Origin of the sequence: Pseudomonas sp. Irchel 3E19, assembly GCF_900187585.1 — a bacterium.
Classification (GTDB): Bacteria; Pseudomonadota; Gammaproteobacteria; order Pseudomonadales; family Pseudomonadaceae; genus Aquipseudomonas; species Aquipseudomonas baetica.
This window is the reverse complement of the sequence record NZ_FYDT01000032.1, coordinates 1-56,115: the sequence shown is the minus strand read 5'-3', so window position 1 is coordinate 56,115 and position 56,115 is coordinate 1. Positions and strand designations below refer to the sequence as shown.

53 protein-coding genes and 2 pseudogenes (1 of these 55 only partly in view) are annotated in these 56,115 nt (G+C 60.1%); 32 read left to right on the top strand and 23 right to left on the bottom strand.

What is annotated here, in order from left to right:
• Together cydB and CKW18_RS19745 are read right to left on the bottom strand one after the other, a co-directional pair.
• A protein-coding gene (gene cydB / locus CKW18_RS19750) for a cytochrome d ubiquinol oxidase subunit II (RefSeq protein WP_095190343.1) crosses the window boundary here: on the bottom strand, positions 1 to 836 show its 5' portion. 172 nt of this gene lie to the left of the window's left edge; only the first 836 of its 1,008 coding nucleotides appear in the window; the start codon lies at positions 834 to 836; its stop codon lies off the left edge, out of view.
• 3 nt (positions 837 to 839) lie between these two features.
• Positions 840 to 2,282 (bottom strand): cytochrome ubiquinol oxidase subunit I, encoded by a 1,443-nt coding sequence (locus CKW18_RS19745; RefSeq protein WP_095190342.1) that lies wholly within the window; start codon positions 2,280 to 2,282, stop codon positions 840 to 842.
• Positions 2,283 to 2,712: 430 nt separating this feature from the next.
• On the opposite strand from CKW18_RS19745, the gene CKW18_RS19740 reads away from it, so the two are divergent.
• From CKW18_RS19740 to CKW18_RS19730, 3 genes are all read left to right on the top strand, one after another.
• Positions 2,713 to 3,951 (top strand): MFS transporter, encoded by a 1,239-nt coding sequence (locus tag CKW18_RS19740; RefSeq protein WP_095190341.1) that lies wholly within the window; start codon positions 2,713 to 2,715, stop codon positions 3,949 to 3,951.
• A gap of 100 nt (positions 3,952 to 4,051) precedes the next feature.
• Complete coding sequence (locus tag CKW18_RS19735; RefSeq protein ID WP_095190340.1) at positions 4,052 to 4,330, top strand: type II toxin-antitoxin system RelE/ParE family toxin; 279 nt, start codon at positions 4,052 to 4,054, stop codon at positions 4,328 to 4,330.
• Positions 4,331 to 4,344: 14 nt separating this feature from the next.
• Positions 4,345 to 4,632, top strand: coding sequence for a HigA family addiction module antitoxin (locus CKW18_RS19730; RefSeq protein ID WP_095190339.1), 288 nt, complete (start codon positions 4,345 to 4,347; stop codon positions 4,630 to 4,632).
• Positions 4,633 to 4,637: 5 nt separating this feature from the next.
• Here the strand turns inward: CKW18_RS19730 and CKW18_RS19725 are convergent, their stop codons facing one another.
• Both CKW18_RS19725 and CKW18_RS19720 read right to left on the bottom strand, forming a co-directional pair.
• On the bottom strand, positions 4,638 to 5,189 hold the full coding sequence (locus CKW18_RS19725) for a DJ-1 family glyoxalase III (protein WP_095190338.1): 552 nt from the start codon (positions 5,187 to 5,189) through the stop codon (positions 4,638 to 4,640).
• A gap of 67 nt (positions 5,190 to 5,256) precedes the next feature.
• The gene (locus CKW18_RS19720; RefSeq protein ID WP_095190337.1) at positions 5,257 to 5,706 is read right to left on the bottom strand and encodes a DUF4879 domain-containing protein; all 450 of its coding nucleotides are present in this window, start codon (positions 5,704 to 5,706) and stop codon (positions 5,257 to 5,259) included.
• A gap of 222 nt (positions 5,707 to 5,928) precedes the next feature.
• On the opposite strand from CKW18_RS19720, the gene CKW18_RS19715 reads away from it, so the two are divergent.
• The 4 genes from CKW18_RS19715 (at position 5,929) to CKW18_RS19700 (ending at position 9,795) form a co-directional block, all read left to right on the top strand.
• Positions 5,929 to 7,224 carry an NCS2 family permease gene (locus CKW18_RS19715; protein WP_095190336.1) on the top strand — a complete coding sequence of 432 codons (1,296 nt, stop codon included), beginning with the start codon at positions 5,929 to 5,931 and terminating at the stop codon, positions 7,222 to 7,224.
• Positions 7,221 to 8,300, top strand: coding sequence for a tRNA (uridine(54)-C5)-methyltransferase TrmA (trmA, locus tag CKW18_RS19710; protein ID WP_095190335.1), 1,080 nt, complete (start codon positions 7,221 to 7,223; stop codon positions 8,298 to 8,300). The genes CKW18_RS19715 and trmA overlap by 4 nt, the downstream gene beginning before the upstream one ends.
• A 194-nt stretch (positions 8,301 to 8,494) precedes the next feature.
• Positions 8,495 to 8,944, top strand: a complete 450-nt coding sequence (gene aroQ / locus CKW18_RS19705; RefSeq protein ID WP_095190334.1) for a type II 3-dehydroquinate dehydratase — start codon at positions 8,495 to 8,497, stop codon at positions 8,942 to 8,944.
• Complete coding sequence (locus CKW18_RS19700; protein WP_095190333.1) at positions 8,941 to 9,795, top strand: shikimate dehydrogenase; 855 nt, start codon at positions 8,941 to 8,943, stop codon at positions 9,793 to 9,795. The genes aroQ and CKW18_RS19700 overlap by 4 nt, the downstream gene beginning before the upstream one ends.
• A gap of 112 nt (positions 9,796 to 9,907) precedes the next feature.
• Here CKW18_RS19700 and CKW18_RS19695 read toward each other — a convergent pair whose 3' ends face one another.
• Positions 9,908 to 10,585 carry a TetR family transcriptional regulator gene (locus CKW18_RS19695; RefSeq protein ID WP_095190332.1) on the bottom strand — a complete coding sequence of 226 codons (678 nt, stop codon included), beginning with the start codon at positions 10,583 to 10,585 and terminating at the stop codon, positions 9,908 to 9,910.
• Between the two features lie 102 nt (positions 10,586 to 10,687).
• Entirely contained in the window at positions 10,688 to 12,589 is a 1,902-nt protein-coding gene (quiC, locus tag CKW18_RS19690; protein WP_095190331.1) for a 3-dehydroshikimate dehydratase QuiC, read from the bottom strand.
• Positions 12,590 to 12,891: 302 nt separating this feature from the next.
• Here quiC and CKW18_RS19685 point away from each other — a divergent pair, with 302 nt between their 5' ends.
• The gene (locus tag CKW18_RS19685; protein WP_095190330.1) at positions 12,892 to 14,229 is read left to right on the top strand and encodes an MFS transporter; all 1,338 of its coding nucleotides are present in this window, start codon (positions 12,892 to 12,894) and stop codon (positions 14,227 to 14,229) included.
• A gap of 129 nt (positions 14,230 to 14,358) precedes the next feature.
• Here the strand turns inward: CKW18_RS19685 and CKW18_RS19680 are convergent, their stop codons facing one another.
• On the bottom strand, positions 14,359 to 15,237 hold the full coding sequence (locus CKW18_RS19680) for a DMT family transporter (protein WP_095190329.1): 879 nt from the start codon (positions 15,235 to 15,237) through the stop codon (positions 14,359 to 14,361).
• Between the two features lie 343 nt (positions 15,238 to 15,580).
• Between CKW18_RS19680 and CKW18_RS19675 the strand changes: the two genes are divergently transcribed.
• The 3 genes from CKW18_RS19675 to CKW18_RS19665 all read left to right on the top strand — a co-directional run bounded on the left by CKW18_RS19675 (position 15,581) and on the right by CKW18_RS19665 (position 18,427).
• Complete coding sequence (locus CKW18_RS19675; protein ID WP_095190328.1) at positions 15,581 to 16,450, top strand: neutral zinc metallopeptidase; 870 nt, start codon at positions 15,581 to 15,583, stop codon at positions 16,448 to 16,450.
• Between the two features lie 135 nt (positions 16,451 to 16,585).
• The gene (locus CKW18_RS19670; RefSeq protein WP_095190327.1) at positions 16,586 to 17,473 is read left to right on the top strand and encodes a neutral zinc metallopeptidase; all 888 of its coding nucleotides are present in this window, start codon (positions 16,586 to 16,588) and stop codon (positions 17,471 to 17,473) included.
• Positions 17,474 to 18,427, top strand: coding sequence for a hypothetical protein (locus CKW18_RS19665; RefSeq protein WP_095190326.1), 954 nt, complete (start codon positions 17,474 to 17,476; stop codon positions 18,425 to 18,427). It abuts the gene before it with no gap.
• 115 nt (positions 18,428 to 18,542) lie between these two features.
• On the opposite strand, the gene CKW18_RS19660 is transcribed toward CKW18_RS19665, so the two are convergent.
• The 3 genes from CKW18_RS19660 to CKW18_RS19650 form a co-directional block, all read right to left on the bottom strand.
• Positions 18,543 to 19,136: an HAD family hydrolase gene (locus tag CKW18_RS19660; protein WP_095190325.1), complete on the bottom strand. Its 594-nt coding sequence runs from the start codon at positions 19,134 to 19,136 to the stop codon at positions 18,543 to 18,545.
• Entirely contained in the window at positions 19,133 to 20,002 is an 870-nt protein-coding gene (gene tesB, locus CKW18_RS19655) for an acyl-CoA thioesterase II (protein WP_095190324.1), read from the bottom strand. The genes CKW18_RS19660 and tesB overlap by 4 nt, the downstream gene beginning before the upstream one ends.
• A gap of 109 nt (positions 20,003 to 20,111) precedes the next feature.
• Entirely contained in the window at positions 20,112 to 20,681 is a 570-nt protein-coding gene (locus CKW18_RS19650) for a GNAT family N-acetyltransferase (protein WP_095190323.1), read from the bottom strand.
• 83 nt (positions 20,682 to 20,764) lie between these two features.
• Between CKW18_RS19650 and CKW18_RS19645 the strand changes: the two genes are divergently transcribed.
• Both CKW18_RS19645 and CKW18_RS19640 read left to right on the top strand, forming a co-directional pair.
• The gene (locus CKW18_RS19645; protein WP_095190322.1) at positions 20,765 to 21,685 is read left to right on the top strand and encodes a histone deacetylase; all 921 of its coding nucleotides are present in this window, start codon (positions 20,765 to 20,767) and stop codon (positions 21,683 to 21,685) included.
• A 282-nt stretch (positions 21,686 to 21,967) separates the two neighbouring features.
• The gene (locus CKW18_RS19640; RefSeq protein ID WP_095190321.1) at positions 21,968 to 23,212 is read left to right on the top strand and encodes a TIGR03862 family flavoprotein; all 1,245 of its coding nucleotides are present in this window, start codon (positions 21,968 to 21,970) and stop codon (positions 23,210 to 23,212) included.
• Positions 23,213 to 23,319: 107 nt separating this feature from the next.
• On the opposite strand, the gene CKW18_RS19635 is transcribed toward CKW18_RS19640, so the two are convergent.
• The gene (locus CKW18_RS19635) at positions 23,320 to 24,657 is read right to left on the bottom strand and encodes a DEAD/DEAH box helicase (RefSeq protein WP_095190320.1); all 1,338 of its coding nucleotides are present in this window, start codon (positions 24,655 to 24,657) and stop codon (positions 23,320 to 23,322) included.
• A 65-nt stretch (positions 24,658 to 24,722) separates the two neighbouring features.
• The gene (gene yedA, locus CKW18_RS19630; protein WP_095190319.1) at positions 24,723 to 25,667 is read right to left on the bottom strand and encodes a drug/metabolite exporter YedA; all 945 of its coding nucleotides are present in this window, start codon (positions 25,665 to 25,667) and stop codon (positions 24,723 to 24,725) included.
• A gap of 163 nt (positions 25,668 to 25,830) precedes the next feature.
• On the opposite strand from yedA, the gene CKW18_RS19625 reads away from it, so the two are divergent.
• Entirely contained in the window at positions 25,831 to 26,286 is a 456-nt protein-coding gene (locus CKW18_RS19625) for an Lrp/AsnC family transcriptional regulator (RefSeq protein ID WP_095190318.1), read from the top strand.
• Positions 26,287 to 26,402: 116 nt separating this feature from the next.
• Here the strand turns inward: CKW18_RS19625 and CKW18_RS19620 are convergent, their stop codons facing one another.
• Positions 26,403 to 26,909: a Bro-N domain-containing protein gene (locus CKW18_RS19620; protein ID WP_095190317.1), complete on the bottom strand. Its 507-nt coding sequence runs from the start codon at positions 26,907 to 26,909 to the stop codon at positions 26,403 to 26,405.
• A 457-nt stretch (positions 26,910 to 27,366) separates the two neighbouring features.
• Between CKW18_RS19620 and CKW18_RS19615 the strand changes: the two genes are divergently transcribed.
• Positions 27,367 to 28,371, top strand: a complete 1,005-nt coding sequence (locus CKW18_RS19615) for a hypothetical protein (protein ID WP_095190316.1) — start codon at positions 27,367 to 27,369, stop codon at positions 28,369 to 28,371.
• 25 nt (positions 28,372 to 28,396) lie between these two features.
• Positions 28,397 to 28,474: pseudogene (locus CKW18_RS31520) on the top strand (Lrp/AsnC family transcriptional regulator); the annotation flags it as partial.
• A gap of 115 nt (positions 28,475 to 28,589) precedes the next feature.
• Here CKW18_RS31520 and CKW18_RS19610 read toward each other — a convergent pair.
• From CKW18_RS19610 to CKW18_RS19600, 3 genes are all read right to left on the bottom strand, one after another.
• On the bottom strand, positions 28,590 to 29,195 hold the full coding sequence (locus CKW18_RS19610) for a PolC-type DNA polymerase III (protein ID WP_095190315.1): 606 nt from the start codon (positions 29,193 to 29,195) through the stop codon (positions 28,590 to 28,592).
• Between the two features lie 41 nt (positions 29,196 to 29,236).
• Positions 29,237 to 29,716: an NYN domain-containing protein gene (locus CKW18_RS19605; protein WP_003228475.1), complete on the bottom strand. Its 480-nt coding sequence runs from the start codon at positions 29,714 to 29,716 to the stop codon at positions 29,237 to 29,239.
• A gap of 138 nt (positions 29,717 to 29,854) precedes the next feature.
• Positions 29,855 to 30,598: a DUF2076 domain-containing protein gene (locus CKW18_RS19600; protein ID WP_095190314.1), complete on the bottom strand. Its 744-nt coding sequence runs from the start codon at positions 30,596 to 30,598 to the stop codon at positions 29,855 to 29,857.
• Between the two features lie 178 nt (positions 30,599 to 30,776).
• Between CKW18_RS19600 and CKW18_RS19595 the strand changes: the two genes are divergently transcribed.
• The 3 genes and pseudogenes from CKW18_RS19595 to CKW18_RS19585 all read left to right on the top strand — a co-directional run.
• Positions 30,777 to 31,451: a YciC family protein gene (locus CKW18_RS19595; RefSeq protein ID WP_095190313.1), complete on the top strand. Its 675-nt coding sequence runs from the start codon at positions 30,777 to 30,779 to the stop codon at positions 31,449 to 31,451.
• A gap of 75 nt (positions 31,452 to 31,526) precedes the next feature.
• A complete protein-coding gene (locus CKW18_RS19590; RefSeq protein ID WP_095190312.1) occupies positions 31,527 to 32,606 on the top strand; it encodes an endonuclease/exonuclease/phosphatase family protein in 1,080 nt (359 codons plus the stop codon).
• 19 nt (positions 32,607 to 32,625) lie between these two features.
• A pseudogene (locus tag CKW18_RS19585) lies at positions 32,626 to 32,895 on the top strand (EamA family transporter); the annotation flags it as partial.
• Positions 32,896 to 32,971: 76 nt separating this feature from the next.
• On the opposite strand, the gene hrpB reads toward CKW18_RS19585, so the two are convergent.
• Positions 32,972 to 35,491, bottom strand: a complete 2,520-nt coding sequence (hrpB, locus tag CKW18_RS19580; RefSeq protein WP_095190311.1) for an ATP-dependent helicase HrpB — start codon at positions 35,489 to 35,491, stop codon at positions 32,972 to 32,974.
• Between the two features lie 111 nt (positions 35,492 to 35,602).
• On the opposite strand from hrpB, the gene CKW18_RS19575 reads away from it, so the two are divergent.
• Complete coding sequence (locus CKW18_RS19575) at positions 35,603 to 36,022, top strand: hypothetical protein (RefSeq protein WP_007909665.1); 420 nt, start codon at positions 35,603 to 35,605, stop codon at positions 36,020 to 36,022.
• Positions 36,023 to 36,037: 15 nt separating this feature from the next.
• Complete coding sequence (locus tag CKW18_RS19570; RefSeq protein WP_095190310.1) at positions 36,038 to 36,946, top strand: cation diffusion facilitator family transporter; 909 nt, start codon at positions 36,038 to 36,040, stop codon at positions 36,944 to 36,946.
• Here CKW18_RS19570 and CKW18_RS19565 read toward each other — a convergent pair.
• On the bottom strand, positions 36,865 to 37,995 hold the full coding sequence (locus tag CKW18_RS19565) for a DUF6515 family protein (RefSeq protein WP_256587018.1): 1,131 nt from the start codon (positions 37,993 to 37,995) through the stop codon (positions 36,865 to 36,867). The genes CKW18_RS19570 and CKW18_RS19565 overlap by 82 nt on opposite strands.
• A 455-nt stretch (positions 37,996 to 38,450) precedes the next feature.
• Here CKW18_RS19565 and CKW18_RS19560 point away from each other — a divergent pair, with 455 nt between their 5' ends.
• Both CKW18_RS19560 and CKW18_RS19555 read left to right on the top strand, forming a co-directional pair.
• Positions 38,451 to 38,930, top strand: a complete 480-nt coding sequence (locus CKW18_RS19560; RefSeq protein WP_042561225.1) for an Lrp/AsnC family transcriptional regulator — start codon at positions 38,451 to 38,453, stop codon at positions 38,928 to 38,930.
• A 217-nt stretch (positions 38,931 to 39,147) separates the two neighbouring features.
• Positions 39,148 to 39,357 carry a DUF2788 domain-containing protein gene (locus tag CKW18_RS19555; protein WP_007909655.1) on the top strand — a complete coding sequence of 70 codons (210 nt, stop codon included), beginning with the start codon at positions 39,148 to 39,150 and terminating at the stop codon, positions 39,355 to 39,357.
• Here the strand turns inward: CKW18_RS19555 and CKW18_RS19550 are convergent.
• From CKW18_RS19550 to CKW18_RS19535, 4 genes are all read right to left on the bottom strand, one after another.
• Entirely contained in the window at positions 39,352 to 39,987 is a 636-nt protein-coding gene (locus tag CKW18_RS19550) for a pseudouridine synthase (protein ID WP_095190309.1), read from the bottom strand. The genes CKW18_RS19555 and CKW18_RS19550 overlap by 6 nt on opposite strands.
• Positions 39,988 to 40,057: 70 nt before the next feature.
• Positions 40,058 to 41,557 (bottom strand): AMP nucleosidase, encoded by a 1,500-nt coding sequence (amn, locus tag CKW18_RS19545; protein WP_167394883.1) that lies wholly within the window; start codon positions 41,555 to 41,557, stop codon positions 40,058 to 40,060.
• 184 nt (positions 41,558 to 41,741) lie between these two features.
• Positions 41,742 to 43,391 (bottom strand): acyl-CoA dehydrogenase family protein, encoded by a 1,650-nt coding sequence (locus CKW18_RS19540; protein WP_095190307.1) that lies wholly within the window; start codon positions 43,389 to 43,391, stop codon positions 41,742 to 41,744.
• 94 nt (positions 43,392 to 43,485) lie between these two features.
• A complete protein-coding gene (locus CKW18_RS19535; protein WP_095190306.1) occupies positions 43,486 to 45,840 on the bottom strand; it encodes a hybrid sensor histidine kinase/response regulator in 2,355 nt (784 codons plus the stop codon).
• Between the two features lie 304 nt (positions 45,841 to 46,144).
• Between CKW18_RS19535 and CKW18_RS19530 the strand changes: the two genes are divergently transcribed.
• From CKW18_RS19530 to CKW18_RS19515, 4 genes are all read left to right on the top strand, one after another.
• Positions 46,145 to 46,942, top strand: coding sequence for a hydroxymethylpyrimidine/phosphomethylpyrimidine kinase (locus tag CKW18_RS19530; RefSeq protein ID WP_095190305.1), 798 nt, complete (start codon positions 46,145 to 46,147; stop codon positions 46,940 to 46,942).
• Positions 46,943 to 46,960: 18 nt separating this feature from the next.
• Positions 46,961 to 47,584, top strand: a complete 624-nt coding sequence (gene thiE / locus CKW18_RS19525; protein ID WP_095190304.1) for a thiamine phosphate synthase — start codon at positions 46,961 to 46,963, stop codon at positions 47,582 to 47,584.
• A 15-nt stretch (positions 47,585 to 47,599) separates the two neighbouring features.
• Positions 47,600 to 48,883, top strand: coding sequence for a glutamate-1-semialdehyde 2,1-aminomutase (gene hemL, locus CKW18_RS19520; protein ID WP_095190303.1), 1,284 nt, complete (start codon positions 47,600 to 47,602; stop codon positions 48,881 to 48,883).
• Between the two features lie 225 nt (positions 48,884 to 49,108).
• A complete protein-coding gene (locus CKW18_RS19515) occupies positions 49,109 to 49,663 on the top strand; it encodes a tetratricopeptide repeat protein (RefSeq protein ID WP_003228518.1) in 555 nt (184 codons plus the stop codon).
• Between the two features lie 126 nt (positions 49,664 to 49,789).
• Here the strand turns inward: CKW18_RS19515 and CKW18_RS19510 are convergent, their stop codons facing one another.
• Positions 49,790 to 50,119: a DUF1820 family protein gene (locus CKW18_RS19510; RefSeq protein WP_003185742.1), complete on the bottom strand. Its 330-nt coding sequence runs from the start codon at positions 50,117 to 50,119 to the stop codon at positions 49,790 to 49,792.
• A 133-nt stretch (positions 50,120 to 50,252) separates the two neighbouring features.
• Between CKW18_RS19510 and miaB the strand changes: the two genes are divergently transcribed.
• The 5 genes from miaB (at position 50,253) to lnt (ending at position 55,920) form a co-directional block, all read left to right on the top strand.
• Complete coding sequence (gene miaB / locus CKW18_RS19505; protein ID WP_095190302.1) at positions 50,253 to 51,581, top strand: tRNA (N6-isopentenyl adenosine(37)-C2)-methylthiotransferase MiaB; 1,329 nt, start codon at positions 50,253 to 50,255, stop codon at positions 51,579 to 51,581.
• A gap of 205 nt (positions 51,582 to 51,786) precedes the next feature.
• Positions 51,787 to 52,785: a PhoH family protein gene (locus CKW18_RS19500; protein WP_095190301.1), complete on the top strand. Its 999-nt coding sequence runs from the start codon at positions 51,787 to 51,789 to the stop codon at positions 52,783 to 52,785.
• Entirely contained in the window at positions 52,778 to 53,272 is a 495-nt protein-coding gene (gene ybeY, locus CKW18_RS19495; RefSeq protein WP_095190300.1) for an rRNA maturation RNase YbeY, read from the top strand. Before CKW18_RS19500 ends, ybeY begins: the two co-directional genes overlap by 8 nt.
• Before the next feature lie 5 nt (positions 53,273 to 53,277).
• The gene (locus CKW18_RS19490) at positions 53,278 to 54,117 is read left to right on the top strand and encodes an HlyC/CorC family transporter (RefSeq protein WP_007909641.1); all 840 of its coding nucleotides are present in this window, start codon (positions 53,278 to 53,280) and stop codon (positions 54,115 to 54,117) included.
• A gap of 279 nt (positions 54,118 to 54,396) precedes the next feature.
• On the top strand, positions 54,397 to 55,920 hold the full coding sequence (gene lnt, locus CKW18_RS19485) for an apolipoprotein N-acyltransferase (RefSeq protein ID WP_095190359.1): 1,524 nt from the start codon (positions 54,397 to 54,399) through the stop codon (positions 55,918 to 55,920).
• Positions 55,921 to 56,115: the final 195 nt, after the last annotated feature.

Here is a 56,115-nt window from a genome sequence, read left to right as displayed (position 1 = left end):
CACAGGCTGATGCCCAGACCGCTATAGCCGAGGAAGATCAGCACCAGGGTCAGCAGGAACGGCATGTAGTTGGCATTGCGCGCCACGGCGCGAATCAAACCGTACATCGTCACCAGCACCAGAATGGGTACCGGCATGAACCAGAACAGGTTCGGCATGCTGAACCAGCGTGTCGCGATGTCCGGATGCGCCAGCGGCGTCCAGATACTGACGATACCGATCACCGCCAGCAGTACGAAGGCCAGCGGCCGGGCCAGGTTATGCATCTGTTCCTGAAGCTTGCCTTCGGTTTTCATGATCAGCCAGGTGCAACCTAGCAGGGCGTAGGCCACCACCAGCGCAGCACCGCAGAACATCGTGAACGGCGTCAGCCAATCCAGCGAGCCGCCGGCAAACTGCCGGTTGACCACGGGCAAGCCATCGATGAACGCACCGAGCGCCACACCCTGGAAGAACGTCGCGGCCACCGAACCGCCGATGAACGCCTTGTCCCACAGGTGACGCTTGTCGTCCTTGGCCTTGAAGCGGAACTCGAACGCCACGCCACGGAAAATCAGGCCGATCAGCATGAAGATCAGCGGCAGGTACAACGCCGACAACACCACCGAGTACGCCAGCGGAAACGCGCCGAACAACGCCGCGCCACCCAGCACCAGCCAGGTTTCGTTACCGTCCCAGACCGGGGCGACGGTGTTCATCATTACGTCACGGTCAGTCTTTCCCGGGATGAACGGGAAGAGAATCCCGATCCCCAGGTCGAAGCCGTCCATGACCACGTACATCATGATGCCGAAGATGATGATCACGGCCCAGATCAGCGGAAGATCAATACCCATGATTCAAATCTCCTTGGTCAGGGTTGGGCTGTGGTCAGCCTCGGCGCCATCGTCTTCAGCAGCGGACAATGGCCGGGCCGGTGTGCGTTTCTGGCCAGGACCACCGTCGTTGGTTTCCTTGCCCTCGTCGGTTTTCGGTCCTTTGCGCACAAGCCGCATCATGTAGCCGAGGCCCGCACCGAACAGCGCGAAATACACCACCACAAACATGATCAGGGTGATGCTCATCTGCATGAAGCTGTGGTTGGAGGACGCATCCGCGGTGCGCATCAGCCCGTAGACCACCCATGGCTGGCGACCGATTTCAGTGGTAAACCAACCGGCGAGGATTGCGATGAGCCCGGAAGGCCCCATCCACAACGCCAGATACAGGAACGGACGCGAGGTGTAGAGCGTGTCGCGCTTACGTAGCCACAGACTCCACAGACCGGTGAAGATCATCAGGAAACCGAGGCCGACCATGATTCGGAACGACCAGAACACGATGGTCGAATTCGGCCGGTCTTCAGGCGGAAAATCCTTGAGCGCCGGTACCTGCTTGTCCAGCGAGTGAGTCAGGATCAAGCTGCCGAGGTACGGGATTTCCACGGCGAATTTGGTCTTCTCTTCTTTCATGTCCGGCCAGCCGAACAGAATCAGCGGCGTCGCTTCATCGCCCTTGTTTTCCCAGTGGCCTTCGATCGCGGCGATTTTTGCCGGTTGATGCTCAAGGGTATTGAGGCCATGGAAGTCACCGATGACGGCTTGAATCGGCGCGACAATCAGCGCCATCCACATCGCCATCGACAGCATGGTGCGGATGGCCGGGTTGTCCTTGCCGCGCAGCAAGTGCCAGGCAGCCGACGAGCCGACGAAGAACGCCGTGGCCACGAACGCGGCGGTCGCCATGTGCATCAGGCGGTACGGGAATGACGGGTTGAAGATGATCGCCAGCCAGTCGGTGGGAATGACTTGGCCGTTGACGATTTCGAAGCCCTGCGGGGTTTGCATCCAGCTGTTGGACGCAAGAATCCAGAAGGTCGAAATCAACGTACCGATCGCCACCATTACCGTGGAGAAGAAGTGCAGGCCGCGGCCGACTTTGTTCCAGCCAAACAGCATCACCCCGAGAAAACCAGCCTCAAGGAAGAACGCCGTGAGCACTTCATAGGTCAGCAAAGGCCCGGTAACGGCACCGGCGAAGTCCGAGAAGCGGCTCCAGTTGGTACCGAACTGATAGGCCATCACCAGACCGGAGACCACACCCATGCCGAAGTTGACGGCAAAGATCTTTGACCAGAAATGATAAAGGTCACGGTAGGTGTCGTTGCGGGTCTTGAGCCACAAGCCTTCGAGCACAGCCAGGTAACTCGCCAGACCAATGGTGATGGCCGGGAACAGGATGTGGAACGAGATGGTGAACGCGAACTGAATTCGGGCGAGATCGAGTGCCTCTAAACCGAACATAAGTCTTCCTCTGTCAGGTAATACCGGCTTGGGGGCTTGTGACCCCTGCGCCTACTGCCCCCACGGATATGGAGTGTGGCGAATTCTGATTCGTTCTTTTTTAACAACCATCGCAACGCAGGGAGTCTGGCCGACGGGCCACCGGATCAATTCCGTTAGAGGCCTTGATCTGGATCAAGCAACGTTAAAAGAGTAGTCCTATTTCCGACGGAGAACGGCGTGGTCGTTTGCCGCGTGACAAGTTGCCTCACGGTTGCGGGGCAATGCTCTGAAGTACATCCCATGCGGTGAACCGGCGAGCTCCCTTGCCCCAAGGAGTTGGGGTGCAGGGATAATCGATGTCTGGCTAACTAATTTTTTGTCATAGCAACTTCCTGTTACAGACTGGTGATAACCTCGCAGTTCCCCCTCGAACCAGACCTGCCTCCAGATGCCCAGCCAAGAGCCCCTGCTGTTACGTCACCATCGTCCCTTTCTAGCGTTTTGGCTGGCGCGTATTTTCACCGCCAGCGGTTTTCAGATGCTCACCGTGGCGATTGGCTGGAATCTGTATCAGTTGACCGGCAACGTGCTCGATTTGGGTCTGGTGGGGCTTGTTGAATTCGCCCCGCGCGTGCTGTTCATGCTGCACACCGGGCATGTCGCCGACCGTTACGACCGGCGTAAGGTCGCGGCCATCTGTCAGTCGTTACAGGCGCTGATCGCGTTGGCACTGGCCATCGGCAGTGCTACCGATCACATCACCCGGGAAATGATCTTCATCCTCGCCTTCCTGCTGGGTGCGGCGCGCTCGTTTGAAATGCCGACCACTCAAGCGCTACTGCCGAGCATCGTGCCTGCATCGTTGTTCCCGCGGGCCGTCGCGGCGGCGCAATCTGCGCAGCAGTCAGCAACCATCGTCGCACCGGCACTCGGTGGCTTGCTCTATGCGTTCGGCAGCGTCTGGGTCTACGGCCCGACGGTGCTTCTGTATGTGATTGCCTGTTCGTTGATGCTCAACCTGCCTGCCCGGCAGACCCCGTTGAATAAAGGCAAAGCCACGCTGGACTCACTGCTGGCGGGGATCCGCTTCATTCGCAGCCGTCCGGACATTCTCGGGGCGATCTCTCTGGATCTGTTCGCGGTACTGCTCGGCGGCGCCACTGCGTTGCTGCCGGTGTTTGCCAAAGACATTCTGCTGACCGGGCCGTGGGGCCTCGGCCTGCTACGTTCGGCTCCGGCGGTCGGCGCGTTGGCGATGTCACTGTTCCTGGCGCGATTTGCCGTGGAGCGCAACGTCGGCCGGGTGATGTTCACCGCGGTCGGCATCTTCGGCGTCGCGACCATCGCCTTCGGCCTGTCGACCTCCTTCTGGTTCTCGCTGGCGGTGCTGGTCGTGCTCGGCGCAGCGGACATGATCAGCATGGTGATCCGCGCTTCCTTCGTGCAACTGGAAACCCCAGACGAAATGCGCGGCCGGGTCAGCGCGGTGAACGGCCTGTTCATCGGCGCCTCGAACCAGTTGGGCGAATTCGAATCCGGCCTCACCGCCCACTGGTTCGGCACGGTGCCGGCGGTGGTCATGGGCGGGATCGGCACGCTGGTAGTGACGGGGACGTGGATAAAGCTGTTCCCGACCTTGGCCAAACGCGACCGGATGACAGAGCTGGTGGAAGAGGCGAAGGTTTAGCGTTCGTCCATGAAGTTGCTATGCCAAACACAAATTAATTGAAAAGGTGCGGTACATAGATACCGCACCGAGTGTAATGTATCGCCTTACACTCGCCCCCATGATCAAATCCTTTCAGCACAAAGGCCTTCGCGGCTTCTATGAGACCGGTTCTACTCGCGGAATTCGCGCCGATCACGCGAAACGCTTGGCGCGCATGCTGCAATTCATGGATCGCGCAACGCTTCCCGGGGATCTGGATCTTCCGGGTTGGCGCCTGCATCCACTGAAGGGTGAGTGGTCCGAGTACTGGTCGCTCAGCGTTTCAGGCAACTGGCGGGTTATCTTTCGTTTTGTCGGTTCGGATATCGAACTGGTCGATTATCTGGACTACCACTGACAGGAGGCAGGCCCATGCCCATGCACAACCCGCCACACCCCGGTGAAACACTGCTGTCAGATGTCTTGCCCGAACTTGGCATCAGCGTTACCGAACTGGCACGGCACCTAGGGTTTGCCCGCCCTCATCTATCTCGTGTACTGCACGGGCATGCACCCATAAGCCCTGATCTGGCCGTGCGACTGGAACGGGCGGGCATTGGAAAAGCTCGCGTTTGGCTAGGTGTTCAAACCGATTACGATCTGTGGCAAGCGGAGCATCGAGAGCAACCGGCGATTGAGCCTATCTTTGCCCACGCCTGATCACCTCAAACCAACAACTCCCCGGCCACTTTCGCCCTTAGCGCCTTGCCGCCGAGTTGCTCGACCAGCGTCAAGGCAAACGCCAGCGCTGCTCCAGAGCCTTGGGCGGTGACGCAGTTGCCGTCTACCACAACCGGTTGATCAACAAACGTACAGCCCGAGAGTTGATGGCTGGCGCTGGGCAGGCAGGTCATGCGCCGCTGGCGCAGCACGCCGAAGCTTTGCAGGGCGATGGCCGGGGATTCGCCGATCGCGGCGAACAGACGTCCGGCGCTGGCCTGATCCTTGAGCAGTTGTTGCAGAGGTTGATGTGCTGCGAGGTGCTGCGACCCGACAGCGCCGCCGGGCAGCACGACCAGGTCGAAGATCTGCGCCAGCACATCGACCAGCATGCCATCGGCGGTCAAGCGGGTGCCGCGCGCGCAGGTCAGCATGCGTCGGCCTTCGATGCTGGCGGCCACCACTTCGATGCCGGCTCGGCGCAGCACGTCGATCAGGGTCACGCTTTGCAGATCATCGATGCCCTCGGCGAGGGTAATCAGGGCTCTAAAGGTCATGGGCGCTATCCGCTGGATGATCTTTAAAGCGTAGTCAGCTTTGCCTCCGACCGTTCGGATACAGCCCTTACTTGATGTAAAGCTGCGTCGACATCGTGTTGCGCGGGGCGTTGATCGAGGTGTTACTGAAGCTGAAGGTGCCTTCCTGCTTGCCCGCCATATCGAAGGTGTAAAGAGAACCCACGGTTTTGCTGCCGGGCGTGCATTCAGTCAAGTTGCCGTTATCGAAAGCGCACACCGGGGATCGTGTGCCATTCACTTCGAAGCCGTCCAGCGTGGCGTGCGGCTGGCTCTGGCCATAACCGACCTCCAGCACGTAGACCGTGATATTCGGTCCACTGTGATTGCACTGGGTTTGCGGCTGATTATCGGCAATGTCTTCCAGGCCACAGGCCGGCGATTGCACCTTGATGACTTTCACTTCACTCAAGGGCGGTGCCGATGCCGCCCATGCAGCCGATGTCCCGGTCATCAGCCCTGCAATCAATCCGAAAGCCTTTACCCAGCGCGTGCTCATGCGTTCAATGTCCCCAAAAAATCAGCGCGCAGTATGGCGCAGTTGGTGCCGGTACAAAACTTCGCCGACGATCGACACCAACAACCGCCATATTCCTCACGCTGCTGGTATGATGCGCGGCTTTTTCCGGCCTACCACAATTTTCCAGGCGCTTGCGACGGTCTGTGCTTTGCTGTTGAGGTCGATACATTTACGGCGCCATGCGCGCCACGGGGAGCAGACATGCTGGAAAGGCTGTTTCAACTCAAGGCACACAACACCAACGTGCGCACCGAGATTCTTGCGGGCATCACGACGTTCCTGGCCATGGCCTACATTCTGTTCGTCAACCCGAGCATTCTCGGCGAGACTGGCATGGATAAAGGTGCGGTGTTCGTCGCCACCTGTCTGGCAGCCGCCATCGGCTCCACGGTCATGGGCCTGATCGCCAACTACCCGATCGCCCTCGCTCCGGGCATGGGCCTGAACGCCTTCTTCACTTATACCGTCGTGCTGCACATGGGCCACACCTGGCAAGTGGCGCTGGGCGCGGTGTTCATCTCGGCCGTGTGCTTCTTCCTGCTGTCGATCTTCCGCATCCGCGAATGGATCATCAACAGCATCCCGCTGCCGCTGCGCTCGGCGATTGCGGCCGGTATCGGCCTGTTCCTGGCGCTGATCGCCCTGCACAACGCCGGCATCGTGGTCAGCAACCCGGCGACCATGGTCGGCCTCGGTGACCTGAAGCAGCCTGCACCGATCCTCGCCACTCTCGGTTTTGCCTTGATCGTTGCCCTTGAGGCACTGAAAGTGCGCGGCGCGGTGTTGATCGGCATTCTCGCGGTGACCATCGTTTCCATCGCCTTCGGCTTCACCGCGTTCAATGGCGTGACGTCGATGCCACCTTCGCTGGCCCCGACCTTCCTGCAGCTGGACATCATGGGGGCACTGGACATCGGTCTGGTCAGCGTGATTTTCGCCTTCCTGTTTGTCGACCTGTTCGACAACTCCGGCACCCTGATCGGCGTCGCCAAGCGCGCCGGCCTGATGGGCAAGGATGGCCACATGCCGAAAATGGGGCGCGCACTGATTGCCGACAGCACCGCCGCCATGGCCGGTTCGCTGCTGGGCACCTCGACCACCACCAGCTACATCGAATCCGCTGCCGGCGTGAGTGCGGGCGGCCGTACCGGTCTGACAGCTGTTGTCGTGGCGATTCTGTTCCTGCTGGCGTTGTTCTTCTCGCCACTGGCGGCCAGCGTTCCGGCTTTCGCCACCGCACCGGCGCTGCTGTTCGTCGCCGTCTTGATGATGTCGGGCCTGGCAGAAATAGAATGGGACGATATCACCGTCGCCGCACCGGTCGTGGTCACCGCGCTGGCCATGCCGTTCACGTATTCGATCGCCAACGGCATCGCCTTCGGCTTCATCGCCTGGACCGCAATCAAACTGCTGTCCGGTCGTGCCCGTGAGCTGAACCCGGCGCTGGTGATTCTGTCGATTCTGTTCGTGATCAAGTTGGGTTGGTTCAACGCATGACTTTCGATTCCCAGGCTTACGCCGCACAGCTAGAAGACAAGGTCACGCGTTTGCGTGACCTGTTGGCCCCGTTCGATGCGCCAGAGCCAACCGTGTTCGACTCGCCGCTGCAGAACTTCCGTCTGCGCGCCGAGTTCCGCCTGTGGCGTGAGGCCGGCGAGCGGCATTACGCGATGTTCTCCCAGGACGACAAACGCACGCCGATCCTGATTGAAGCGTTCCCGATCGCCAGCCTGCGCATCAATGAAATGATGCCGCAGCTCAAGGCGGCGTGGCAGGCCAGCGCGGCGCTGAGCCACAAGTTGTTCCAGGTCGAGTTCCTGACCACCCTGGCCGGCGACGCGATGATCACGCTGTGCTACCACCGTCCGCTGGACGAGCACTGGCATGCGGCAGCGACGAAGCTGTCGGCCGATCTCGGCGTCAGCATCATCGGCCGTTCCAAAGGCAAACGCGAAGTGCTCGGCCAAGACTATGTGGTGGAAAAACTCGAAGTCGGCGGCCGCACGTTCAGCTATCGCCAGCCCGAAGGCGCGTTCACCCAGCCTAACGGCACCGTGAACCAGAAGATGTTGAACTGGGCTTACGAAGCATTGGGCGATCGCCCTGACGATCTGCTGGAGCTGTACTGCGGCAACGGCAACTTCACCCTGCCGCTCGCGACCCGCGTGCGCAAAGTGCTGGCCACCGAAATCAGCAAGACCTCGGTCAACGCCGCACTGAGCAACCTCAGCGAAAACGCTGTGGATAACGTCACGCTGGTGCGTCTGTCTGCCGAAGAGCTGACCGAAGCCCTCAACGAAGTTCGCCCATTTCGTCGCCTGCAGGGCATCGACCTGAAGAGCTACGAGTTCGGCAGCGTGTTCGTCGACCCGCCGCGCGCCGGCATGGACCCGGACACTTGCGAGCTGACCCGACGCTTCGACAACATCCTCTACATCTCCTGCAACCCGGAGACCCTGGCGGCCAACATCGCCCAGTTGCACGACACGCACCGCATCACCCAGTGCGCGTTGTTCGACCAGTTCCCGTGGACGTATCACATGGAATCGGGTGTGTTGCTGACCCGCCGTTGAGTGCAGAGGCCGGATACGAAAAAGCCGTCGTGATTGACGGCTTTTTTGTGGTCGTTTTTTGATCTGTGCGATCACCGAACATAAAACGCCAAGGTCAATGTTGTTCAATTGACCGATGTAACCATCTAGTACATTTTATCTCCACAGGCTGAAACCCTCGGCCAAAGCCAAAAACAATAAGTGGAGTTACCCCCATGCCCCCTATCGTTCTGGTGCTCAACGGCCCGAACCTGAACCTGCTCGGCACCCGCGAGCCGGCGACTTATGGCCACGAAACCCTGGCGGATATCTCCGCGCTGTGCGGCCGCGCGGGCGAAGAATTCGGCCTGGCCGTGGAGTTTCGCCAGACCAATCACGAAGGTGAACTGCTCGACTGGATTCACGGAGCACGCGACCGTTGCGCCGGGATCGTGATCAATCCGGCGGCGTGGACGCACACCTCGGTGGCGATTCGCGATGCACTGGTGGCCAGTGAATTGCCGGTGATTGAAGTGCACCTGTCCAACGTCCATGCCCGCGAACCGTTCCGGCATCATTCGTTTGTCTCGGCCATCGCTACGGCGGTGATGTGCGGGTTTGGCAGCCATGGCTATCGTCTGGCTCTGGAACATTTCAGCCAGCGGCTGAAGGGATGCCCGGCATGATCCGCAAGAACGTAATACTGGCCGGACTGATCGGTGCCGGCATTCAGGCCTCGCGCACACCTGCGCTGCATGAGCACGAGGGTGATGCGCAGGACATGCGCTATCTGTATCGCTTGGTCGACCTCGATCAATTGCAGTTGGACATCAACGCCCTGCCCGACTTGCTGCTGGCCGCTGAGCGCATGAACTACACCGGCCTGAACATCACCTTCCCGTGCAAGCAAGCGATCATCCCGCTGCTCGACGAACTGTCGCCGGAAGCTCGCGGCATCGGCGCGGTGAATACCGTGGTGCTCAAGGACGGCAAACGCGTCGGCCACAACACCGATTGTCTGGGATTCGCCGAGGGTTTTCGCCGTGGCTTGAATGACGCTGCGCGTAACCGCGTAGTCCAGATGGGCGCTGGCGGTGCAGGCGCGGCAGTGGCCCACGCGCTATTGAGCGAAGGCGTACAACGGCTGAGCATTTTCGACGTGGACAGCGAACGCGCTGAAAGCCTGGCGAACAACCTCAATCAGCATTTCGGCGTTGGCCGCGCAGTGGCCGGGCATGATTTGCCAAGCACGCTGAATCAAGCCGATGGCCTGGTGAACACCACGCCAATGGGCATGGCCAAACTGCCGGGCATGCCGGTTCCGGTCGAGTTGCTGCGCAAGGACTTGTGGGTGGCGGAGATTGTGTACTTCCCTCTGGAGACCGAACTGCTGCGCAACGCCCGCGCCTTGGGCTGCCGAACGCTGGATGGCGGCAACATGGCGGTGTTTCAGGCAGTGAAGGCGTTTGAGTTGTTCAGCGGCGTGGTGCCGGACGCGCAGCGGATGCTGGCGCATTTTCAAAGCATGGAGGGTTGAACTCAATCCTCCTGTGGGAGCGGGCTTGCTCGTGAAAGCGGTGTACCCGTCAGCAGATGTATAACTGACCGGACGCTTTCGCGAGCAAGCCCGCTCCCACAAGGGAAATGCATCAGGCTTGCAGGTAGCGCAACACCGACTCGCAGATCATCTCGCGATGACGTTGCTTGATGCTTTCGTCTGGCAGGTCGATCTGGAAAATCTCGCCAAACGTCTGGCGGTTCGACACGCGATAGAAGCAGAACGAACTGATCAGCAGATGCACGTCCAGCGCATCGAGCCCACTGCGAAACACACCCTCTTCGGCACCCCGGCGCAGGATCTCGCCGAGTGAATCGAGGATGGTGTTGTTCATCGCCTTGATCGCATCCGAACGCTTCACGAATTCAGCGTTGTGGATGTTCTCGATGCAGACGATGCGCACAAAATCGACGTTGCGGTCGTGGTGATCGAAAGTAAATTCGACCAGCCGCCGAATCGCCTCCACCGGCGGCAGCTCGGCCAGGTGCAGGCGGCTTTCCGTATTGCGAATATCGCCGTAGAGCTTCTCCAGCACCTCGACGTACAACTGCTCCTTACTGCCGAAGTAGTAATAGATCATGCGTTTGGAGGTGTGGATGCGTTCGGCGATCGCGTCGACGCGGGCACCGGACAATCCTTGCTGGACGAACTCGACGATCGCCTCCTGCAGGATGTTCTCGCGGGTCTTTTCCGGGTTGTTCTTGCGACTCTTGCGCGGCTCTACGACGGGCTCGACGGGGGCTGCGGGGAGTTCTGTAGTCATTGTCATTGCGGGCTCACGGCCATCACTGCACACGCCGGCGATTATGGGCCGCGCGGCACAGTGAAGGAAGCCGCGCGACCCGTGTTTAATCCCCCGCTTACGAAATTCCTACAACTTCGCCTGGCGCACTGCGCCACTGCGTGATTTGGCCATCGCCGCCAGGCGCACCGCCACGTTCGCCGCGCCGTAGCCGGCATAACCGTTTTTACGCTGGATGATTTCGAAGAAGAACCGCCCTTCGAACGGTTCGGTGTAAACGTGAAACAACTCGCCGCCCTGCGCGTCACGGTCATAGAGCACGTTGTAATACGCCAGCTCACTGAGGAACTCATCATCGAAATCAAAGCGCGCAGCCAGATCGTCGTAATAGTTCAGCGGGATATCCAGCAGCGGCACGCCTGCTTCCTTGGCGCGGCTGACTTCGGCGAAGATGTCGTCGCAATCGAAGGCGATGTGGTGCACGCCGGAGCCGCGGTAACTCGACAGAGCGTGAGAGATCGCTGTATTGCGGTTCTCGGAAATGTTCAGCGGCAAACGGATCGAGCTGTCGCGGCTGCGTAACGCGCGGCTCTTCACCAGACCGTAGGGGTCGGGCAGGACCACTTCGTCGTCAGCCTCGAAATCGAGCAGGCTCTTATAGAACAGCACCCAACTGTCGAGGCTGTCGGCCGGCAGCGCCATGGCCATGTGATCGATGCGCTTGAGACCACCACCGGCAACTGCGTCGGGCCGCACATTGAAATCAGTGCCGTAGACATCAGCGTCTTCATCCACCAGATAAATCAGGCTTGCGTCTGGCGCGCGCACCGCCGCCAGCTCCAGCTCGTTGGGACCGACCAGTCCGCGATAGGGCTGGCCCTTATAAGCCACAGCGCGGGCCAGCGCACTGGCGCTGTCCTTGACCCGCACCGCAGTGGCGCACAGCGACGGGCCGTGCGCCTCGAAAAAGCTGTGACCAAACGAATAGGGCTCTGCGTTGAGGATCAGGTTGATATCCCCCTGGCGCAGCAGGCTCACACTCTTGGAACGGTGCTGCCCGGCCTTGACGAAACCCAGACGTTCCAGCCAGTTCGAGAGCTTGGCACCGAGCGCTTCGTCGACGGCGAATTCGAGGAACTCAATGCCGTTGTACTCGCTGGCCTTGGGCGTTTCGAAGAGGATTTCACGGTTGGCCACGGGGGCTGCTTCCTGCTCCAGGCGCTGGCGGGTTTTCTCTTCCAGATACAGCAGCGAGCGCAAACCATCGGCGGCATTGGCCCGTGGTGGCGCGGCACGGAAACCGTCGTTGAAGATTTCCAGCGACAGCGGCCCGGTGTAACCGCTCTTGATGATCGGCGCGAGGAACCCCGGAAGATCGAATTCGCCCTGCCCCGGGAAGCAGCGGAAATGCCGGCTCCACTCCAGCACATCCATGGCCAGAATCGGCGCATCGGCCATTTGCACGAAAAAGATCTTGTCGCCGGGGATGTCGGCAATCGCGCTTGGATCGCCTTTGAGCGACAGCGTATGGAAACTGTCGAGCAGCACGCCCAGGCTCGGGTGATCGGCTTGACGCACGATGTCCCAGACCTGTTGCCAAGTATTGACGTGGCGCCCCCAGGCCAACGCTTCGTAACCGATGCGCAACCCACGTGCGCCGGCATGTTCAGCCAGCAAACGCAGGTCATCGACGAGGATTTGCTGATCGCCGACGCTGTCGGCCGAGGCGTTGCTGCACACCAGCACCAGATCGGTGCCCAGCTCCTGCATCAGGTCGAACTTGCGCTCGGCCCGCTCCAGATTGCGCGCCAAGCGATCACGGCGGCAGCCTTCGAAATCGCGGAACGGCTGAAACAGGGTGATGGCAATCCCGAGATCGGCGCACATCTGCTTGATTTCACGGGGACTGCCGTCGTAGTACAGGAGATCGTTTTCGAAAATCTCTACCCCGTCGAACCCGGCGGCGGCGATGGCTTCGAGTTTTTCCGGCAGGGTGCCGCTCAGGGAAACGGTGGCAATGGAACGCTGCATGTTTCTACTCCCGGACTGCGCCGCTTTATCTTTACTGTAGGAGCAGCCTGCGGCAGCTCCTACATGGGATGGTTTTTTATCGTGGGGAAATTATTGGCTGCATCAGTTCGCGCAGCAATTTAAAGTGTACTACCCGGTTAGTTTTGCGTGCGATTATCGAACACAATGGCGGTTTGGCGAATTGACGATTTTTCGTCCACTGCCCAACATCGGCAACACATTGAGTCCGGATCTGAACCACCGGTCGCAGCGTGCAAGAAAAAAAGCACACCAAATAAAAAATCCAAAAACGGGTGGAACACATGATTCCTTCACAGACTTCCCGCATGGCCCCGGCCATGAGCACTGCCACGGGTGGCATTGGCGACAAGATCCGCGGCGCCATGGCGGTCGGCAAAACCCGTTGGGGCATGCTGGCGCTGGTGTTTTTCGCCACCACCCTGAACTACATCGACCGCGCCGCCCTCGGCGTCATGCAGCCAATCCTCGCCAAGGAAATGAGCTGGACGGCGATGGACTACGCCAACATCAACTTCTGGTTTCAGGTCGGCTACGCCATCGGCTTCGTGCTGCAAGGGCGGTTGATCGACCGGGTCGGCGTCAAGCGCGTGTTCTTCTGCGCGGTACTGTTGTGGAGCCTGGCCACCGGCGCGCACGGTCTGGCGACTTCGGCGGTCGGCTTCATGGTCTGCCGGTTCATTCTCGGCCTGACCGAAGCGGCGAATTACCCGGCCTGCGTGAAAACCACACGCCTGTGGTTCCCGGCCGGCGAACGCGCCGTGGCTACCGGTATCTTCAATGCCGGGACCAACGTCGGCGCGATGTTCACGCCGATGCTGTTGCCACTGGTTTTGCACGTGTGGGGCTGGCAGGCGGCGTTCCTGTGCATGGCGGCGCTGGGCGGGATCTGGCTGTTGTTCTGGGGCCTGAAGTACTTCAACCCGGAAGATCACCCGAGCGTGAAACAGTCCGAGCTGGACTACATCCAGCAGGAAGTCGAACCGGAGCAGGCCCGCGTGCCATTCTCGAAAATCCTCCGTATGCGCGGCACCTGGGCCTTCGCCCTCGCCTACTCGCTGACCGCGCCGGTGTTCTGGTTCTACCTGTACTGGCTGCCACCGTTTCTCAATCAGCAATACAACCTGGGCATCAACGTGACCCAGATGGGCATCCCGCTGATCATCATCTACGTCACCGCCGACTTCGGTAGCGTCGGGGGCGGCATTCTGTCCTCGTTCCTGATCGGTCGCGGGATGAACGCGATCAAGGCGCGGCTGCTGTCGATGTTCCTGTTTGCCTGCTGCATCATCGGTGTGGTCATGGCCGCCGGTTCCGCCAATCTGTGGGTCGCGGTGGCGGCGATTTCTCTGGCGATCGGCGCGCATCAGGCATGGACGGCGAACATCTGGAGCCTGGTGATGGACTACACGCCCAAGCACATGATGAGCACGGTGTTTGGTTTCGGCGGCATGTGCGCGGCGATCGGCGGGATGTTCATGACCCAGATCGTCGGTCACATCCTTACCGTCACGAACAACAACTACACCGTGTTGTTCACCCTGATTCCGGCGATGTACTTCATTGCGCTGACCTGGATGTACTTCATGGCGCCGCGCAAGATTCCGACCGTCACCGAGTAACCTGCGCCTACACCAAACCTAGTGTGGGAGGGGGCTTGCTCCCGAAAGCGGACTGACATTCAAAACGAATGTCGGCAGATACACCGCCTTCGGGAGCAAGCCCCCTCCCACACGTTTCTGCATCGCTCCTCAGCGGCGGCTCTGCTGCCACGCCGCCGCCAACCCGCTGCAACAGATCACCGCAATCCCGATCACGGTCAACAGGCTCGGCGTGTGATTGAACAGCAGCCAGCCCAACAACCCCGCAAACACGATCTGGCAATAACCGAACGGCGCCAGCAACGCCGGTGCGGCATGGCGGAACGCCTGAGTCAGAAACAAATGCGCGGTCATCCCGCAACTGCCCAGCGCCAGCATCAGCCCGGCGTGAGTCAACGTCGGCACCTGCCAGAAGAACGGCACCAAAGCACTCATCACCAACGTGTTGCACAACCCGGCAAAGAAGTTGCTGGTGGTCGGGCTATCGATTTGCGCGAGCTTGCGGGTCAGCAGTTGGTAGAAGCAGAAAAACAGCGCCGAGCAGAACGGCAGCAACACCGCCGGGGTGAACAGTTCACCTCCGGGATGAACGATGATCAGCACGCCGATAAACCCACAGATCACCGCGATCCATTGGCCACGGGTCACCTTTTCCTTGAGCAGCGGCACCGACAATGCCGTCACCAGCACCGGAGCCAGGAAGTTCACCGCCGTCGCTTCCGCCAGCGGGATGTACAGCAGCGCCGTGGTGAAAAACAGGCTCGTACCGAGCAGGCACAGCGCCCGGATCAATTGCAGCAAAGGACGTTTGGTTCGCAGCACGCGCAGCCCGGACTGCGGTAGAAAAATCCCCGCCATCAACAAGGTGTGCACCACATACCGTGCCCACACCACCATCACGATCGGATAGAACCCCGACAGATACTTCGACAGTGCGTCATGGCTGGAGAACAGGAAGGTCGCCAGGACAATCAGCAAGATCCCTTTGAAGGGTTGGTTGACTCCGGATAACGGCGTGCTGACGGTCATGAGGTCTCCTTGTAAACACTGCGCAACAATCTAGAGCCAGGTGTCGGACTCTCACAGACAACAATTGAAATAGTGGGCGAACAGCGCACTGCATTGCATGAAGAAAATCGTCTGGCGTCGAACCATCGGCGTATGTAACGCACTGTGGCGTGAATCTTCGGCCAGGCAGTCCTACCTTCCAGCGTGGTTCATTTCGACAAGTTAATACTGAAAAAGGGCACTTTCGTCTCTTCGACGGGATTTGTCTTACGCGTTCTTACAGATCTGTCCTGCCAATATTGATCTCTGCAGTTATTCATAGGCCCGGCAATTTCGCCGGAACAACCTGTATGAGAAAAGCGACATGTTATGGAACAAGGCAAGACGCAGCGAAAACGTCAACGATCAACGAAAGGACAAGGATGTCCGCAGCCCTACAGGGATAGCTTTAGCGGCGGGTCTGATCGTCTCGATAATGGCAGGTATGGGTGCCTACTGGGCCGACCTGGAGAAATCGGGCGACATCGAAACGGTCAATACGATGCAAGAGCAGCCCTTGGGAGAGATGGGAAAATTTGTGAAGGATGACCCCCATCGGTTTTTTGTCGAGTCCGTGCTGGGAAGCACCGAAGACGTCTGGACACAGATATTTGCGCAAGTGGGGAAACAGTATCAGTCGCCTGAACTTGTTCTGTATGACGTCGAGACCCAGTCTGCCTGTGGCGCGTATCGATCAAAAGAAGCCGGCCCGTTCTACTGCGAACTGGACAAGAAAATCTACATCGACCTCAAATCGCTGGAGTCTTTTACTGTTCAGGACTCAATGGTGGCGGACTTTGCGCAAGCCTATGTGATTGCTCATGAGGTTGGGCACCATGTTCAGAATGAAATGGGTGTGCTCAAACAAATGGAGGACGCCGAAAACAGCGGTGAATCCATGACCGGGGCTGACGGCCTGGGCGTGCGTCTGGAATTACAGGCCGACTGCCTGGCAGGCTACTGGGCACGCCATGCGCAAGAAAATCTGCAATGGCTCGACCCCGATGATCTGGATGAAGCCTTGGAGATTGCCTCAAAAGTGGGTGACGATTACCTGATGCGCAAAGCGCACCTGGAGGTTCGGCCGGAGGCGTTTACTCACGGCACTTCGCAACAGCGAATCAACTGGTTCAACACCGGTTTCAATGCTTCACACGGAGATGCCTGCACCACTTTTGAAGCAGCACAACTGTAAGATGCATGGATTGAGCACCGCTAAACGCCATTGACCAACGAACTGACATCTCCTGTGGAGTGTCTGACGACCGGACTGGCGCCGTTCCCACACACCAGCAACACTCATCACCACGATCAGAAAGAGGATTCCCACATGCTATGGAAAAAAGGCCGACGCAGTGACAACGTCGTCGATGCCCGTGGTGATGATACCGGCGGTGGCGGCGGCATGCGTTTCGGTGGCGGCAAGGGGTTGAGCCTGGGGGCAATCCTGCTGATCGTCGGCATCGGCTGGATCACCGGACAGGATCCGCTGCAGATCCTCGGTCAACTCACCGGACAAATGTCCGAACAGCCGGCACCCACCTCGCAGACGCGTCAGGCCCCACCGGCCAATGACGAACAGGCCGAGTTCGTCCGTTCGATCCTTGGCGACACTGAGGACACTTGGGGCACGGTTTTCCAGCAGGCCGGCCGTCAATATAAGGACCCGACCCTGGTGCTGTTCAGCAATCGGGTCAACTCCGCCTGTGGTCTGGCCACCTCGGCCACTGGCCCGTTCTACTGCCCGGCGGATCAGAAGGTCTATCTGGACATGGCGTTCTTCCAGGAGATGTCGCAACGCTTCAAGGCTGCCGGCGACTTCGCCCAAGCCTACGTGATCGCTCACGAAGTCGGACACCATGTGCAGACGCTTCTTGGCGTCTCGGCGAAAATTCAGACAGCCCGCCAGCAAGGTCGGCAGATGGAAGGTGCCGGTGGCTTGCTGGTACGTCAGGAATTGCAGGCCGATTGCCTGGCCGGCGTCTGGGCCTATAGCGCGCAGAAGCGCTTGAACTGGCTGGAGCCCGGCGACATTGAAGAAGCCTTGAATGCCGCCAATTCCATCGGCGATGATCGCCTGCAACAACAGGGTCAGGGCCGTGTAGTACCGGACTCGTTTACCCACGGTACGTCGGCGCAAAGGGTGCGCTGGTTCAAAACCGGATTCGCGCAGGGCCAGGTCGGCCAGTGCGACACCTTCGCGGCGAAAAACCTGTAAATGCATAAATGGCTTTTGGCTTTACTGATCATTGGCAGCACCGCGCAAGCGGCCGGCGTCGACGCGATCAGTCCCGGGCGCTTGCAATTGAAGGCCGGGGAAATGGCGGTGGGCATCGGGCCTGCGCCGGAAAAAATCGAGCGTGTGCTGATCGTCATTCATGGGCGCTTGCGCAACGCCGAGACCTATCGCAAAAGCGCCGAAAGCGCGGCCGAACTGGCCGGACAAACCGCCCACACACTGGTGATTGCGCCGCAGTTCCTCAATGAAAGTGATGTGGCCCTGTACTCGTTGCCCACCACGGTATTGCGCTGGAAAGGCAACGAGTGGATGGGCGGCGGTTTATCCACAGGCCCGAATCCGTTGAGTTCCTACGCAGCGCTGGACGAAATCGTCGCCCGCATCACCGATCGAAAACAGTTTCCAGACGTGAAGCAGATCGTGATTTTCGGCCACTCCGGCGGTGGCCAAGTGGTGCAGCGTTATGCGCTGCTGGCCAAGGATCAGCCGGCGCTGAAAGCCAACGGCATTCGCCTGCGTTATGTGGTCGCCAATCCGTCTTCCTACGCTTATTTCAACGAGCAGCGGCCCGTGGCGTTCGATCACGCCAAGTGCATGGGCTTCAATCGCTGGAAGTACGGTTTGTCAGACATGCCGGTGTACGCCGGTGGGCAAACGCCGTTGCAGCTTGAAAGCAGTTACATCAAGCGCGAGGTGATTTATCTGCTTGGGCAGCAAGACATCGACCCGCAACACCCGGCGTTGGACAAGGGCTGTGAGGCCCAGGCGCAAGGGGCTTATCGCTTGATGCGCGGCAAACTGTTTTTCGGTTATTTGCTGCGCCGGCATCCGGAAGGGGTGAATCAGCGGCTGGTGGAAGTGCTTGGAGTCGGGCACAACGGCGATGGGATGTTGACCTCGCCGGAGGGGCAAAAGGCGTTGTTTGATCAGTAAGCTGTTTGGCGGATTTAATGCCCTCTTCGCGAGCAAGCCCGCTCCCCCAGGGGTATGTATTCCAAATGTGGGAGCGAGCCTGCTCGCGAAGAAGTCAGCTCAGGCACCAAAGATTTCAGGCCAGAATCATCCGCCGCAACTCGACACAATCCTGCGCATGCCAATCCGTCAGCTCCGGCCACGGGTTATGCGGCAGGTTCACCAACACCGTCCGCGCGCCCGCTGCTCGCCCGCAATCGAGATCAAAGCGGTAATCGCCGACCATCACCATCTCACTGGCCGGTACCGCCCAGGCTTCTGCCAACTTGAGCAACCCACCCGGATGCGGCTTGGGCGGCGCTTCATCACGGCCCAGCACGTCTTCCACCGCGAAGCAGTCAGCCAGGCCAATCGCCTCTAGCGTCACATGCGCCAGTTCCCGCGCATTACGGGTGAGGATAGCGAGGCGATAACCGCGCGAATGCAGATCACGCACCAGTTCCACCGCACCGGTCGCCGGAGTCGAACCGAGTGCCAGATCGCGCTCATGCTCCAGCAACCACGCATGTTTCGCTGCCGCCTCCTCGGCCGGCAACGCGGCGAGATGGGTGAGGATGTCGTCCTCCGGCGGGATCGCCAGCGCCACGCGAATCGCCGCGAAGTCATGCACGGCGACGGTCAGGGTGCCGTCCATGTCGAACACCCAGTGCTTCACCTCGGCCAGGCTCATGCCCAATCCTTGCGATGGCGGATCAGGCCTTCCTGCGTCACCGACGCCACCAGTTGCCCGGCGCGGTTGAACACGCTGCCACGGGAGAACCCACGGGAATTTCCGGCCCACGGGCTGTCCATCGCGTAGAGCAACCAGTCATCGGCGCGCAGATCGTTGTGGAACCACAGCGCGTGATCGAGGCTGGCGACCTGCATGTCTTTCTGCCAGACCGATTTGCCGTGGGGCAGCATCGAGGTGGTCAGCAGACCGAAGTCCGAGGCGTAGGCCAGCAGGTATTTGTGCAGCGCCGGGATGTCGGCCAGCGCGCCATCGGCGCGGAACCACACGTACTTGACCGGATCCGCCGGTTGCGGGTTGTACGGATCTTTTTCGGTGACCGGGCGCACTTCGATCGGTTTCGGGCACGGCAATTTTTCACGCATATGCTCGGGGATCAGGTGCGCGCGTTGCTGGGTCAGTTCCAGTTCCGAGGGCAGGTTTTCCGGGCCGACCACCACCGGCATCGGAGTCTGATGCTCGAAGCCTTCTTCGTCGTACTGAAACGAAGCGCTGCTGGTGAAGATCGGGTGGCCCTTCTGGATCGCCGTGACGCGACGGGTACTGAAACTGCCGCCATCGCGCACGCGATCAACCGAATACACCACCGGCAACTTGGCGTCGCCAGGACGCAGGAAATAGCCGTGCATCGAATGCACATGACGTGTTTCTTCAACCGTCTGACTGGCCGCCGACAACGACTGACCGAGTACCTGCCCCCCGAACAACTGACGGAAACCCAAATCCTGGCTGCGGCCACGGAACAGGTTTTCTTCGATCGGTTCCAGGGTCAGCAGGTCGACCAGATCTTCCAACACTTGGCTCATTCAGACTCTCCTCACACAAAGCGATGTCGCGCAGTCTTGGCTGCGGCGGCCGATTCAGATTCTGGCGCGGGCCAATGATTTGGCGGCCATTGTAAACGTCCGTGTCGGCTTATCCATGCAAGGTTTGCAGCCACTGCTCCCGGGTGATGCGGTACAGCACATGTCTTCTTAACGGGTGATCGACGGCAAGCTTGGGGTGATCAAAGTCATTGGCGGGATCGTGATGCATGCCGATCGCCTGCATGACTTTCTCCGAAGGAAGATTGCTTTGTGCGGTGAAAGACACGATCTCTTTCAAGGCCAAGCGATCAAACCCGCAACGTAGAGCGGTCCACGCCGCTTCACTGGCGTAACCCAGGCCCCAATGTTCCTTGGCCAGACGCCAGCCGATCTCTACCGCCGGCGTAAATGCCGCATCGAAACCGACGACGCCCAGACCGGTGAAACCGATGAATTCACCGCTGTCCTTGCGTTCCAGCGCCCACAAGCCGTAACCGTGTTCGGCAAAATGCCCGCGCACGCGACCGATCAGCGCAGCGCTTTCCAACCGGCTCAACGGCTGCGGAAAGTAGCGCATCACCTGAGGATCGGCACACATCGCCGCAAATGCCGGCAAGTCCTCGTCCTGCCACTGACGCATCAGCAGGCGTGCGCTTTCGAGTTCCAGTATCGGCTCCATCGTGCCCCTCCGTTTCCATGCCGCAAGTCTACATCGCTGGTAGGATCCTTCATTCTTTCCTACGTTTGCTACTTGAAATCCCCATGCCCCTACCGCTGATCTACCACGAAGACTACAGCCCCGAGTTTCCGGCGGATCACCGCTTCCCGATGGACAAGTTTCGCCTGTTGCGCGATCACCTGGTCGACAGTGGACTGGTGCGCGACGCCGATCTGCTGCGTCCGCAAATCTGCCCCAACGACATCCTCGCCCTCGCCCATGACCGTAGCTATATCGAACGCTACATGAGTGGCGAGTTGTCTCGCGAAGACCAGCGGCGTCTTGGCTTGCCATGGAATGAAGCGCTGGCGCGGCGCACGGTGCGCGCGGTCGGCGGTTCGATTCTGGCGGCTGAAAAAGCCCTGGAGCATGGCTTGGCTTGTCATCTGGCGGGTGGCACCCATCACGCCCACTACGACTACCCGGCCGGGTTCTGCATCTTCAATGACCTGGCGATCATCAGCCATTACCTGCTGCAAAGCGGTCGGGTCAACCGCGTGCTGATCTTCGACTGCGATGTGCATCAGGGCGACGGTACCGCGCGGATTCTCCACGACACGCCGGAGGCGATTACCGTTTCCCTGCACTGCGAGAAGAACTTTCCTGCACGCAAAGCCGAAAGTGACTGGGACATTCCGCTGCCCAAAGGCATGGGCGATGCCGACTATTTAAAAGTCGTGGACGACACACTCAATTACCTGCTGCCGCTGTATCAGCCGGATCTGGTGCTGTATGACGCCGGGGTCGATGTACACAAGGACGATGCCCTCGGTTATCTGCAACTGACCGATGAAGGCGTTGCCGCCCGGGATGAAGCCGTGATGCGCCATTGCCTGGGTCGCGACATTCCGGTGGTCGGTGTCATCGGTGGCGGTTACAGCAAGGATCGCCACGCCCTCGCACGCCGCCACGGCATCCTTCATCACAGCGCGCAGCGCGTCTGGACGTCACACGGTTGTCATTGAGCTGTGCTGCGTTACCCACAATCGCTGTGGAACGGCCTGTGGATAACCTGAGCGAAAGGGACTACAGGCCTTGCTGAGCATGGCCTGCAGCACGCTGATCAAATTTCAACCAGGTTTTATGGATCGCCACAGATCCCTTGTGGGAGGGGGCTTGCTCCCGAATGCGGGGTGTCATTCAACATTGATGTCAATGGATATACCGCATTCGCGAGCAAGCTCCCTCCCACCCTGTCCTGCGCTGTTAGAATGCGCGCCTTATCCCGCCATACCGCAGCGCACGCCATGACCCAGAACTCCACCGCCTCCCCCGCTCACGTCGCCATCATCGGCGGTGGCCCCGCCGGCCTGATGGCCGCCGAAGTGCTGAGCCAGGCCGGGGTACGAGTCGACCTGTACGACGGCATGCCCTCGGTAGGCCGCAAGTTTCTGCTCGCTGGCGTCGGCGGCATGAACATCACCCATTCTGAAGCCTACCCGGCATTCCTCTCGCGCTACGCCGAACGCGCGCCGCACATCGCCCCGCTGCTGCGCGGTTTTGATGCCGATGCGCTGTGCCGCTGGATTCACGATCTGGGCATCGAAACCTTTATCGGCAGCTCGGGCCGCGTGTTCCCCACCGACATGAAAGCCGCACCGCTATTGCGCGCCTGGCTCAAGCGTCTGCGCGACAGTGGCGTCGTTATCCACACCCGCCATCGCTGGCTCGGCTGGGATGAACACGGTGCGTTGCGCATCGAAAGCCCCACGGGCGAAATCACCGTGAAACCCGACGCCACCCTGCTCGCCCTCGGCGGCGGCAGTTGGGCGCGCCTCGGTTCGGATGGCGCGTGGATGCTGCCCCTGGAGCAAAAAGGTGTAGGACTGGCACCGCTGCAGCCAAGCAATTGCGGCTTCGAGGTGCAGGCCTGGAGCGATCTGATGGTGAGCAAATTCGCCGGAGCGCCGCTGAAAAATATCGCCATCGGCTTGAACGACGATGTACCGCGCCTGGGCGAATGCGTGATCACCGCGACCGGCATTGAAGGCAGTCTGATTTATGCGCTGTCGGCGCCGATTCGCGAGGCGATCAATCAGTACGGCGCAGCGACCATTCACATCGATCTGCTGCCCGGCCGACCTGTGGATAAATTGCAGGCAGCGTTAAGCAAGCCACGCGGTTCGCGCTCAATGGCCAAGCATCTGCACAGTCAGGTCGGGATTGATGGGGTGAAAGCGGCGTTGTTGCGTGAATTGACTGACGCTGCAACCTTTGCCGATCCCGCGCTGTTAGCTCGGGCGATCAAGGCGCTGCCGCTGACATTGGTAAAGACCCGTCCTTTGGATGAGGCGATCAGCAGTGCTGGCGGCGTGACGTTTGAAGCGATGGATGAGCGATTGATGCTCAAGGCGTTGCCGGGGGTGTTCTGCGCAGGTGAGATGCTCGATTGGGAGGCGCCGACGGGCGGCTATTTGCTGACGGGGTGTTTTGCCAGCGGACGGGCGGCGGGGTTCGGGATGCTGGAGTGGCTTCGGCACAAAACCCTGTAGGAGCTGTCGAGTGAAACGAGGCTGCGATCTTTTGACCTTTAAAAGCAAGATCAAAAGATCGCAGCGTGCCGCAGCTCCTACCTGGATAGCGCGCCTTCAGCAGAGGGTTATGGCTTACGCTTGCGCGGCCCGGTGTTAAACACCGGCACTTTACGCACAGGCTTGATCGAAGGCTCCGGCGCTTGGGTCTCGCCGCTATCGACCCACTTACCGAGATTACGCTTGCCACCACCGCCGGAGGTTTTCGGCTTTTTCGGTTTCTTTGGCTTCTTGATCACCTGGCCGCTGGCATCGGTATCCGGCACGCGGTGCTCAGGCTCGAAGTCCGGTTCGTTCTGACGCTTGAGCGTCTGACGCGTCAGCATCTCGATGGCCGAGAGCATGTTCACCTCATCGGCACACACCAGCGAGATCGCCTCGCCCGTCGCACCGGCACGGCCAGTACGGCCGATACGGTGGATGTAATCCTCAGCCACGATCGGCAGATCAAAGTTGACCACCAGCGGCAGATCTTCGATGTCCAGCCCCCGCGCCGCAACGTCGGTGGCCACCAGAATCTGCACTTCGCTGAGTTTGAAACGATCCAGCGCACGCTGGCGCGTTGCCTGCGGTTTGTCACCGTGGATGCCGTCGGCGTTCACGCCCAGCCCCTGAAGTTTTTCCACCAGCGCATCGACACCGTTACGGGTCTTGGCAAACACCAGCACCTGCTTCCACTTGTTCTTGCGCATCAGGTGCACGAACAGTTCGGCCTTACGCTTCTTGTCGACGGTTACCACCCACTGCTTGACGGTGTTGGCAGCGACGTTGCGCGGGCTGACTTCGACACTCAGCGGATCGTTGAGCATCTGCCCGGCCAGCAGGCGGATGTCATCGGAGAAGGTCGCGGAGAACAGCAGAGTCTGGCGCTTTTTCGGCAGCATGCGGTAAATGTTCGCCAGTTCTTCGGAGAAGCCCAGGTCGAGCATACGGTCGGCTTCATCCAGCACCAGGGTTTGCAGCTGATCGAGTTTCAGCGCGTTCTGGCGGAACAGGTCGATCAGGCGACCAGGCGTTGCGACCAGCACATCGACGCCGCCGCGCAGCTTCATCATTTGTGGGTTGATGCTCACGCCGCCGTAGACCGCGTAAGTGCGCAGCGGCAGGTTTTCGGCGTACTGGCGCACAGACTCATGAACCTGTTCGGCCAGTTCGCGGGTCGGCACCAGAATCAGCGCACGCGCCGAATTGGCGGTGACTTTCGGCCCTTCCATAGCCAGCAACTGCAACAGCGGCAAGGCGAAACCGGCGGTTTTGCCGGTGCCCGTCTGGGCCGCTGCCATCAGGTCGCGACCGGCCAGAACGGCCGGGATGGCTTGCGCCTGCACCGGCGTCGGGGTCTGGTAGCCGAGCGTCTCGAGGGAGCGCAGCAAGGGTTCGATCAGGCCAAGGGAGGCGAAAGTCATGGGAGTACCGTAGGAAAATTTAGCGCGGTTGTGCAAAACGAGTGTGCAATGGCGCGCAGTTTACCCTAATTCACACGGGATTCTGTTCGCTCCTCTGTCGGCATGGCCGCGACGGCGGGTGCCGGAGCCCGACGCCACTGTGGCAGACCGATCAGCACCACGGCGCTGATGATCACCAGCATCGCCAGCGCTTCTTCAATGCCGATGGTCTCGCCGACCAATACGATCCCCAGCAACACCGCCACCGCCGGGTTGACGTAGGCATAACTGGTGGCCGCCGCCGGACGCACATGCTTGAGCAGGTACATGTAGGCATTGAAGGCGATGATCGAGCCAAAGAAGATCAGATACGCCAGCGCCAGCCAGCCCTCTACTGGCGGCATGGCTTGCAGATGCTCGCCGCTGACCGCGCTGCCGATCAGCAGGACCACACCGCCGACCAGCATTTCCACCGCACTGGCCATCGCGCCCTGCGGCAACGGCAGGTGTCTGCTCCACACCGAACCGAACGCCCAAGTGGCCGCGGCAAAAATCAGCAACGCCGCGCCCAGTGGACTCGATTGCAGGTTGGAACCCATGTTGAGCATGGCAATACCGACAATCCCCAGCGCCACCCCGGCCCATTCGAGTCGGGTATTTCGCGCGCCCCAGAAATAACCGAAGAGCAACGTGAACAGCGGCACCGTCGCCACCGCCAACGCCGCCACGCCAGAGGCCACACCCGTGTGCTCGGCGACACTCACCGCGCCGTTACCAAAGCTCAGCAGCAAAATCCCGATGATCCCCGCCGCTTTCCACTGCGCCCACGTCGGCGTCGGCGCCGGCGCCCCGCGCCAACGCAGAAATGCATACATCAATGTACCGGCAATCAAGAAGCGCACCCCGCCGAGCATCAGCGGTGGCCAGTATTCAACGCCGATGCGGATCACCAGATAGGTCGATCCCCAAATCACATACAACGCAAAAAACGCGGCGATCAGCGGCAGGGAAAAACGGCGCAGGGCAGGCATGGGCAGCTCGACTGTCAGAGGTAGCGGATGAATTATTCTAGAAAGGCGAGCGAGCAAAAATAAGCTACAAAACCTGTTTATAGCGCCAGTATACTTTTGAAAGAACGGAGATCATCGGGATAAACCGAGATTTCGAAAGCCTGCCCATTTCAGGAGTCTGACCTTGGACAAATACGACCGCATGCTGCTCAGCGCCCTGTTGGAAAACGGCCGAGCGTCCTACGCCGACCTGGCGCGCAAAGTGAACCTCTCCGCCCCCGCCGTCGCCGAACGCGTTGCCAAGCTTGAAACATCCGGGGTGATCACCGGGTACGAGGCGAAAATCGACTTGTCGAAAATCGGTCTGCCGATCCAGTGCATGATCGAACTGCGCCTGCATCAGAACGGCAGTCAAAAGGTTTACGACGAATTGGTGAAAATCCCGCAACTCACCGAGTGCTTTCGAGTGACGGGCGATCCGTGCGTGATGATGAAGGGCGCGGTGGGCTCGATGACGGAGCTGGAAGAGTTGATCAATCGAGTGGCGAAGTTCGGGTTCAGCAAGACGTCGATTGTGTTGTCGAGCGCAATCGAAAAGCGCGTGCCGCTGGGGCACATCGAAGGCAACGGCAAGTCTTGAGGCAATGATGTCCACTGTGGGAGCGGGCTTGCCCGCGAAGAGGGAGTGTCAGACAACACCTTTCTGGATGACACACCGCATTCGCGAGTAAGTCCGCTAGCGAGAAGCCTTCAACCTTAGCTACGACTTTCCTGAGTCAGCAAGTGCGGCATATCTCGCATGCGCATCCATGGCTCATTGCGCCAATGCAGAAGTCTCAACGTTTCCCCTGCGCACATCATCAAACGCAGATGCGGATCTGAAACTGACTCCGAGCCCTGACGAAGCATCGGCACGACTTCATGGGTCAGCCAACGACGCAAATGACGGTTCTCCGGGGAGTAGTGGTAAACCAGCATTGCGTAAACGCCGGACTCGCTCAACATCAAGGTCTCTTGAACACCATCGCTTCCCGATAGATACAGTATCCGCCGCTGATCTTCATCAAGCTTCAGAACTTGTCGCCCATTGATTTCCAACCCCATGAGACGACCAAAATCACGGGCACAAAACCAGGCTTCGCCATGTACCAAAGCGGCTTGCAGCTGTATGTGATGGCGGATGAAGGTTTGGGGGTTTACGAGTGACTCACGACTGAATGACGAGCCGGAGTTTTTTGGAGCGTTGGGAGTTACTTCAATCATGGCAAATTACCTAACGAATGTTGGAGCCGCCAGCATCACTTGCAGATGATGGGTGGCGGCTGTGAGCGGGTCTGCAAGACCGAGTCGTTAGGCAACCTCGGCAGACCCGAAGGTCTCCCGCACACAGCCACCATAAAATCGTTGGTCGCCAAAAGATCGACGCGATTATAGGTGCACCGTTCAGTGCCTAACAAATTATCGGCGGGCTTGCAGTCCCGATCGCTGAATTTGCAGCGACGAAAAGAGGTTAGCGGCGGGGCTATCGGAGCTCAAGACGGATTATCCCTAATCTTCAGTAGGACGCTTCGTCGAAACCCACACACTGTTAAACAACCCTATTTCGCAAGACTTTTTGACCGGTGGACGCCACCAAGCGCAACAGCTAATGTCCTCACAGATGCCGACAATCGGTCTTTCTCAAAAAATAAAAACCGATAGAAATGAAAGGAGCTCAGAAATGACTTGGAAGGGAACCCTACGCTCAATGCAGGCGTCAGCAAGAAGAGCAGAGCGCAACTCGAAGCGGCGCCAACGCGAATTGCAGGTACGTCAAAAAGAGTTCGCAAAAATGGAGGCCCTTGAGCAGGCCGCGTACGAAGTTGAGGTCTACGAAAACCACATAGATCTGCTGCTGTCCGTGCATAAAGATTGTGGCGAGGGGATCGACTGGAGTGAGTTCGCAAATCAACCGCCACCGATAAAACCCGTAGCACTCAATACTCATGAAAACAAAGCCAGGGCGAGACAGTCCAGTTATAAACCTGGCTTCATCGCGCGCACTTTAAAACTTGAGGCTAGACAACGTAGAAAACTGGAATTAGCTATTCAAGCAGCGGTCGCCAAAGACACACAAGAGTTGGCTCAAGAGTTAAGCGATTGGGAAGCGCAGCATCAGGATTGGAAAGTAGATCACGATCTTGCGCTGGGAATACTCGCCGGTAATGCCCAATCGAAAATTGATGCAGTCCTACGAGTGAATCCGTTCACGGATATTTCGCACTTGGGCACATCAATTAATTTCTCTGTTACAGACGCCGGCATTCTCGAGTGCACGCTCTCGGTACACGGAACCAAAGTGATCCCTCAAGAAATCAAGTCGCTGTTGCAGAGCGGGAAACTATCGGTAAAGAAAATGCCGATCAGCAAATTCAATGAGCTGTTACAGGACTACGTATCCAGCTGCGTTTTACGTGTAGGGCAGGAACTGCTGAGTATCCTTCCCGAGCGCCTCGTCATCGTTACAGCTGTTGACTCACTCCTCAACTCCGCAACCGGCCATCTCGAAGATCAACCGATCCTCAGCGTTGCACTCGCACGCGAGACGCTATTCAAACTCAACATGCAAAGTATCGATCCATCCGATTCGATGAAGAACTTCGTTCACACGATGAATTTCAAGAAAACAACCGGGTTTATGCCGGTAGACAAGGTTGATAGTCAACAATTCGCCAGTCTGGCCTGATGTAAAAAGATCGCAGCCTTCGGCAGCTCAGAACTCGATTGTGCTGTCCAGCGCCATCGAAAAACGCGTGCCGCTGGGGCACATCGAAGGCAACGGCAAGTAGAGTTCTCCTGTAGGAGCTGCCGCAGGCTGCGATCTTTTGATCTTGCTTCTAATAAGTCAAAGTCAAAAGATCGCAGCCTGCGGCAGCTCCTACAGGAATTATGGTGATTTCGGGATCAGCGGTAGCGCTGTAAATGCTCGCCTACTTTGGCGGCCGGCACCTTCTGCAACTTGCACAACAAATCGTGGTTCAACTCACGCACGCCATGCTTGTCCCGCAACTCTCCGGCCAGATGCGCCATCAAGTTTGCCGCCATTTCGGCATCTGCCATGGCCCGGTGAGCCTGCCCCGTGTGCGGTAGTCGTGCGAACGTGGTGAGGGTGCCGAGTTTGTGATTCGGCGCCGCCGGCATCAAGCGGCGGGCGAGTAACAGCGAGCAGGCGAAGTTCTGCAAACGGGTGCGCTTGATCCGCCCCAGTTCAAAATCCCAGAACTTCTGGTCGAACGAAGCGTTATGCGCGACTAGAGGCGTGCAGCCGACGAATTCGTTGACCTCCTCCATCACTTTTTCCGCCGACGGCGCGGTGCGCAGCATGGCGTTGCTGATACCGGTCAGTTGTTCGATGAACGCGGGGACGCGGACGCCGGCGTTCATCAGGCTCTGGTAACGCTCGACGATGCGGCCGTTTTCCAGCATGACCACGGCGATTTCCGTGGCGCGGCAGCTGCTGTTCGGCGAGAGGCCGGTGGTTTCAAAGTCGATGACTGCAATGCGTTCCAAACCGGGTTCAACTCCGTTCAAATCAATTCTTCAGTAGCCGCTCAATTCTTCAGCAGCAGCGCGCCTTCGATCGGCACGTAACGACTGGCGGCGCGGATCAACGAGTTGGCGGTCAGGCCGGGGACGCCGTAGGCCACCGCTTGCACGCCGTGCTTGTTGATGATGCGTTCGAGCAGCATGTCGAAATCGCCGTCACCGGAGGCCAGGACGATTTCGTCGACGTGGTCGGCGGCGTCCATGATGTCGAGGGTGATGCCCACGTCCCAGTCGCCCTTGGCCGAGCCGTCGCTGCGCTGGATGTAGGGCTTGAGCTTCACGGTGAAGCCGAGGTTGCGCAGGATCTGCTGGAACTGCTGCTGCTTGCTGTCACCACGGTCGATGGCGTAGGCGTAGGCCTCGACGATCTGCCCGTCCTTGCTGATGTCTGCCCACAGCGCGGCGTAGTTGAAGTGGCAACCATAGGCCTGACGCACGGTGTAGTAGAGGTTCTGCACGTCGGCGAACACTGCGATTTTTTTCACCGGAGTTCCTGTGAGCGCGCGAGCGCACGAAGCGGGATCAGGCGCTGGGCCCGAAAAAGGCGCTCAGTATGCCAGCCTCAAGGAAGGTGACGCGAATAATCGGCCCGGAGCCCTCAAGGGCTCCGGACGAATGGTGAATCAGACAAAGGAATCGTCGTCATCGATGAACGATGAGTTGTCATCGCTGTAGTCGGCATCGGTAACGCCACCCTGGTCGTCGCCGGCCATGCGCTGGTCATCGCCCCAGCCGTTGTTGCTCTGGTTTGCAACCTGCGCCGGCTCTTCCTTGATCACTTCAACGATTTCTTCTGGCTGCTGATTGTGATGGAACAGGCTGCTGATGCCCTGCGCCAGCATCACGCCACCCGCCACACCGGCAGCCGTTTTCAAGGCGCCACCGAGGAAGCTGCTGCCCGCTGCCGGCGCGGCCTGTTGCGCGTAGTTAGGTGGCGGCGCGCCGAAATTCTGTTGTGGCGCAGGGGCATTGAAGTTCGGCTGCGGGGCCGGCTCACGCCAGCCGCCGGTCGATGCCGGGGCACTTTGGGTCGGCGCCGGGCGCGAACTGCCGCCGCCAAAGATGCTCGACAGGAAACCACCGCCACCGCTTGGCGCCGGCGCAGCACTCTGCGCCTTGGCCGATTGCAGTTCGGCCTGCAAACGCTGGACTTGCTGGGTCAACTGCTTGTTCTGTTCGTCGAGGCTCTTGAGCGCCGCCTCTTGCACCAGGATCGCCTGGGTCATGAAATAACCTGCCGCCGATTGGCGCGTCAGGTGTTCCTTGATCCGCGTCTCGGCCTGGGCGTCGCGCGGGGCTGCCTCCGTTTCGGCCTGTTGCAGCCGGGAAAACAGTCCATCGATCAGGGTTTGCTCTTCGCTGTTCATGGCGACCTCGTAGATTGCCGGGGATAACATTGCCCTCGTCCCCACTGGACAAGGTGCTCCCCTGTAATGGAGACAGTGACAGGATGTTTCAACGACCTTTACCGAATGTTTACGTTTGTGTCCGGTCGCGAATCATCGGTTAAAGTGAGCCACTGTTTTCGACCTGCGATACCGACTGATGAATGCCTTCGAAGTGCTGCGCGACTCTCTGTATTTTTTCAAACGCCATTTGGCCAGCATCGTGCAGTTGTGCCTGCCGCTGGTGATCGTCGAAGCACTGCTGCAACAAGTGGTGGATCACGCCAGCGACCCGGACAGTTTTTCCGCCAGCAGTGTGATCGTCGGTTTGCTGGTCTATCCGCTGTACACCGCCGCGCTGATCCTGTTTCTCGACGCCCGCACCCGCGGCGAGGCCCCGCGTACGCTTGACCTGTTGGCGATGTCCGCGCGCCTGTGGCCACGCTTCGCCCTGCTCACGGCGCTGAACACGCTGCTGATCCTGTTGGGGCTTTCACTGTACTTCCTGCCAGGTCTGATCCTGATGGTGATGCTGGCGTTCGGCGAATACCTGCTGGTGCTGCGCGGCCTCAATCCGTTGCACGCGATGAAGGAAAGCCTGCGCCTGACCCGTGGGCATTTCTGGCGGATTCTGCTGTGTATTCTTTGCGTGATGACGCCCTTGTGGTTGCTCAAAGGCGCAACGCTGGCGGTCTACCCCGAACCGCAAAACCCGGCCATCGCCGTGCTGATCGACAGTGCCCACAGCTTCCTGCAACTGTTCACCAGCGTGGTGCTGTTTCGTCTGTTCATGCTGATCAGCGAATTGCCTGACAAAAGAGACAGAGCGGTCTGACTGCTCTGGCCTTAGGTTTAAGACTCCCCCTCAGGTATGCTCGAGGCCACTTTCTGTAACGCTATAAGCCGAGCCATGACCCGTCTACTGCGCTACACCCTGTTGCTTGCTGTGCTCGCCATCGTCCTGATCGGCGGGCTGATGTTCGGCCTGACCTGGCGCCCCGACGCTCGGGAAACCCTGCCGGTCAGTTGCACCGGCACCCCGCCGACACTGGTGCCCGGGCAGGCGCTGAAAGTCATGACCTGGAACGTGCAGTACCTGGCCGGCAAGCGATACGTATTCTGGAATGACCTGGCCCGGGGCGACGATGAAGCGCCAACCCTGGAAGACCTGGCCTTCAGTCTCGATGAAGTGGCGCGGGTGATCCGCGATGAGCAGCCCGACGTGGTGTTGTTGCAGGAGCTGGATGACGGCGCCAAGGCCAGCGACTATCAGGATCAGCTCAAACTGCTGCAGGAACGGGTCGCCGATCTGTATCCGTGCAGCGCCAGCGCCTTTGACTGGAAAGCCGATTTCGTCCCTGAACCGCACATCTTCGGCAGCGTTGGCCGGCAACTGGCGACGCTGAGCCGCTATCGCATCGAACATGCCGAACGCCTGCAATTGCCAGTAGCTCCAGGCAATTTCATCAGCCGCCAGTTCCAGCCCAAAGACGCCCTGCTCGCCACCAAACTGCCGCTCAGCGATGGCGGCCAACTGACCGTGTTCAACACCCATCTGGAGCGCGCCAGCCAACCGGATGAGACTTTACAGGCGCAAGTGACGGCAGTGGCCAAGGTGCTCGACAAGTATGAAAGCCAGGGTCTGCCTTGGCTGATCGGTGGCGACTTCAATCTGTTACCGCTCGGTCAATACCGCCGCTTGCCCCCCGAGCAGCGCACGCCCTACGCCGCCGACAGCGAGTTGCACCTGCTGTGGGACAAATACCCGATGGTCCCGACCAACAAAGAGGCCAGCGGCATCGACCGCTCGCAGTGGCTGACCCACTACCCCAACGACCCCGGCCTCAGTGGCCCGGATCGCACGGTCGACTATCTGTTCTACAGCCCGAAGATCAAACGCCTAGAAGCGCGGGTGCGACAGGACGATACGTTGCGCATTTCCGATCATTTGCCGGTGATTGCGCGGTTCCTGCTTCCCGCCGCGCCATAAAAACCCGCCATGGCGGCAGTCGATCCTGTTTCAGGTCTACCCGAACACGCTGTTCGCCTACTGGATCTGGAACTCGCTGCTCAAGACCTATCCGGTTTCGACGGTCGCGCCACTGTCGTTGCTGGTACCGATTTTCGGCATGCTCGGTTCGGTGTTGATCTTCGACGAGAGCGTGTCGGTAAATAAAGTGCTGGCGGTGGTGCTGATCGTGCTCGGCCTGGCCGTAGGCCTTTATGGGCAGCGTATTTTCAATGCTGTATTTGCGCGTCCTGCGCACACTTCAATATAAAACGGTGAGGCAGTGGGAGAGATGAATGCAGGGGCCGCTGTTGGCGCGCCCCTGCTGGCATTGGCGCAGCCCCGGTTCAGGTGCCCCGGGGTTTCGCCCGTGCCGTGGCCTCAGCCACCAACGGATCATCCGGCCAGTAGTGCTTCGGATACCGCCCCTTCAGGTCCTTCTTTACCTCGGCATAGGTGCTGCGCCAGAAGTTGGCCAGATCCTGCGTAACCTGCACTGGCCGACGCGCCGGAGACAGCAGATGCAACTTGATCACCTGCCGGCCGCCGGCAATACGCGGGGTTTCGGCCAGCCCGAACAACTCCTGCAAACGCACCGCGAGAATCGGCGGAAACTCGCTGTAATCCAGACGAATCGAGGACCCCGACGGCACGCTCAGATGATGCGGTGCCAGTTCATCGAGGCGTTGCGGCAGCGGCCATGGCAACAGATTGCGCACAATGCTCGACAGATCCAGATTGGCGAAATGGCTGAGTCGCGAGACCTTGCCCAGATACGGCATCAGCCAGTCTTCGAGGCTGTCGAGCAGTGTCGCGTCGCTGACATCCGGCCATTGGCTTTCGTCCTGAGTATTGAGTTCCAACTGCCGCAACAGGGCGACCCGCGCCTGCCATTGGCGCAACTCGGGCGTCCATGGCAGCAGTTCCAGGCCTTTGCGTCGCACCAGATTGACCAGCGCCTGACTGCGGGCCGCCTCATCGAGACCGGTTAACGGTTCACGGCTGAGAATCAGCTCACCGACCTTGCGCTGACGCTCGGCGCGCAGCACGCCTTCGCGCTCGTCCCAGTCCAGTTGATCGACGTTGCGCACCTGCTCGGCGAGCACTGAGTCGAACAGCGTCGGATCAAAATCCGCCGCCAGATAAATCCGTTCCTCGCGCTGGCCTTGTCGGCTGCCAAGATCGGCGATGACGATCCACGGCTCTTTCATCAGGCTGTCGGCCTCGGCGAACAGCGCGGCGCGACCGTTGGCCAGTCGGTATTCGGCGCCTCCGGCACGACGTTGTTGGGCGACGCGATCCGGGTAGGCCAGCGCCAACAGGGCGCCGAGCCAGCGCGGGTGGTCGGGATCGCTGACCGGCTCGCTCGCCTTGCCGCGCAAGTAACCACGATATTGTCGCGCCAGTTGTCGGGCGCGTTGCACACCGCCCTGAGCGCCACGGGCCGCACGCTCTTCGCCGGACAGCAGCACCAAACGGCTGTGCAGATCCGCCCCGGCGCCGCGCAAGATGTCGCGCTCGCCAAGCAACGCGGCGACATCGCAGGCCATGTTGGCCAAGCCCAGCGCCTGCCCGCGCAGCAACAAATGGCCAATACGCGGATGCGCCGGCAGTTCGGCCATGGCCTGACCGTGCGAGGTCAGCGCTTCACCTTCCAGTGCGCCGAGTCGCTGCAACAGTTCCTGCGCCTGTGCATAAGCCGCGGCGGGCGGAACATCCAGCCAGACCAATTCGCCCGGCGTCACACCCCAGCGCCCCAGTTGCAGCGCGAGGCTGGCCAGATCCGCCGAGAGAATTTCCGCACTGCCATAAGCGGCCAGTTGCTCGTGCTGATCCTGCGACCACAACCGATAACACACACCCGGCTCCAGTCGCCCTGCCCGCCCCGCGCGTTGCGTGGCGCTGGCCTTGGAAATGCGTTGCGTGTCGAGGCGCGTCATGCCGCTGCCCGGATCGAAACGCGGCACCCGCGCCAACCCGGCATCGATCACCACGCGCACGCCGTTGATGGTCAAACTGGTCTCGGCAATGTTGGTCGCCAGCACCACTTTGCGCTGGCCGGGCGGAGCCGGGTCGATAGCGGCGCGTTGGGCGTTGAGATCGAGTTCACCGTGCAACGGGCAGAGCAGCACGTCGCTGCGCTCGCCGAGGGCGTCGGCCAGTTGTTGATGGACGCGACGGATTTCCGCCTGCCCCGGCAGGAACACCAACAGGCTGCCGGTTTCATCGTGCAGGGCTTCAAGGACGGTGGCGGTCACGCGCTGATCGATGTATTCGCCGGGCTGAAACGGTCGGCCCCAGCGCATGGTCACCGGGTACATGCGTCCTTCGCTGCGCAGGATTGGCGCGTCATCAAGCAACCCGGCCAGGCGTTCGCCTTCCAGCGTTGCCGACATCAGCAAAATCTTCAGCGGCTGTTCAGCTCGAAACAGCTCGCGACCATTCAAACTCAGGGCCAGCGCCAGATCGGCGTCGAGGCTGCGCTCGTGGAATTCGTCGAAGATCAGCAGACCCACGCCGTCCAGCGCCGGGTCATCCTGCAAACGGCGGGTCAGAATGCCTTCAGTGACCACTTCGATACGGGTGTTGGGGCCGACCTTGCTGTCGAGACGGATGCGATAACCAACGGTTTCGCCGACCTTCTCGCCGAGCTCGCTGGCCAGTCGTTCTGCGGCGGCGCGCGCGGCCAAACGGCGCGGCTCCAGCATCACAATGGTTTGCCCGCTCAGCCACGCTTCATTGAGCAAGGCCAACGGCACGCGGGTGGTTTTACCGGCGCCGGGCGGTGCTTCAAGCACGGCTTCGTGGCGTGTCGCCAACGCTTCACGCAGGGCGGGTAAAACTTCGTCGATCGGCAAAAAAATCATGCTGGCTCCCAAACAGAGGCGCGAGTATAACGGCGAACTGCCGGGCGTTTGTCAGGGTCTTAATTCCACACAACGCTGCTTCGTTTTTAGATGACTCAGGAGATCTATCCCATGCGTTTACCTTTTCGCCTGATCGGCGGTGTACTGGTCGCTACCCTGCTCACCCAAATCACCGCGTGCGGTTCGATTTTCTACCCGGATCGTCGCGGCCAGATCGACGGCAAGATCGATCCGGCGATTGCCGTGCTCGATGCCGTGGGCCTGCTGTTCTACGTCATTCCCGGCCTGATCGCGTTTGCCGTCGACTTCGCCACGGGGGCGATCTATTTCGAACCGGGGCACACCGCGCAGATCGATCCGGCCAAGCTCAAGCAAGCCATCGGCCCGGATGGTCAGGTCGATAACCACAAGTTGCAGGCTATTCTGGAAAGCGAACTGGGCCGGGATTTCCCACTGGATGACCCGCGCCTGATCCAGCACAAAGGCAGCACTCAACAACTGGCGATGTTCGGCCTGCAACCTGCTGCATAAGGAATCACTGACTCCATGACTTCCAGCCCCGAACACGCCCGCCTGCTGCGGCTGGCGACCCGCGCCTCGGTGGCGGTGGCCTGTACGCTGATCATCGCCAAAGCCATCGCCTGGTGGCTGAGCGGTTCGGTGAGCATGCTCGCTGGCCTCACCGACTCGGCGCTTGACGGCATTGCTTCGTTGCTCAATCTGCTGGCGGTGCATTACGCACTGCGCCCGGCGGATGACGATCACCGATACGGCCACGGCAAGGCGGAATCCCTGGCCGGTATGGCGCAGGCATTGTTCATCGGCGGCAGTGCGGTGTTGATTGCCTTCCAGGCCTATGAGCGGATCAAGCAACCGGAACCGCTGGGTGCGCCATGGATCAGCATTGGCGTGATCATTTTCTCCCTGCTGCTGACCGTGGCTTTGCTAATCTTGCAGCATCGGGTGATCAAGCAGACCGGCTCCAACGCCGTGCGTGCCGACTCGCTGCATTACCGCTCCGATCTGTTGCTCAACGGCAGCATTCTGGTGGCGCTGGTGCTGGCCGGGTTCGGCTGGCAACAACTGGACGCATGGTTCGGCCTGGGGATTGCCGCGTACATTTTGTGGAGCGCGATCCAGATCGCCCGGGAAAGCTTTTCGGTGCTGATGGATGAGGAGCTGCCACCGGACGTCAGTCAGCACATGCTTGAACTGGCGTGCAGTGTGCCGGGGGTGCTGGGCGCGCATGACTTGCGCACGCGGATTTCCGGCAACCACTGGTTCGTGCAGTTGCATCTGGAACTGCCAGGGGAATTGACCCTGTCAGTCGCGCACGGCATCAGCGATCAGGCGGCCGATGCCATCCACAAAGCCTACCCACGGGCCGAAGTGCTGGTGCACGCCGACCCGCAGGAAGTGGTCAAGGCTGAACGGGCGCAAACCCGGATTCGGTAACTCACCTGATAACCGCGACTGCTCAGGCAATTGCCCTGGGCCTGACGGTAGGCCTGAACCACTTCGGGCGCCGGCTGGTAAGTCGCGGTGCGCGGGTCAAAACCGCTTTGCTGCACGGCGTACTGGTAGCACTGGTAACCGTCCTGTTGCACCTGCTCCGGCGACTGACCGTTGGCCGGATAAGCCTCGACATCGTAGCCCTGTGATTGCGGCTGCGGTTGTGGCTGAACCGGCGGCTCGACCACCACGTAATCCTGCGTCGCTTCCTGATAGGCGTAATAGGAACCAGCGGCAAGGAACAGCAGCGCGCCACCGACCCACACTTCACGGGCGTAATCCGGCAAGTATTGAATGCGAATCCCGCGCGGTGGTTGCACGACGATGTAGCGCGGGCCTTGCGGGCGGTACCAGTAGCCGCCGGAATAGAAGTAATCCTGCCCGCGATACGGCACGCGATAGTCACGATCCGGGAAGCGATCGATCACATGCCCCGGCCGATATTGCGGCCCCGGGCCCCAACCGTTGCCACGCCCGTCCGGACGCCCCGGCCAGCGATTGTCGTTGGGCCGGTTGCCAGTCTGCCAATGCTGGTTGTTGTAGCCGTTCTGCGGGCGCTCGTCGCGGTAGTAGCCCTGACGCGGCTCCTGGGTCTGGCGCACGGCGTCGGGCCGTGGCTGGATCGGCAGGCTGTTGGCCGGTAACTGCGGCGGTGGCGGCGGCTGGCGAACCGGATTGGGATTGTAGGCTGGTCGATTCTGGTCGCGGTTCTGCCACTGGCCATTATCGTTGTGCTGCTGGCCGTTGTGTTCGAACTGACGGCTGTTGTCGCCACGAATGATCTCGTTGTTCTGCGGCCGGGGTTGATTCTGCTGCGGCTGATTCTGCGGGCGCGGCTGATTGTTGCCGCCATGGCCCTGATTATTGCCCTGATGTTCCGGCCCACGGCCGCCGTTTGGGCTGCGGCTCTCAGGGTCGTCGGCAAGCGCTTGTGCCGTGACACTCATGCACAGCAAACCAACACCGGCCAGACGCCAGATGCGCGACTTCATGCTTTTCCTCGCTGCGGCTTAGGGCCTGAAATTAAGAGGTAACTGGTAACTAAGACCGGGAATGCACACACCGGGTTCTGCAACAGGTTATCAGTCACGAAACTTATTTATTGAGGGCTGCACAAAAATCGCAGGCAAGAAAAAAGGGAGACCCGTCGGCCTCCCTTCTAGAGAACTTCGTCCTGGCTCGACGCTTTTGACGTCGGCTCACCTCACGCCGTCTTCTGGACAGTGTGCAGCTCGGGGGCCGGCACATCCCCGGTGGGGGTGGCGGCCGCGGCGGGCCTGATTGGGCGGGCCGCGTGGACTGTGTTACCGAGCAGTGATTCTGGTGATAAGGATAGGCCTGAGGCCGCGACAGAGGATTGCGAAGATTGCTGAAATAAACACCACTTGCGCAATTTTTAACCCTGGATAGATAATCCGCCGCAATAGTTACAACCAAGGACAGATTGATGAGCAAACTCGACCGTTACGACCTGAGCATTTTGGCGGAATTGCAGCGCGACGCCCGCATCTCCAACCAGGAGCTGGCCGAGCGCATCGGTCTGTCACCCTCGCCGTGCTCGCGCCGGGTCAAGCAACTGGAAGACGACGGCTATATCTCGCGTCAGGTGGCACTGCTGGATCGCAAGATGCTCGGATTGAGCCTGACGGCGTACGTGCTGATCGGCATGGATCGGCACACGCCGGAGCGTTTCGAGAATTTTGAAGCGGCTATTCGGACATTGCCGCAGGTGCTGGAATGCAGTCTGGTGACGGGCGTTGATGCCGACTACCAGCTCAAAGTGGTGGTGCCGGATATGGATCACTATCAGAAGTTGCTGCTGGGGCATTTGACCCGGATTGACGGGGTGACCAGTGTGCGCTCGAGTTTTGTGCTGAATCAGGTGCTCAACAGCACCGAATTGCCGCTGACTCATTTGCGTAGCTGAGATCGCCTTCGCGAGCAAGCCCGCTCCCACAGTCGATCTTTGTCGAGCACACAATTTGTGTGCATCAAAGATCCATGGTGGGAGCGGGCTTGCTCGCGAAGAGGCCGGTACAGGCACCTTATAACTGCGGCACACCGACGCAGGTCAATGCGGCTATGCCACCCTCGGCGTATAATCCCCGCCGCCCTTCCTGCCCCGCCTACGCCGGAGATGACCGATGGATCCAGCACTACTTGAAGAATGGATGATGACCGGTCTGGTCAGCATCCTGATCATTTTCATGGGTTTCATCGTCTGGGATCTGGCGAAAAAGTCCAAGGCCGGACGTTTCGGCTCGTTCATTCTGTTCTTCGTGCTGGGCCTGGGCGTGGCCGCGTTCATCATCAAGAGCGTGGTGATCGGCCTGATCGAGTCCGGCGCTCTATAAGCGCGCCGGCACCTCCTTCCACTGGCCCTGATCGAGACCTTCGATCGTCCAGTCACCAATCCTGACCCGCACCAGCCGCAACGTCGGCAAGCCTACCGCCGCCGTCATCCGGCGCACCTGACGGTTACGCCCCTCGCGAATCACCAACTCCAGCCAACTCGTCGGCACGGTCATGCGAAAGCGTACTGGCGGATTGCGTGGCCACAGTTCTGGCTCATCCAGTTGCCGCGCTTCAGCGGGCAAGGTCATGCCGTCATTCAGCTCGACGCCATCACGCAAACGCTGCAACTGCTCGGCCGTCGGCTCACCTTCGACCTGCACCCAATAGGTCTTGGCGAGTTTGTGCTTCGGATCGGCGATGCGGGCCTGCAACTGGCCGTCGTTGGTCAGCAGCAGCAGACCTTCGCTGTCGCGATCCAGCCGACCTGCCGGATAAATGCCGGGCACGTCGATGTAATCCTTGAGCGTCGCCCGCCCTTCGCCGTCGCTGAATTGCGTCAGCACATCGAACGGTTTGTTGAACAGGATCAGCTTTGGCTCGGCCGGCGGCGCCTTGGCGACACGGCGCGGGGAGGAAGACGGAGGCTTCGCGCCGGGACGGCGGGAAGGTGGACGCGGGGGACGGGACATGGCGAAAAGAACATCTAACGGTCAGGGCTGCCAATGCTAGTAGCCTGACCGTTAAATGACCATCAACAAATCAGCGGAACGGCGGCTCGTCGAAGCTGCGCAGCTTGCGCGAGTGCAGCGAGTTGAGCTCGGTGCGCAGCAGATCCACCGCTTCGATGCCAATCTTCAAGTGCTGACTGACCGCACGCTCGTAGAACGCGTTGGCCGAACCCGGCAGCTTGATTTCGCTGTGCAGCGGTTTGTCCGACACACACAGCAATGTGCCGTACGGTACCCGCAGGCGATAACCCTGGGCGGCAATGGTGCCGCTTTCCATGTCCACCGCCACGGCGCGGGACAGGTTGATCAGCGGACGTTCCTGCGCCCAGCGCAATTCCCAGTTACGGTCGTCGTAGGTCAGCACGGTGCCGGTGCGCAGGCGTTTTTTCAGGTCGTCGCCCTTCTCGCCGGTGATGTTGGCCGCCGCTTGTTGCAGCGCCATCTGCACCTCGGCCAGCGCCGGGATCGGAATGTTCGGCGGCACCACGCGGTCGAGAATGCCGTCGCGACGCATGTAGGCGTGGGCCAGCACATAGTCGCCGATGGTCTGCGACTGACGCAGACCGCCGCAGTGACCGATCATCAGCCAGCAATGCGGACGCAGCACCGCCAAGTGGTCAGTGATGTTCTTGGCGTTGGACGGGCCGACGCCGATGTTCACCAGTGTCACGCCGTGGCCATCGCTGGCGATCAGGTGATAGGCCGGCATCTGGTAGCGGTGCCAGACCACACCGGCAGCAATCGCCGAGGCTTCGCCGTGATCCATGCCCTTCTCGATGATCACGTTGCCCGGCAGCACCATGCGCACAAAACGCGGATCACTGCGCAATTGCTCCAGGCCATGAACGATGAACTGGTCGACGTAGCGGTGATAGTTGGTCAGCAGAATCCACGGCTGCACATGCCGCCAGTCGCTGCCGGTGTAATGCACCAGCCGGCGCAGGGAGAAGTCGACACGCGCAGCATCGAACAGAGCCAACGGCAGCGGATCGGTGTTTTCCCAATCGTAGAGGCCATCGGCAATGCCGTCGGTGGCGGCAGACAGGTCGGTACTCGGAAACACTCGAGCCAGCACCGCCGCAGTGACGCCAGAGCCGGCCAGCTCATCGCCTTGCTCGACCACGTACGGGTACGGAATGTTTTGTTGGCTGACGCCGACTTCCACGGTCACAGTGAAGTCGTGCATCAGCGGCACCAGCTGTTCCAGCAGGTATTTGCGGAACGCTTTCGGATGGGTGACGGTGACACTGTAAGTGCCCGGCAGTTGCACCTTGGCGTAGGCACGAGTGGTCTGTGGGACTTCGCCCTGGCAGTGATAGGTCAGGCGCAATTCGGGATAACGAAACAGGGCACGCTGCCCGGCGTCGGGCTCGACGCGATCCTTGAGGTAGCGCTTGAGCGCGCAATTCAGTGCGGTGGTGGCCTGCTCATGCAGCTCGGCCAGACGATCCACGGCTTGTTCGGCGGTTTGAACGACAATAAACGCTTCGGTCACGATCAGCTTCCTGTGTTCTGACTTGCAGAGCTTCATCTTGCCTGCATCGTGGCGTCACGGGAACAGTGGCGTTGTGGCCAGACCCAAATCTTTAAATCAACGAAAATCCCCTGTGGGAGCGAGCCTGCTCGCGAATGCCGTGGGCCATTCAATAAAGATGTCGACTGATATTCCGCTTTCGCGAGCAGGCTCGCTCCCACAGGGGGAATTGTTGTGGGTTTCAGAAACCTTGCGGGGTTGCGCGGGCGACGATGGCTTCGACATCCAGCCCACGCGGCAAGGCGCCATAGACCCGGCCGCTGCCACTCAGGCGGCTGGCAATGAAGGCATCGCTAACCGCTGAATTCCCCGCCTCCAGCAACAGCCTGGCCTGCAAGCCAAGGGCAATGTCTTCAGTCAGTTGCCGCGCCCGGTACTGAATGTCGCTGGTGTCCTTGAACTGCGCCTGCAACTGCTGGATATGCGCAGCCAAGCGTTTATCTCCATGGCCATCACCCAATTCGCTGAACAACACATCCAGCACCCCCGGCTCTTTCGACAAAGCGCGCAACACATCGAGGCACTGCACATTGCCCGAGCCCTCCCACGTCGAGTTCACCGGCGCTTCGCGGTACAGCCGCGGCAGAATGCTGTCCTCGACATACCCGGCGCCGCCCATGCATTCAGCCGCTTCGTTGATCATTGCCGGCGCGCGCTTGCAGATCCAATACTTGCCCACCGCCGTCACCAGCCGGGCGAATTGCGCTTCGTGGCGATCATCCAGATGATCCAGCGCCTTGCCCATGCGCAAACTCAGCGCCAGCGCCGCTTCGCTTTCCAGCGCCAGATCGGCCAACACGTTCTGCATCAACGGTTGTTCGCTGAGCAGCTTGCCGCCGACCTTGCGGTGCGCGCAGTGGTGGCTGGCCTGGGTTAGCGCCTGACGCATCAGCGAGCTGGAGCCGACCATGCAATCGAAACGGGTCATGGCCACCATTTCGATGATGGTCGGTACGCCGCGCCCCTCTTCACCGACCATCCACGCCAGCGCTCCGCGAAATTCCACTTCGCTGGAAGCGTTGGACTGGTTGCCGAGTTTGTTTTTCAGACGCTGGATGTAGAACTGGTTGCGTGTGTCATCCGGACGATGGCGCGGTAGCAGGAAACAGGTCAGGCCCTTGTCGGTCTGCGCCAGGGTCAGGAACGCATCGCACATCGGCGCCGAACAGAACCACTTGTGGCCGACCAGTTCATAAGCCTGGCCGGGACCGCTGGCGCCGACCGGATAGGCTTTGGTGGTGTTGGCGCGTACGTCGGTGCCGCCCTGTTTTTCGGTCATCGCCATGCCAATGGTCACGCCGGCCTTGTGCGCCATGCCGACATTGCGCGGGTCGTATTCAGTGGCGAGGATTTTCGGCAGCCACTGCTCGGCCAGACCCGGTTGCAAACGCAGGGCCGGGACGCTGGCGAAGGTCATGGTCAACGGGCAACCGCTGCCGGCCTCGGCCTGGCTGTGCAGGTAGGTCATGGAAGCACGGGCGACATGCGCGCCGTCCTGCGGATGCGCCCACGGCAGCGAGGTCAGACCATGCTCTATCGCGGTGCGCATGAGTTCGTGGTAAGCGGGATGAAATTCCACCAGATCGATGCGATGACCGTAGCGGTCATGGCTGGCAAACACCGGTTTGTTCTGATTGGCGAGGAACCCAGCCTCCATCAGCGGCCCGCCGGCCAGCGCACCGTAGGCATCGATCCGCGACTCGGCCCAACCGGCACCCAACCGGCGCGACCACTCCTGCAACGGCAGGTCGATGCGATAAAGGTTGGCGCCGTCCAGCGACGGCGGCTGGTTGCTGACTTCATGGGTTTCGGCGAACTGATGCAGGTTCATGACGGGTTCCTTTTTCAGCGAGAAGGTCAGTTAAGCACCGCCCAAACACTGAACAAAGTGTCATACACGCCGAATTTGCGGCGCTTTTACCCTGTCAACAGCACAATACCCGCCGCTCCAGGGCTGACTGCAAATCTTCGAATTTCACCGGCTTGCTCAGGTAATCAACCGGTGCACCGGTCGCACAGAGCTCCCTGTCGGCAATCGGCGCCAGCATGAACACCGGCAAATGGGCATAACCCGGCAAGGCGTGAATCTGGCAGCACAACGACGCGCCATCGTGAGCGGGCAACTGGCAATCGATCAGCACCGCATCAACGGTTTCGCGTTGCAGGCAATCGAGCGCCGCCGCGCCGTTATCGGCGGTGCGCACGCGGAAGCCGAGCTTGAGCAGCATGCCGCGCATCACCAATTGATTGACGCTGTTGTCATCGACCAACAGCACCGTGCAGTCCTGCGGGGCACGGACGCAATCGTGGCCATGCGCGGCTTTCTGTACAGGCTCGACCACCGGCAGTTCGAACTCCACATCCAACTGGAAGCGGCTGCCACTTCCCGGCTCGGAGCGATGGGTGAGCTTGCCGCCGAGCAGTTCGACCAACTGCCGGCAGATCGCCAGGCCGACACCCAGCCCGCCGTACTCACGGGTCATCGAACCGTCGAGCTGGAAGAAGCGCTGGTACATCGTCGCCTCGCCCAGATCAGTAAAGCCGATACCGGTGTCGATCACCGCAAACGACAGCGCCAGACGATTGCCCGTCGAAGGTTTGCCGGTGACCCGCAGCGCCAGCCCACCGACGCGGGTGAACTTGATCGCGTTATCCAGCAGGCATTCCAGACATTGCGCCAGTTTCGCGCTGTCGCCGTGCAGACGATCCGGCAGGGTTGGCAGCACGTCGACCTTGAAGTCCAGCGACTTGCTGGCGGCGTTGCCATGGAACTGCATGCGCAAGGCTTCGATCACGCCGCGCAGGCTGAAACTGCCCGGCGTCGCTTTCAGTTTGCCAGCCTGCAGTTCGGTGAGGGTAAGAATGCCGTTGACCATGCGCATCATGTCTCGCGCCGAACCGGCAGCGGTCTGCTGATATTGCTCAAGTTCGGGATCCAGATCGACGGTCTGCATCAGCTCCAGCGAACCAATCACCCCGTTCATCGGCGTGCGCAGTTCGTGGGTCAGGGTCGCGAGGAATTCATCCTTGAGCTTGTTGCTATGCGACAGTTGCTCGTTGAGCACTTCGAGTTTCTGCCCGGAATCGAACAGGGTTTGCGCCTGTTGCTCACGCATCGCGTTGATTCGGTCGGCCAACGCCAGCGACAACAATGCAACTTCTATCGCCGAGCCGATCTGGCTGGCGTACATGGTCAGGAACACGTTCGGCAGCAGGCCCAGCACCATCAGCGTGTTGACGATGCCGCCGAGCAGGAACGCCGACCAGGCGATGATGAAATAGCGCGCCACCCGCAAGCCGCGCCACCAGGCCAGAATCCCGGCGGCGAAAATCACTACGGTGAAGGTCAGCGCCAGCGTCGTTGCCAGGCGCAGGGCCAGGGCGTAACTGGTCATCAGCGACAAGCCGACCACCAATGCACCGAACCCGATCAGGCCGATCAGCAAGCGGTCGAGCCAGCGACTGTGGGTTTTAGTCTGCAGGAAGCTGCGGGCAAACTGGCTGCCGAACAGGCCGGCGCAGCCAATGAAGAATGGCGTCGCGGCGTTGGCCCACCACGGGTTGTCCGGCCAGAAGTACTCGACCGCCGCACCGTTCACCGACAGTTGATAGAGACCAAACGAGGCAATGTAGAAGATGTAATAGAGGTAACTGGTGTCGCGCACGCTGAGGTAGATGAACAGGTTGTAGACCACCATCCCCAGCAGCACGCCATAAATGATGCCGAGCACATACAGGCGCACCGGTTGATCTTCGAGGTACGCGGTGCTTGACCACAACGTCACCGGTGCCTGGATCGAGCCTTCGCTGGCCAGTCGCAAATAGATTGTGCGCTGTTGATCGGGTTCGAAGGCCAGGTCGAACAGGTAATTGTTCTGGCGAATCTCGCGACTGGCGAAGGGCAAGGCATCGCCGGTTTGCCGGATCAGGCGATATTCGCCACTGTCGTCGGCCATATACAGGTCGAGACGGTCGAGCGGCGGATAAGCCAGCTCCAGCAGCCACGAGCGCCGTGCGGCCGGGTTGCTTGGGTGGTAATGCAGGTCGATTTTCAGCCAGAACGCCGAACGCGAGTAACCGGCGTTGAGCGTGGCTTTATCGTGGGCTTTGAAATTGCCGGCAGTCGCCTGCGCGCGGACCTCGGCAATGCTCGCCTGACCGCTCGGGTCTTCGAACACTTGCAGCGACCGGCCCAGCGGGAGGCTCTGGGTGAATTCGTCGAATTCGACGGCGCTCGCCAGGAGGGGCAAGCAGAACAACAACATCAGCAAATAGCGCATTGAAGCCCCAGCGTGGCTCGTCCGGTTGTGTCAGGAAGCCCCCCATTCCCTTTGAGTAGACGTAAAACCGGTATTACCTGTTATTGGTTTGGATCCAGACTAGCATAGCCGTTGATGGCCATTGAGCACCATCGAAATTTTTCCTACAAAGGCTCTAGAACGGGCATTTCAGAGCAAAGCACCAAGCTAGAGCTGTTGAGTTGGTCAGGTTGTGACAAACCGGTCAGCATTCTCTGACCGGGTTATCCGCCAAGCACAACGGCACTGAACCGAAAAATCAGGTTTGGTGGTAAGCTCGCGCACCATGAATATCTACAGCTCCCGCCCCGTTGTCCTCTGTCTCTCCGGCCACGACCCCAGTGGTGGCGCCGGCTTGCAGGCAGATATCGAAGCCCTGCTCGCGCAGGGTTGCCATGCGGCTCCGGCCGTCACCGCCCTGACCGTGCAAGACACCGTCAACGTCACTGACTTCCGCGTCCTCGACCGTGAGTGGGTATTGGCCCAGGCCAATGCCGTGCTCAACGACTCCGAAGTCGCGGCGGTCAAACTGGGCATGCTCGGTTCGCTGGAAATGGTCGACACCGTTGTCGAACTGCTTACGGCGCACCCGCACTTGCCGGTGGTCTGCGACCCGGTGCTGCGCGCCGGCGGCGGCGGACGCCTGGGCAAGGACGAAGTCGGTTATGCGATGCGTGAGCGTCTGCTGCCACTGTCGATCATTGCCACCCCCAACCTTCCAGAAGCCCGCATCCTCGCCGAACTGCCCGAAGGCACCGCCGACGAGTGCGCGGAAAAACTCCTGCCGTTCGTCAAAAACCTGCTGATCACCGGCGGGCATGGCGACGAAACTGAAATTCACAATCGTCTATATAGCCGCGACGGTCTGCGTGAAACCTTTTACTGCCAGCGTTTGCCGGGCAGCTATCACGGTTCCGGTTGCACCCTGGCCAGTGCCCTGGCCGGTCGCCTGGCGCAAGGTGAAAATCTCGCCAGCGCGGTACGCAGCGCACTGGATTACACCTGGCGTACCCTGCGCGATGCCGAACAACTGGGCAAAGGCCAGTTCGTACCGCGTCGCCTGCCGCTGGATTTCTGCTCGTAACGTCGTGAGGTCTGCCTGATGAAACTACGTGGCCTGTATGCCATTACCGACAGCCAATTGCTGGCCGGGAAGTTTCTGTCGTACGTGGAGGCGGCGCTGGAAGGCGGCGTCACCCTGTTGCAATACCGCGACAAGAGCAGCGACGAGGCCCGCCGTCTGCGCGAGGCCGAAGCGCTGCGTGATCTGTGCGAGCGCTACAAGACGCAGTTGATCATCAACGATGACGCCGAACTGGCCGCGCGCCTCAACGTCGGTGTGCACCTGGGCCAGACCGACGGCCCGTTGTCGCCGACCCGCGCCCTGCTCGGTTCCAAGGCGATTATCGGTTCGACCTGCCACGCGCAGATCGATCTGGCAGAACAAGCCGCCAAAGAAGGCGCGAGCTACGTCGCCTTCGGCCGCTTCTTCAACTCCAACACCAAGCCCGGCGCACCGACCTGCGGCCTCGACCTGCTAGACGAAGCCAAGCGCAAACTGCATCTGCCGATCTGCGCGATTGGTGGCATCACCCTCGATAACGCTGAGCCGCTGGTGGCCCACGGTGTCGATCTGCTGGCCGTGGTCCATGGCCTGTTCGGCGCGCAAAGCACTGCCGAAGTGACCCGCCGCGCCCGCGCATTCAACGAATTACTGAAAGTCTGATTTGAGAGCCCGATCATGTCTCGTTCCGAAACCCTGTTTGCCAATGCCCAGAAACACATCCCCGGTGGCGTGAACTCGCCGGTTCGCGCGTTCAAGAGCGTTGGCGGCACGCCGCTGTTCTTCAAGCATGCCGAAGGCGCTTACGTGACCGACGAAGACGACAAGCGTTATGTCGATTACGTTGGCTCGTGGGGCCCGATGATCCTCGGCCACAGCCACCCGGACGTTCTGGACGCCGTGCGCAATCAGCTACAACACGGCTTGTCTTACGGCGCGCCGACCGCGATGGAAACCGAGATGGCCGATCTGGTCTGCTCGCTGGTGCCATCGATGGACATGGTGCGCATGGTCAGCTCCGGCACCGAAGCGACCATGAGTGCGATCCGTCTGGCCCGTGGCTACACCGGCCGTGACAGCATCATCAAGTTCGAAGGCTGCTACCACGGTCACTCCGACAGCCTGCTGGTCAAGGCCGGTTCCGGCGCACTGACCCAAGGCGTGCCAAGTTCGGCCGGCGTGCCGGCGGCATTCGCCAAACACACCCTGACCCTGCCGTTCAACGACATCGACGCCGTCGAGAAGATGCTCGGCGAAGTCGGCCAGGACGTTGCGTGCATCATCGTCGAGCCAGTGGCCGGCAACATGAATTGCGTGCCGCCGGCGCCGGGTTTCCTCGAAGGCCTGCGTTCGCTGTGCGACAAACATGGCGTGGTGCTGATTTTCGACGAAGTGATGACCGGTTTCCGTGTTGCCCTCGGCGGTGCCCAGGCGTACTACGGCGTGAACCCGGATCTGACCACGTTCGGCAAGATCATCGGTGGCGGCATGCCGGTTGGCTGCTTCGGCGGCAAGCGTGAAATCATGGAGCGCATCGCGCCGCTGGGCCCGGTGTATCAGGCAGGCACCCTGTCGGGTAACCCGCTGGCGATGGCGGCCGGTTTGACCACGCTGCGCCTGATCAGCCGTCCGGGTTTCCACGACGAACTGACCGACTACACCACGCGCCTGCTCGACGGCCTGCAACAACGCGCCGATGCCGCAGGCATCCCGTTCGTGACCACTCAGGCTGGCGGCATGTTCGGCCTGTACTTCAGCGGCGCCGACGACATTGTCACCTTTGAAGACGTGATGGCCAGCGACGCAGCACTGTTCGGTCGCTTCTTCCACCTGATGCTGGAAGGTGGCGTGTACCTCGCGCCGAGCGCCTTCGAAGCCGGTTTCACCTCGATCGCTCATGGCGAAGCCGAGTTGAAGCTTACGCTGGATGCGGCCGAGCGCGCCTTCGCTGCACTGAAGTAATCGCCGTACCGCTGACGTTGGCCATTGCCAGCGTCAGCTTTCACCTACATCCGCACCCTCTTTCCGACGCTCCTGCTAAAAATGGCCCATAAAGTGGGCGATATATTCCCCGTGCAGCAGAAAAACGAGTAAAGACTTTGTAAGGTTGGCCCTGCTTATTTCATAATGCGCGCTTATTGGATCCCTCGATGGGTCCGCGTGCCCTTCAGAGGTAAGTCGATTCCCATGAACCGCACCGGCCGCACCCTTGCCTTGGGCTGCCTGTTGCTCCTTCAGCCCCTGCTCGCGCATGCACAAGCAGGCGGCAACTCGTTGTTGATCCCGGCGATGGGTCGTTGCACCCTCAATACTCAGCCGCAAGACGTCACGCAGGCCTTGGCCGCGTGTCAAAAAGCGGCGGACGAAGGGGATGCGCAAGCGCAATACGAGTTGGGTGAGTTCTACTACGACGGCAAGAATGCGCCGCGTGACCTCAATCAAGCCCTGAGCTATTTCGAAAAGGCCTCATTGCAAGGCCACGCTCAGGCACAGTTCAAGCTCGGCACCATGTTTTTCCACGGTGAAGGTGTGCAGGCCAATAATATTCAGGCGTACATCGTGCTGAAGATGGCCGCAGTCAACGGCGCTGAAGATGCGCTGGACACCGCCGACGAAGTCTCGGAAAAAATGTCCCGCGAAGATCTCGAAACCGCTACTCAGGTACTCGGGCAAATTTTCCGTAAATACCTGATGGAATTGCAGAGCGCCGATGGGCGTACGCCTTTCTCGCCTCTTCCCTGATTTCTCTATAGATTTTTCTGGCCTCTTCGCGAGCAGGCTCGCTCCCACATTGGAATGCATTTCCCTGTGGGAGCGACGGTGCGACGATTCGACCTGCTCGCGAATAAGGCGACTCGGTCTTGAGGCTTACTTCTCAGGCATCGGCATCGGAAACGGCATCACATTGCCGACCGCGCCGCGGGCTTCGCTGATTTTCGGCGTGCCCAGACGCTCGACCTCGTCGATACGCACGATCGAATGCATCGGCACAAAGCTGCGCACCACGCCTTCGAACTGCGCCTTGAGCTTTTCTTCGCTCGGATCGACGACCACTTGCGTGCGCTCGCCAAAGACGAACTCTTCCACTTCCAGGAAACCCCACAGATCACTTTGATAGATCTGCTTGGCGTACATTTCGAACACCTGGCCCTGGTTGAGGAAAATCACCTTGTAGATTGGAGCTTCGCGTTTGGTCATGGCGGGCGGACAACATCGGGGATAAAAATGAGGGCGCAAACTATAGCATAGCCACTGGACGCACAGCGGTAGGAACCTGAGGGCTTGTTCCCTATAATGCGCGGTTCTTTGAATCACGTGACGACCAAAATCCATGGCCAAGAAGCTTTACATCGAAACCCACGGTTGCCAGATGAACGAGTACGACAGCTCGCGCATGGTTGATCTGCTGGGTGAACATCAGGCCCTGGAAGTCACCGCGCGTGCGGAAGACGCCGACGTGATTCTGCTCAACACCTGCTCGATCCGCGAGCGCGCCCAGGATCGGGTGTACTCGCAGCTCGGCCGCTGGCGCGAACTGAAGCTGGCCAACCCGGAGATGGTGATCGCTGTCGGCGGTTGCGTGGCAAGCCAGGAAGGCGCGGCGATCCGCGATCGCGCCCCTTATGTCGACGTTGTTTTCGGCCCGCAAACGCTGCACCGCCTGCCGGAAATGATCGACGCCGCGCGCAGCACCAAATTGCCGCAAGTCGATGTCTCGTTCCCGGAAATCGAAAAATTCGACCATTTGCCCGAGCCGCGCATCGACGGCCCGAGCGCCTATGTGTCGGTGATGGAAGGTTGCAGCAAGTACTGCACGTTCTGCGTGGTGCCCTACACCCGCGGCGAAGAAGTCAGCCGGCCGTTCGACGACGTGATCGCCGAGATCATCCACCTGGCCGAAAACGGCGTGCGTGAAGTGACCCTGCTGGGGCAGAACGTCAACGGCTATCGCGGCACCACCCATGACGGCCGTCTGGCGGATCTCGCCGAGCTGATCCGTGTGGTCGCCGCCGTCGATGGCATCGACCGCATCCGCTACACCACATCGCATCCGCTGGAGTTCTCCGACAGCCTGATCCAGGCTCACGCCGACGTGCCGGAGCTGGTGAAACATCTGCACTTGCCGGTGCAATCGGGTTCGGACCGGATTCTGGCGGCGATGAAACGCAACCACACCGCACTGGAGTACAAATCCAAGCTGCGCAAACTGCGTGCGGCGGTACCGGGGATCTGCATCAGCTCGGACTTCATCGTCGGCTTCCCCGGCGAGACCGAGAAAGATTTCGAGCAGACCATGAAGCTGATTGCCGACGTCGGCTTCGACTTTTCCTACTCGTTCGTCTACAGCCAGCGCCCGGGTACTCCCGCCGCTGATCTGGCCGATGACACCCCGGAAGAGTTGAAGAAAGAGCGTCTGAATGCACTGCAACATCGCCTGAATCAGCAAGGCTTCGAGATCAGCCGACAAATGGTCGGCTCGATCCAGCGCATTCTGGTGACCGATTACTCGAAAAAAGACCCTGGCGAACTGCAAGGGCGTACCGAGAATAATCGAATCGTCAACTTCCGCTGCGACAATCCAACCCTGATCGGCCAGTTCGCCGACGTGCACATTGATGCGGCACAACCGCACTCGCTGCGTGGTTCGTTGATCCAGTAACACTGCATTTCCCCTGTAGGAGCGAGCCTGCTCGCGAAGGCGTCGTGTCAGCCACTATCCACTGTGCTGATACACCCCTTTCGCGAGCAGGCTCGCTCCTACAGGGACCGTGATTGACCTTGCGATATTTAAGAGCTTTCGCACCCACGCCTCTGGCGTTATCCTTGATTTCATCTCAATTGCCCCAGGGCGGCTAAATACGACCTTGAACGCACCCATAGAACCACATCGTTTTATCCTCGAGCCCTTTGAGGCTCGCCGCTTCGCCAATCTGTGCGGGCAATTCGACGAGCATCTGCGCTTGATCGAACAGCGCCTGACTATCGAGATCCGCAACCGCGGAAACCAGTTCGAACTGATCGGCGATCCCAAGCTCACCACGTCTGCGGAAAATCTGATCCGTCGCCTGTACCGGGAAACCAAAGGTTCAGAGCTGTCGCCAGATACGGTTCACCTGTTCCTCCAGGAATCGGCCGTCGTAGAACTGGACAACCACGCCCCTGCCGAAGCCTCCGTCGCCCTGCGCACCAAGAAAGGCATGATTCGCCCACGCGGCTTGAATCAATTGCGCTACGTGAAGGAAATCCTCGGCAACGACATCAACTTCGGCATCGGCCCGGCCGGTACCGGCAAGACCTATCTCGCTGTGGCTTGTGCGGTCGATGCGCTGGAGCGCGAACAGATTCGGCGCATCCTGCTGGTGCGTCCGGCGGTTGAGGCGGGTGAAAAACTTGGCTTCCTGCCTGGCGACCTGTCGCAGAAGATCGACCCGTACCTGCGCCCGCTCTACGACGCACTCTACGAAATGCTCGGCTTCGAATACGTGGCCAAGCTGATCGAGCGTCAGGTGATCGAAGTCGCGCCGCTGGCCTACATGCGCGGCCGCACGCTGAACAACAGCTTCATCATTCTCGACGAAAGCCAGAACACCACCGTCGAGCAAATGAAGATGTTCCTGACCCGGATCGGCTTCGGCTCGACCGCGGTCATTACCGGCGACATCACCCAGGTCGACTTGCCGAAAGGCACCAAATCCGGTCTGCACCACGTGATCGAGGTGTTGAAAGACGTGCCCGGCATCAGCTTTACGCACTTTCAGCCTAAAGACGTCGTGCGCCATCCTTTGGTACAGCGGATCGTCGAAGCCTACGAGCGCTTCGAAAACCGTGACGAAGCGCCCAAGGACACCTCGCGAAATGCTTGAGCTAGACCTGCAAATCGCGACTGAAGCGAGCGCGCCGGATGAGGCCGACTTCCGCCTGTGGTGCGAACTGGCCCTGCGCCAGCGCACTGCCGACTCGGAAATGACCATTCGTCTGGTCGACGAGAAAGAAGGCCGCGAACTCAATCACACCTGGCGCCACAAGGACTACGCGACCAACGTCCTGTCGTTCCCCGCCGAAGTGCCCGACGAGTTTCTCGATATCCCGCTGCTGGGCGATCTGGTGATCTGCGTGGCGGTGGTCGAGCGCGAAGCTGCCGAACAAGGCAAGGAACTAAAGGCCCACTGGGCGCATCTGGTCATTCACGGCTGCTTGCATCTGCTCGGTTACGACCATATAGATGACGAGGAAGCCGAAGAAATGGAAGCGCTGGAACGCGAGTTGCTTGCTGAACGGGGCTATCCCGATCCGTACGCGGACGACGAACCCGACACATCCCCTATCGTTACAACAAAGGATTCAGAGTAATCGCTATGAGCGAAGATCGATCGAGCAACGGGCAGAAGTCATGGCTGGGTAAACTGACCCAGGCTTTTGCCCACGAGCCGAAGAACCGTCAGGAGCTGCTTGAGCTGCTGCGCGATGCACATCAGAACAAACTGCTGGACAGCGAAGCGCTGGCCATCGTCGAAGGCGCCATTCAGGTGGCTGACCTGCAAGTACGCGACATCATGGTGCCGCGTTCGCAGATGATCAGCATCAAGGCGACCCAGACACCCCGCGAATTCCTCCCCGCCGTGGTCGACTCGGCCCACTCGCGCTACCCGGTCATCGGCGAAAGCCACGATGACGTAATGGGCGTGCTGCTGGCCAAGGATCTGCTGCCGCTGATCCTCAAGGAGAACGGCGACAGCTTCAACATCAAGGATCTGCTGCGCCCGGCCACGTTCGTGCCGGAGTCCAAGCGTCTGAACGTGTTGCTGCGTGAGTTCCGCGCCAACCACAACCACATGGCCATCGTCATCGACGAATACGGCGGCGTGGCGGGTCTGGTGACCATCGAAGACGTGCTCGAACAGATCGTCGGCGACATCGAAGACGAGCACGACGTCGAAGAAGACAGCTACATCAAGCCGCTGCCCAGCGGTGACTTCCTGATCAAGGCGCTGACGCCGATCGAGAACTTCAACGAGTTCTTCGACAGCGAGTTCTCGGACGACGAGTTCGACACCGTCGGCGGTCTGGTGATGAGCGCGTTCGGGCACTTGCCAAAACGTAACGAAATCACTGAAATCGGCGCCTATCGTTTCCGCATCCTGAACGCCGACAGCCGTCGGATTCACTTGCTGCGACTCACGCCAATCGCTCGGTAAAAAATCTAAGGACTGGGGTATGTCATCAGCTATTTCCTGCATCGCGTTGCGCCTGAAAGCGGGCCAGGCAAGGCGCAGTCCGCAGGGAATGGCATTCCCTTTCCAAGGACTGCAACGCAGCATGGCCCGCTTTCAGGCGTAACCCGCAGGGCCGGGCCTGCTGTTACGCAGGGCTGCGTTACTCGTCGTTCATTTGAAAAACCAAACTTCACTCCTCGCGCCTTGCCCTGCGTAACAGCAGACCCGACGCGATACAGGAAATAGCTGATGACATACCCCCTGCGCTGGACAACCCGCCCCGGCTGGCCCGGTAACCTGCTGGCCGTGGCGGCCGGTGCAATCACCACCTTCGCTCTGGCACCCTTCGATATCTGGCCGCTGGCTCTGCTGGCGGTCGGTTTGTTCTATGCCGGCCTGCGCGAGCTAAGCCCGCGCCAGGCGCTGGGCCGTGGCTGGTGCTTCGGTTTCGGCCTGTTCGGCGCCGGTACCAGTTGGATTTACTACAGCATTCATCATTTCGGCGGCGCTTCGGTGCTGTTGGCCGGATTCCTGATGCTGCTGTTTACCGCAGCGATTGCCTTTTTCTTCGCCCTCCCCGCCTGGCTGTGGGCACGCTGGTTGCGCCGCAATGAGGCGCCGCTGGCCGATGCCTTGGCGTTCGCTGCGCTATGGGTCGCTCAGGAGGCGTTTCGCGGTTGGTTCCTGACCGGTTTCCCGTGGCTCTACTCCGGTTACAGTCAGCTCGACGGGCCGCTGTCCGGTCTGGCGCCGGTGGGTGGCATGTGGCTGGTGTCGTTCGTGCTGGCGCTGACCGCTGCGCTGATCTACAACGCGCCGCGTCTGCTGCAAACCGGTCGCAAGGCTTTTGTTGCGGTTGGCCTGCTGTTGCTGGTCGGGCCATGGGTGGCGGGCATCGCGCTCAAGGGCCACGCCTGGACCAGCCCGTCCGGTGCGCCGCTGACCGTCGCGGCGATTCAGGGCAACGTCGCGCAAAGCATGAAATGGGACCCGGCAGAACTCAACGCGCAACTGGCGTTGTACCGCGACCTGAGTTTCCGTTCCAAACCGGTGGATCTGCTGATCTGGCCGGAAACCGCCGTCCCCGTGCTCAAGGAGTCCGCCGAGGGTTACCTGAACATGATGGGCACCTTCGCCGCCGAGCGTAAATCGGCGTTGATTACCGGCGTACCCATTCGCCAAACGGTGCATCACGAAAGACGCTTCTTCAACGGCATCACCGTGGTCGGTGAAGGCGATGGCACTTACCTGAAGCAGAAACTGGTGCCATTCGGCGAATACGTACCGTTGCAAGACGTATTGCGCGGGCTGATCGCTTTCTTCGACCTGCCGATGTCCGACTTCGCTCGCGGCCCGGCCGATCAGGCATTGCTGCAAGCCAAGGGTTATCAGATCGCGCCGTTCATCTGCTACGAAGTGGTCTATCCGGAGTTCGCCGCCAGCCTCTCGGCGCGCAGTGATCTGTTGCTGACGATCAGCAACGACACCTGGTTCGGCACCTCGATCGGCCCGCTGCAACACTTGCAGATGGCGCAAATGCGCGCGCTGGAAGCTGGACGCTGGATGATCCGTGCGACCAACAACGGCGTGACCGGATTGATCAACCCGTTCGGGCAGATCACCGAACAGATTCCGCAGTTCGAACAGGGCGTGCTGTACGGCGAGGTGGTGCCGATGCACAACCTGACGCCCTATCTGCAATGGCGTTCGTGGCCGCTGATCATTGTGTGCGTGCTGTTGTTTGGCTGGGCACTGATGGCCAGCCGGATCTCGAAAACCCTTTAAAAGCTTCGCGAGCAAGCCCGCTCCCACATTTGAAATGCATTCCAAATGTGGGAGCGGGCTTGCTCGCGGGGAGTGTCATTAATTTTGTGTTCGGGCATAACATGCTGCAGAGGTGCATGTATGCCAACCAAAAAGAAACCGGCCCGTGAGGCCAAGCGTGACCTTCCGTCCATTCCAAAAGAGCTGATCGACCAG

Bases quoted from the DNA above. Each gene is read 5' to 3' on its own strand.
- trmA (WP_095190335.1), top strand. From the start codon at position 7,221: ATGACTTTCGATTCCCAGGCTTACGCCGCACAGCTAGAAGACAAGGTC.
- CKW18_RS19590 (WP_095190312.1), top strand. From the start codon at position 31,527: ATGACCCGTCTACTGCGCTACACCCTGTTGCTTGCTGTGCTCGCCATC.
- CKW18_RS19650 (WP_095190323.1), bottom strand. From the start codon at position 20,681: ATGGAGCCGATACTGGAACTCGAAAGCGCACGCCTGCTGATGCGTCAG.
- CKW18_RS19715 (WP_095190336.1), top strand. From the start codon at position 5,929: ATGCTGGAAAGGCTGTTTCAACTCAAGGCACACAACACCAACGTGCGC.
- CKW18_RS19645 (WP_095190322.1), top strand. From the start codon at position 20,765: ATGCCCCTACCGCTGATCTACCACGAAGACTACAGCCCCGAGTTTCCG.
- CKW18_RS19550 (WP_095190309.1), bottom strand. From the start codon at position 39,987: ATGTCCCGTCCCCCGCGTCCACCTTCCCGCCGTCCCGGCGCGAAGCCT.
- quiC (WP_095190331.1), bottom strand. From the start codon at position 12,589: ATGCAGCGTTCCATTGCCACCGTTTCCCTGAGCGGCACCCTGCCGGAA.
- CKW18_RS19745 (WP_095190342.1), bottom strand. From the start codon at position 2,282: ATGTTCGGTTTAGAGGCACTCGATCTCGCCCGAATTCAGTTCGCGTTC.
- CKW18_RS19640 (WP_095190321.1), top strand. From the start codon at position 21,968: ATGACCCAGAACTCCACCGCCTCCCCCGCTCACGTCGCCATCATCGGC.
- CKW18_RS19540 (WP_095190307.1), bottom strand. From the start codon at position 43,391: ATGAACCTGCATCAGTTCGCCGAAACCCATGAAGTCAGCAACCAGCCG.
- CKW18_RS19685 (WP_095190330.1), top strand. From the start codon at position 12,892: ATGATTCCTTCACAGACTTCCCGCATGGCCCCGGCCATGAGCACTGCC.
- CKW18_RS19620 (WP_095190317.1), bottom strand. From the start codon at position 26,909: ATGATTGAAGTAACTCCCAACGCTCCAAAAAACTCCGGCTCGTCATTC.
- CKW18_RS19595 (WP_095190313.1), top strand. From the start codon at position 30,777: ATGAATGCCTTCGAAGTGCTGCGCGACTCTCTGTATTTTTTCAAACGC.
- tesB (WP_095190324.1), bottom strand. From the start codon at position 20,002: ATGAGCCAAGTGTTGGAAGATCTGGTCGACCTGCTGACCCTGGAACCG.
- CKW18_RS19535 (WP_095190306.1), bottom strand. From the start codon at position 45,840: ATGCGCTATTTGCTGATGTTGTTGTTCTGCTTGCCCCTCCTGGCGAGC.
- CKW18_RS19515 (WP_003228518.1), top strand. From the start codon at position 49,109: ATGAACCGCACCGGCCGCACCCTTGCCTTGGGCTGCCTGTTGCTCCTT.
- miaB (WP_095190302.1), top strand. From the start codon at position 50,253: ATGGCCAAGAAGCTTTACATCGAAACCCACGGTTGCCAGATGAACGAG.
- CKW18_RS19575 (WP_007909665.1), top strand. From the start codon at position 35,603: ATGCGTTTACCTTTTCGCCTGATCGGCGGTGTACTGGTCGCTACCCTG.
- CKW18_RS19615 (WP_095190316.1), top strand. From the start codon at position 27,367: ATGACTTGGAAGGGAACCCTACGCTCAATGCAGGCGTCAGCAAGAAGA.
- CKW18_RS19490 (WP_007909641.1), top strand. From the start codon at position 53,278: ATGAGCGAAGATCGATCGAGCAACGGGCAGAAGTCATGGCTGGGTAAA.
- CKW18_RS19680 (WP_095190329.1), bottom strand. From the start codon at position 15,237: ATGACCGTCAGCACGCCGTTATCCGGAGTCAACCAACCCTTCAAAGGG.
- yedA (WP_095190319.1), bottom strand. From the start codon at position 25,667: ATGCCTGCCCTGCGCCGTTTTTCCCTGCCGCTGATCGCCGCGTTTTTT.
- CKW18_RS19725 (WP_095190338.1), bottom strand. From the start codon at position 5,189: ATGACCTTTAGAGCCCTGATTACCCTCGCCGAGGGCATCGATGATCTG.
- CKW18_RS19530 (WP_095190305.1), top strand. From the start codon at position 46,145: ATGAATATCTACAGCTCCCGCCCCGTTGTCCTCTGTCTCTCCGGCCAC.
- CKW18_RS19665 (WP_095190326.1), top strand. From the start codon at position 17,474: ATGCATAAATGGCTTTTGGCTTTACTGATCATTGGCAGCACCGCGCAA.
- CKW18_RS19560 (WP_042561225.1), top strand. From the start codon at position 38,451: ATGAGCAAACTCGACCGTTACGACCTGAGCATTTTGGCGGAATTGCAG.
- CKW18_RS19720 (WP_095190337.1), bottom strand. From the start codon at position 5,706: ATGAGCACGCGCTGGGTAAAGGCTTTCGGATTGATTGCAGGGCTGATG.
- CKW18_RS19600 (WP_095190314.1), bottom strand. From the start codon at position 30,598: ATGAACAGCGAAGAGCAAACCCTGATCGATGGACTGTTTTCCCGGCTG.
- amn (WP_167394883.1), bottom strand. From the start codon at position 41,557: ATGAAGCTCTGCAAGTCAGAACACAGGAAGCTGATCGTGACCGAAGCG.
- thiE (WP_095190304.1), top strand. From the start codon at position 46,961: ATGAAACTACGTGGCCTGTATGCCATTACCGACAGCCAATTGCTGGCC.
- CKW18_RS19510 (WP_003185742.1), bottom strand. From the start codon at position 50,119: ATGACCAAACGCGAAGCTCCAATCTACAAGGTGATTTTCCTCAACCAG.
- CKW18_RS19660 (WP_095190325.1), bottom strand. From the start codon at position 19,136: ATGAGCCTGGCCGAGGTGAAGCACTGGGTGTTCGACATGGACGGCACC.
- CKW18_RS19555 (WP_007909655.1), top strand. From the start codon at position 39,148: ATGGATCCAGCACTACTTGAAGAATGGATGATGACCGGTCTGGTCAGC.
- CKW18_RS19565 (WP_256587018.1), bottom strand. From the start codon at position 37,995: ATGAAGTCGCGCATCTGGCGTCTGGCCGGTGTTGGTTTGCTGTGCATG.
- hemL (WP_095190303.1), top strand. From the start codon at position 47,600: ATGTCTCGTTCCGAAACCCTGTTTGCCAATGCCCAGAAACACATCCCC.
- CKW18_RS19740 (WP_095190341.1), top strand. From the start codon at position 2,713: ATGCCCAGCCAAGAGCCCCTGCTGTTACGTCACCATCGTCCCTTTCTA.
- CKW18_RS19675 (WP_095190328.1), top strand. From the start codon at position 15,581: ATGTTATGGAACAAGGCAAGACGCAGCGAAAACGTCAACGATCAACGA.
- CKW18_RS19570 (WP_095190310.1), top strand. From the start codon at position 36,038: ATGACTTCCAGCCCCGAACACGCCCGCCTGCTGCGGCTGGCGACCCGC.
- CKW18_RS19635 (WP_095190320.1), bottom strand. From the start codon at position 24,657: ATGACTTTCGCCTCCCTTGGCCTGATCGAACCCTTGCTGCGCTCCCTC.
- CKW18_RS19730 (WP_095190339.1), top strand. From the start codon at position 4,345: ATGCCCATGCACAACCCGCCACACCCCGGTGAAACACTGCTGTCAGAT.
- CKW18_RS19695 (WP_095190332.1), bottom strand. From the start codon at position 10,585: ATGACAATGACTACAGAACTCCCCGCAGCCCCCGTCGAGCCCGTCGTA.
- CKW18_RS19700 (WP_095190333.1), top strand. From the start codon at position 8,941: ATGATCCGCAAGAACGTAATACTGGCCGGACTGATCGGTGCCGGCATT.
- hrpB (WP_095190311.1), bottom strand. From the start codon at position 35,491: ATGATTTTTTTGCCGATCGACGAAGTTTTACCCGCCCTGCGTGAAGCG.
- aroQ (WP_095190334.1), top strand. From the start codon at position 8,495: ATGCCCCCTATCGTTCTGGTGCTCAACGGCCCGAACCTGAACCTGCTC.
- CKW18_RS19735 (WP_095190340.1), top strand. From the start codon at position 4,052: ATGATCAAATCCTTTCAGCACAAAGGCCTTCGCGGCTTCTATGAGACC.
- CKW18_RS19670 (WP_095190327.1), top strand. From the start codon at position 16,586: ATGCTATGGAAAAAAGGCCGACGCAGTGACAACGTCGTCGATGCCCGT.
- ybeY (WP_095190300.1), top strand. From the start codon at position 52,778: ATGCTTGAGCTAGACCTGCAAATCGCGACTGAAGCGAGCGCGCCGGAT.